The organism is Paenibacillus puerhi (genome assembly GCF_009846885.1).
In the GTDB taxonomy this organism is placed as follows: domain Bacteria; phylum Bacillota; class Bacilli; order Paenibacillales; family NBRC-103111; genus Paenibacillus_G; species Paenibacillus_G puerhi.
On sequence record NZ_WUWM01000021.1, the window covers coordinates 57672 to 115342 of the forward strand.

The window sequence follows — 57671 nt, forward strand, 5'->3', positions numbered from 1 at the left end:
GACGGGATGAATACACACATTCGAAGCTTATATGACAGACTGTTGCCCGCACCGAAGGCCGGGGGTTTTCGGATGGAGGGATATTGGGTATGGTGCGGTTCCGTAGTTCAAGGAGAGGACGGGCGCTTTCATCTGTTCGCATCACGGTGGCCCAAGCATTTGCCTATGCACCCGGGCTGGATTGTGCATTCCGAGATCGTGAGAGCGGTCTCGGATACGCCGGAGGGACCCTATGCATTCCAGGAAATTGTGCTGCCTGCTCGAGGAGCGGAATATTGGGATGGACGAAGCACCCATAATCCGCATATTACAAAACTTGGTGACACGTACGTGCTCTATTATATGGGATCAACCCACCCTTTGCCCGACGTGCTTCCGGGAGAGGAGTTCGGTCTTAACGATGCCCGCTGCATCGTTGGCCGCGCTAACAAGCGCGTAGGTATAGCCACCTCGAGAAGCGTACTCGGCCCGTGGGAACGAAGGGACGCCCCGATCTTGCCTACAAGACCTGGCAAGTTCGACAGCTTCCTGACTTCTAACCCAGCGCCGTGCATTCATGCGGACGGCTCCGTGCTGTTAATTTATAAGGCGCGACAATATGAGGGACATGTGCATGGCAAAATGACGATCGGCGCTGCGAGAGCCGACCGGTTTGACGGAGCTTACCGCGTAATCAGCGAAGAGCCGGTCTTTCCTCCGGGACGCTTTCATCTCGAGGACCCGTTTATCTGGCATACCGGAGATCGCTATGAGCTTATCGCCAAGGATATGGACGGCACTATTTGCGGGGAGCCGCATGCCGGCATCCATGCTTACTCCGGGGATGGCTTGAACTGGCATATTTCTGATCATCCGAAAGCCTATTCAAGGATCATTACCTGGGATGACGGCTCGGTGATCACGATGGGGAGCTTTGAGCGTCCGTTTATTTTGTTCCAGAACGGGAAGCCGACCCATTTGTTTGCAGCGACGGCTGACGGCGAAGGGGGCTTCCGCCGGGCAGCGAATACCTGGAACATGGTCGTGCCGATTGCACAGGAATAAGCCAAAAAGGAGGGTTTGAAAGGTGAGCAAAATGGGTAATGAAGAGCGTCTTTGGTATAAGAAGCCGGCAGTCGAGTGGGTGGAGGCGCTGCCTGTGGGCAACGGGCGGCTCGGTGCGATGATATTTGGCGCCACAGGGGATGAACGAATTTGCCTGAATGAGGACTCCATTTGGTACGGTGGCCCCAAGCATGCGGAAAACCCGGATGCGTTGAGCTTTTTGCCGGAAATCCGCAGGCTGCTGCTTCAGGGAGAAGCGGAAGAGGCCGCTTGGCTGGCTCGAATGGCAATGTATTCGGGGCCGAAGTATTATAATCCTTACTTGCCCTTGGGTGAATTAAAGCTGTTTTTCCGCGGAGCGGAGGCGGGTGCAGTCACGGAATACCATCGCGAGCTTGATCTGACTACGGGGATTGTCAGGGTTTCATATAGGACAAACGGAGTGCGCTATTCACGTGAAATATTCAGCAGCTATCCGGATCAGGTACTTGTCATTCGTCTGACCTGCAGTGAACCCGATGCTCTGCGTTTTAGCGCAAGTTTGAATCGCAGGCCTTATGAAGGCTTGAGCCGAGCTCTGGATAGGCAAACGGTGGCGATGGAAGGCGAGTGCGGCAAGGATGGCGTGCGGTTCGCCTGCGTGCTTCGTGCTGTGCAGGAGGGTCAGACTCCTCTGCGGGTACGAACGATAGGGGATTTTATTTCTGTCGAGCAAGGGGACGGTGTTACTTTGCTGCTTGCCGCAAACAGCACCTTTCGGGAGGCCGATCCAGTGGAGGCCAGTCTCAGACAGCTGGACAAGGCGCAGGGGCTGTCTTATGAGGAGCTAAGGAACAGGCATATAGCCGATTATCAATTGCTATACGGTACGGTTTCCATTCGTTTGGGCTCGGATGCCAACGCCGAGCTTCGCAAGCTTGCAACGGACGAAAGAGTGGAGCGAGTGAAGGGCGGTACGGATGATTCGGGGCTATGCGGGCTGCTTTTTCAATTCGGACGATACCTGATGATCGCAAGCTCCAGGCCGGGCACGCTTCCTTCTACGCTGCAGGGCATATGGAACGACAGCTTTACCCCGCCTTGGGAATCCAAATATACCATCAACGTGAATACGCAAATGAATTATTGGCCAGCGGAGGTTTGCGGATTGTCGGAATGTCACGAGCCGTTGTTCGATCACCTGGAGCGGATGCGGGTTCATGGAAGGCGAACGGCAAAGGAGCTGTACGGGTGCGGAGGCTTCGTCGCCCATCATAATACGAATATATGGGGAGAAACTCGTCCGGAGGGTATTTATAATACCTGTGTGCTTTGGCCCATGGGAGCCGCTTGGCTGAGCCTGCATGTATGGGAGCGTTTTTTGTTCACGCAGGACTCTCGTTTTTTAGCGGAACGGGCTTACCCCATTCTGAAGGAAGCGGCAAGCTTTTTCATCGATTATTTGCAGGAGCTGCCGGATGGCCGGCTCGTGACCGGTCCTTCCGTTTCGCCGGAAAACTTGTATGTGCTGCCAAACGGCGGTTACGCTGCGCTTTGTATGGGGCCGACCATGGATACACAGATCGTCTCGGAGTTGTTTAAGGCGTGCATCCAGGCCTCGCAGCGGTTAGGAGAAGCGCCCGAATTTGCCGATCTATTATCCCGTCTGCTGAGGAAGCTGCCTCAGCCCCACATCGGCAAACACGGGCAGCTGATGGAATGGTTGGAGGACTATGAGGAGAAGGATCCCGGCCACAGGCATATTTCACATTTATTTGCGCTGCATCCGGGGACGGCCATCTCCCCGATAAGTACGCCTAAGCTGGCCGAAGCCGCGCGGACAACGCTGCAGCGCAGGCTTGACAACGGGGGAGGGCACACCGGCTGGAGCAATGCGTGGATCGTTAACATGTTTGCCCGCTTGGAAGAAGGTGAGCAGGCGCATGCCTATGTCTTGAATTTGCTGCGAAAATCCGTATATCCGAACTTATTTGACGCACATCCGCCTTTCCAAATTGACGGTAACTTTGGGGTGACGGCAGGCATTGCAGAGATGCTATTGCAAAGCCATCTTGGAGAGCTGCATTTGCTGCCTGCCCTTCCTTCGGCTTGGGGCGAAGGAGAGGTTAGCGGGCTGCGGGCCCGCGGAGGGTATGAAGTTTCGATCTCTTGGCGTCAAGGATTGCTTCGTGAAGCGAGGCTGCGGGCAAGTCAAAGTGGTTTATGCAGGATACGTTTGCAAGGCCGGATATGCGTTTTTCTGGAAGAAAATGGTGGTCGTGTTTTTCCGTTGTCCGAGGAATGCACCGGTGTGTATGCCTTTAAAGTCGAAGGGGGTAAATCTTACATAGTGTTGCCGGAGATTTAAATTATTCCAAGAAGCGGTATGTGGCTGCTGTCTCGGAAGAAGCGCGTGAACCGGGTAAAGTAGTGGGAGAACCCCATATTCATCTCCGGTAGACGCGCTTTTTCTTTATTACATCGTATCGTGTGCATATCGTCAAAAAATTTGACAATACGGGGGAAGATCTGGAAGATTTGATCTCGATCGGGACGATCGGCTTGATCAAAGCCATCGAGTCGTTCTCGCCGGATAAGGGGACGAAGCTGGCCACATTCGCGGCGCGCTGCATCGAGAATGAAATCCTGATGCACTTGCGGTCGCTTAAAAAGACAAAAAAGGACGTCTCGCTTCATGACCCACGTAGCAAATGATACATTGCTAGGCTCGATGAATCATTTGCTACAGCGGTACGGACAAGGAGGGAAATGAGATATCATTGATCGACATTCTCGGCTCGGACGCCGATGAAGTCGCGGATAAGGTGCAGCTCAAGATTGAGAAGTCCAAGATCTATAAGAATCTCGACATTCTTGACGAACGTGAGCGCGAGGTAGTGGTCGGCCGCTTTGGGCTTGAGACTGGCGGAGAGGAGCGGACTCAGCGGGAGATTGCGAAGGAGCTGGGGATATCAAGGAGCTATGTGAGCCGGATCGAAAAAAGGGCGCTGATGAAGCTGTATCATGAGTTTTATAAGGCGAAGAGGTAAAAGAATAGCATTCATTTGATTGGCATCGTATTCTTCATTTATTTGGCAACAAAAAATGGGGGGCGAAGACAATGACAGCCTTTGTCCAAATTGAGCATGTTAGCAAGTTTTATCGCATGGGCGGGGAAATGATTCGGGCGTTGGATGATATTACGCTGGATATCGCGCAAGGAGAGTTCATTGCAATAATGGGGCCTTCGGGCTCTGGAAAGTCTACACTGATGAACATCATCGGCTGTTTGGACGTTTCGGATGAAGGTCTGTATGTGCTAGATGGGAAGCAGATACATTCACTGAAGGACACTCAACTGGCTGAGATTCGGAACACGAAGATTGGATTTATTTTTCAGAATTTTAACCTGCTGCCGAGATTAAATGCTTATGAAAATGTGGAGTTACCATTGATTTACCGCGGGTTATCAAGAAAACAGCGGGAGCCGCTGGTGTTAAAAGCGTTGGAAGCTGTCGATCTTTTGGATCGCAGAAGGCACATTCCATCGGAGCTGTCTGGTGGGCAGCAGCAACGCGTTACGATTGCGCGTACGTTGGCAGGCGATCCGCCGATTATTTTGGCGGATGAGCCTACGGGGGCGCTGGATTCAAAGACTGGCGCGGAGATCATGGATATTTTCACACAGTTGAATGATCAGGGGCGGACGATTATTGTGATTACGCATGACCGGCAGGTTGCGGAGCAGGCGAAGCGGGTAGTATGGTTTCGCGATGGGAAGTTAATATATTGAAATGAATAAGAATATTAGAAAATTCGCCTTATGAAAAAATCGTAGGGCTTTTAATTTTTATTAATGAAGAATGACTTTCTGGATTTTGCGCAACTTTATGCTTGGTAATTAATCTACTAAAGTAAATATTATTTGTTGCGAAAATTAAAATACGCGTGCTCGATATTATAAAAAACGAAGTCCCTATGTGTATTGCAAATTGATTCGCACGAGTTGACCGGGCGGAGAGTGGAAGCGTGTGGCCAATGCGCCAGCCACTGCTTTTGGCCCTTCTTTTGTATTGGCTGACTAGCCGAGGGCAGAATTGTAAAGCCGGAGGGGATTAAGCTTTTTATACCCTCGCTTATTATACAAAGGGACGATATCCTGGGAAATTCAAGGCTTCTCAACTTTTGGCAATCCTTAAAAAAGGGTATCCATCTTTCAAGATTAGTATAGAAAGGCAGATATGTAACGGAATAATATGAAGTAGCCAGAATGAAAGCGATTAAATGAAGAATAGATGGAGGGGAGGTATTGTATTTTGGTAATATAAATAATTCTGGCAATAAAAAATGGAGGTATTTTCGATGAAAAAGAATACTTGGTTGACTTTGGCTATGACTTCACTATCCTCTTTATTGCTTGTTTCTACGGCATCTGGCGCATACGAATTATGGGAACCAATGAATTATTTCGATACTGGGATTTGGCAAAAAGCGGACGGATATTCCAATGGAGGTATGTTTAATTGCACTTGGCGGGCAGGAAATGCAAATTTTACAAGTGATGGTAGCCTAAAGTTAGGATTGACGAGTAACTATTACAATGTTTTTGATTGCGGGGAGTATCGTTCCACGAACAAATATGGATACGGATTATATCAGGTTAGTATGAAACCAGCAAAAAATACGGGAATTGTTTCATCCTTTTTTACCTATACAGGTCCTGCTTATGGCACAATCTGGGATGAAATTGATATTGAATTTCTTGGCAAAGATACAACGAAAGTGCAATTTAACTATTATACAAATGGGGTAGGTGGTCACGAACAACTTGTCGATCTTGGTTTCGATGCGGCCAATTGGTTTCATACCTATGCGTTTGATTGGCAACCAGGTTCCATTAAGTGGTACGTTGACGGTGTCCTCAAACATACAGCAACGAGCAACATTCCAAGCAATTCTGGGAAAATCATGATGAACATCTGGAACGGGACAGGTGTCGATGGATGGTTAGGCGCATATAATGGTGCCAATCCACTTTATGCGGAATATGATTGGGTGAAGTATACAAGCAACTAATCTATGCATCACCTCGTTCTGGCATATACAGCTTGGCAGGTGTATGATGAGAATACGAAAATGTTAATATGAATATTCAATTTCGAACAAGCTTTAGAATTGATATCGATGTTGCAATCTTTGTATAGGAATGCAGATGCCAGTTCATTAAGATATGGTTGTAAGTTAAATTATTGAACTGGGGGAAACGCAGTTGAATCAACAAGATCAGGTAAAGAGAAAATGGATGCCACCTCTTCTGATGGCGGGTATCGTGTCTTTCACAGCTGTAGTGAGCGGTTGTAGCAATAACACATCGGGAAGCGGAGACAAACCGACAAGTTCGGCTTCAGCAACGGCAAAAGCGGTTGTAGACAAAAATGGGAAATTTGATCCTCCAATTACTGTAACGTATTTACGTCCTTGGGCGCCAGATGTTAAATTCAAATCTGGTGAGGATCAGAATAATAATGTCCATACGAAATGGGCCCATGACAAATTGGGGATCGATCTCAAAAACTTATGGATATCTCCTTCCACAAACAATGCTTTCGAGACGAAGTTGCGGTTATCACTAGCAACTAACGAGAAAATGCCAGATATCATTTCGTATCGTGGGGAATTTAACCTTGCGCGTGAATTAATTGACTCTGGCAAATTTGTTGATGCTGGTGAGCTATTTGACAAGTATGCTAGTAAAACCTGGAAAGATGCAATGAACGAAGACCCGTCTGTTTGGTATCCCTATATGCAAGATGGTAAACGGATCGGAATTCCAATTCTCGATTACGCTTACAATGGGGATCCAGTCATGTGGATTCGTGAAGATTGGATGCAAAAATTGAATTTGAGCGCGCCGAAAACGTTGGATGATTTGGAGAAACTTATGGATGCCTTCACAAATCAAGATCCAGATGGAAACGGCAAGAAAGATACCTACGGTTTGGCGATCGGATTTAAAAACTGGGTCAATACATGGATGTCGGATGCTGGATGGATTTTTGGAGCATTTGGAACGATGCCGAATCAATGGAACAAAACGAAAGACGGGACATTGGAGTACGGTACGGTTACGGAAGGCTCGAAAAAAGCATTGGCGAAAATGCAAAGCTGGATGAAAAGCGGGTACTTGCCTGCTGAAGCAGGTTTATACGACGAAACGAAAGCGTCAGAAGATTTCACTGCTGGTAAGGCAGGAATCGTTGTTGGACCCCATTGGATGCCAGCTTGGCCACTTGAGGATGTAAAGAAAAATAACAAGAATGCGCAATATAAAGCATATCCTATACCAGCTGGTCCGAATCAGGTCTCAGGCAGACATGGCACACCGAATTCCAATGGTGTCGTGTTAATCAATAAAGATATGAAGCACCCGGAAGCTTTCTTCACGTATCAGAACTATTTGTTTGACCAGTATGCGAACCCGCAGGTTGGCGGCGAATTTGAAAATGGCATGGCGGAAGGCTATGATTGGGTTATGGTCGACGGCAAGCCTATGAATGATACTGAACATACAGGCGGCTATTCACCAGAGAAATATACACTTACTTTTGATGGAGCGCGAATCCCGAGTCAGTTGATGAAGGCATTAGCAAAGCTTTCAACAGGCGAAGTGCCTTCGACGCCTTTTGAGAAGAAGTTGAAATCGAGCACACCTCAAGCGATGATTGATGCAGCTTCGATTGTTATGGCGCAGAAAGATATCGTGATCCCACAAATGTTCACAGGTGCACCGACGGCAACGATGCAGACAACGAATGATATTTTGGCGAAATTGGAAAAGGACACCTTGGCCCAAATTATTTATGGCAAGCTTCCTATTGATGCTTTTGATAAATTCGTGGAAAATTGGAAGTCTTCGGGTGGAGACAAAACTACAGCAGAAGTTAACGAATGGTACAAATCCGTAAGTAATGGAGGAAAGTAGGCTCCTAATAAAAAAGAGAACCTCGCACACGCGAGGTTCTCTTTTTTATTAGGGAAATCAAAGTTGAGCTTGATCTCGGTACTCCTGAGGCGTAGCATCATAGTATTTCTTGAATACTCGAATGAAGTAAGCTGTATTATTATACCCAACAATTTCGGCTATCTCAAATACCTTGGTTGTTGTAGTGCGAAGTAGGAAAGCTGCTTTTTCCATTCGTAATCGATACACATACTCCGTAAGTGCTTCACCTGTTTTCGTTTTATACACTTTGGATAGATAGACTGGATGAAGGTGTACATGATCAGCAATCGCAGGCAACGACAAGTCCTTGGCTAAATGACTGTCGATATAGAGTTGAACGGCGTGGACAATCGCACTGTGATTATCCATCAGTTCTTGGTCATTATCATCTCGAATGCTATTCAGTGTACGAATTGCCCATTCCATCAATTGTGAAGCTGTAGAGTAGGAGGGGACTAAAAAATATTTTAGTGAATCTTGGTGGAGTAACATGGATAATTGCTTGCCGCTCTTATGAATAATATAGGCAAATGCGCCAGCCAATACATGGTAAACTTCAATAAGTTGTTCAGAGACATCCTTACCGTCTGAACTATGGATGTCACTGAAAATGTTACGAATCTTGCTCTCTACATCGTTATAGCGCCCAGCTTCAAGTAGACTGAGCAGCGTAGGTGGCTCATAGAGCGACCAAAGCGTATGGACGGTACCTGACTTCACTTCATCCGATGCAGTAAGGAATAAGCCTTGTCCGTGGCCCATCTTTCTGCGCATGGACATCACGGCTTGTTCATAAATGCTCTGTGTTTGGAAAGGGAACTTTCCCCAGCTCCCAACAAGGATAGAAATTGTTCCTTTAAGATAATTCAGGACATTTGTTTGAATGTGGTCAGCGTAACGTTCAAGATGCGTCTTATACATTTCGCTCATTACCTGCATACCCGTGTGATTGGCGTTACGAGGAGCAACAAGTAGGACCAAATAATCATGCGTGTCCCTCGCAGACCAAATGTGGAAGTCATTCTGCATAATCTCATTCACAATGTTGCAGATAGCATACTCCATCAGGGCGATGTCTTGATCTGGCATATCGGCAAAACGTTCTTCCATGCGGATGAGCATCAAACACATATCATCTCCAGCGCATAATGGAAGTTCAAGGAGCTTGAGCTTATCAGCTAAAGCTTCTGTCGTAAATGTTTTGCCTCGAAGCAATTCATTTAACGTATTTGATCTGAGCAAGGGAAGATTCTCATTCAGGGTGTAGAGCGCTTTCTGATAAGAAGCGATTTCTTCCCATTTGATCTTGATTTGGTCAACGACACGCTGAACACAATCAATAAGATCCTCGTCACTAACCGGTTTGAGCAAATAATCAAAAGTTTGCTGCGAGATCGCTTGTTTCGCATACTCAAAGTCCGCATAGCCTGAAAGTAAAATCGACTTCACATGTGGCCATTTGCTCTGTATCATCGTGATCAGCTCAATTCCTGACATACCAGGCATTCGGATATCGGTAATGACGATATCAATCGCGTTATTTTCCAAAATTTCAAGAGCTACCCTACCGGATAATGCTTCATGAACGGTTCCGATCCCACATGCTTTCCAAGGAATCGTTTCGGCTAGTGTCTCAACAACTGAACGTTCATCATCCACCAATAGTATCTGTAAAATAATTAGTCACCTACTTTCGTTGTATTGATTTTCCAAGTAATCATTGTTTTAACCCCGCCTAATTCAGAATGCGCAAAGGTCAAGCCTGCCTCATCACCAAAAAGATAATGCAGCCTTTGATGTACATTCCACGTCCCGCACCCCATATGTTCTTCCAGGGGCATGGTAAGTTTATTCTGCAGCTGATTGACTTGCATATCTGTCATTCCTGCACCGCTATCCTCGATGGAAATGGTATACATGCCATTTTCATGTTTACCTGTAATGGTAATTTCGCCATTCTCGGCTGAAGGTTCTATGCCATGTATAATAGCGTTCTCCACAATCGGTTGCAAGGTTAATCTAGGTATCATCTTGTCCTTAATGTCATCAGGCATGTCAATCGTAAATCGCATGCGTTCGAGGCGAAGCGCTTGAATGTTCAAATAATTAGTGACCATGCGAAGTTCTTCCTGGATTGTAGCTAAATCATTCTCAGACCTCGTAATGTATCTGAAATACTCACCAAGGTTTAAAGACATTGCGACAACCGCTTCTTCATTTTTCATTCGTGCCATATTTTTGATATAAAACAAACAATTATATAGAAAATGCGGATTGATTTGGGACTGAAGTTGCTTCAGTGTCGCTTCCCGTCTCCGCAGTTTCTCTTCGTACACGTTTTCAATGAGTTCATGAATACGCTGCGCCATAATATTAAATCGCCCAAAGAGAAGGCTGAATTCGTTCGGACCTGAATTTTTCAAGCGGACTGTAAAATCCCCTGATGAAAAGCGATTAGTTGCTTGGACTAGCTGAATGAGCGGAAGCTGGACACTGCGATAGATGGCGAAAACAACGGCTAGGCTCATGACCAGTAAAACAGCAATAGAAATGAAAAATAAATTACGACTGTTCGTAATTGGTCTCAGAATCTGCTGCATGGGGACATAATCGACATAGTACCAGCCCAAACTTTGCGATCTGATATAAGAAACATAATATTCCGTTTGATTCAGATCGGTTCGAAAACCGCCCCTGTCTGTGAGTGATTTTTCATTTAACCGGTGAGATAAAAGTTCTATTAGGTCTTCATGAGCAGATCCATTGCGAATGCTACCTTGCTCAGGATGGTAGAGAAAAGGATCTCCGTTATCGTTTACTTTGTTCTGATCGAGAAGTTCGGTCAAGTGATGGATCGGAAAACTAATTTTGGTTATGAGTTTGGCTGTGCTCGGATGTGACATGGCTGAAATGGGGGCGGTTGTAAACCATGTGAACATGTCATTGGAATAACTCCAAGTTCTGGAAAATGGTTCCGTGAAATCTGACTCTTTGTAAGTGAATGAAGCATAGTAGTCTGTTGATAATACGTCTTGTATTCGTGGGAAAAACAGGGTGATGTTAGAATGCCATTTGCTTGCTGCATTATATAAACTCAATTTCTCCAGTATCGAAATGTTTAACTTCACCCGTTCATAAGGATCACTGTTGTTTCCAGGTTGTTGATATTCCTGAATGCTTGAATCTTGTCCAATTGAAACGCCATATAACGATAATTGGTACATATTTGACTCAACTTGGGATGCAAAAGAGGAGAGACGGTTCGTTGTATTTTGCTGTATTTCTTGCTCGATGACACCAACACTTTCATAATTCGAGAACGTATAGAGGGATAACACTGGAATTAACAACAATAGTATGAGCAGTGTAATTTTCGTGAAAACATTACTACGTAAAAACAAATCGCACCCTCCTCATTTAGTTACAAAATGAATATTGTTATTGCAATATTAGGATATAGATATGAAAAAGGGATTGCTATAATCGATATATTACAAGATCTGGGTCACCTAGAGAAGTAAAATATTTTTTAGAACATGGAGGAAGTTCAAGTGAGGGAGATTAGTTTACACATGGCCGATCAACGTGCAGAACAGATTATCGTTAAGAAAAGATGGAATATGGCTCGTAACTGGCCACTGCACTTCATGCTTATTCCTGCTGTATTGTTTACAGTTGTCTTCCAATACCTTCCAATGGCGGGACTGGTCATCGCTTTCCAAGATTTTAAGCCTTGGTTAGGCATAACGGGTTCAAAATGGGTGGGGCTGGCTAACTTTCGTTTTCTATTTTTGTATCCAGATATTCAGCAGGTAATCTGGAATACGCTGGTTATTGCTTTCTTCAAAATTGTTGCAGGTCTGTTTGCGCCACTTCTTTTCGCTGTTTTGTTAAATGAAGTGCGGTCGATGGGGTTTAAAAGAGTCAGTCAAACGCTAGTATATTTACCGCATTTTTTATCTTGGGTGATTCTCGGCGGTATTTTACTGGATATCCTCTCTCCGCAAGGCGGCATGGTGAATAAACTTGTGATTGCATTCGGCGGGCAGCCGATATTCTTTCTTGGTGACGGGGACTGGTTTCGATTCACTTTAGTTTTTAGCGATGTTTGGAAAGAGTTCGGGTTTGGTACAATTGTTTTTCTTGCATCACTTGCTGGTATTAATCCAGCCCTATATGAAGCAGCTGAAGTAGATGGAGCAACGAGGTTTAAACAAACCGTTCACATTACAATTCCTGCGTTAATGCCAATGGCTGTTGTTTTAGCAACACTATCGATTGGGAATATTCTCAATGCAGGATTTGATCAAGTATTTAACTTATATAACCCTCTTGTCTATGAAAAGGGAGACATTATCGACACCTTTGTATATCGTATGGGGATACTGAACGGCAAGATGAGTTTTGCGACAACAGTTGGTTTGTTTAAATCGGTCGTAGCCACGGTGTTAATTGTCATCTCATACCGTTTAGCTTATAAGATTGCTAATTACCGTGTTTTCTAAGATTTTTTAAGGAGGTTCTACTTATGTACTACAAAACAATGGGTTACAAACTGTTTAGTATAGCGAATTATATTTTCCTGGGATTCCTTTCGCTATTGTGTATCCTCCCGCTGATTCATATCCTTGCAGTCTCATTCAGCAGTATGGCTCCAGCATCCTCCAACCTCGTTACTTTCTGGCCAATTGGTTTTACAATGGATGCCTATGAGAAGACGTTTGGTAATGCCAATTTTCTAAATTCGTTACTGATTTCAGGCGAGAGAACTGTGCTCGCTACGGTAATAGGAATGTTCCTTGTCTTACTCACGGCCTATCCGTTATCTAAGGATGATCAGATGTTCCGAGGTCGGTCCGCATATATTTGGTTCTTCGTTTTTACACTCTTGTTCAGTGGCGGCTTAATCCCAAGTTATTTGCTGATTCAAAAGTTAGGACTAATGAATACGATCTGGGCTTTAATTTTGCCTGGTGCGGTTTCAGTGTGGAATATTATCTTGATGTTGAATTTTTTTCGTGGATTACCTAAGGAGCTGGAAGAGGCTTCATTTCTTGATGGAGCGGGTCAATTCAAGACACTTAGCCTTGTTTATATTCCACTTTCGATGCCTGCGATTGCCACACTTTCTTTATTTACAATGGTTTACCAATGGAATTCATGGTTTGATGGCATGATTTATATGTCTGATATCAAAAAATTTCCACTGGCATCGCTTCTTCAAACAATCATTGTACAGCAAGATTTTTCAAAGATTAATGTGGATCCTAAACACTTGGAGAATATCTCGCAGAGAACGGTGAGAGCAGCGCAAATCTTCATCGGTGCGCTCCCAATCCTACTTGTATATCCGTTCCTTCAGCGCTTTTTTGTCAAAGGCATGGTAATTGGTGCAGTGAAAGAGTAATCGAATGTGGAGCAAGGGGGTCGCTTCGTCGGCCCAATACTAATATTAGAATCAGGGGGACACCAAGATGAAGATCAAAAAATGGTTGCCAAAAGTAATTAGCTGCTGCTTAGTTCTCGCATTAGCTAGTCCTGTTACTTATCCGGTTAAAGCCGAGCAATTGGAGAGAGCGAACCTCCGAGACTTGACAGGCCATTGGGCACAAGCAGCAGTCGAAGAAATGAATAAGTCGGGACTCATGAACGGTTACGAAGATGGCTCATTTAAGCCGAATCAACCAATTAGTCGTGCAGAATTTATCACGGTATTAGATCGGATATTTGGTTTCAATGGTAACACAAGTACAAAGTTCAAGGATGTTTCACCCGATGATTGGTATTACTCAACAATAACGAGTGCTGTAGGTTCTGGCATCATGAACGGGATTGCCGAAGATGAGATGAAGCCGAATGCGTTCATTACGAGGGAAGACGCTGCCGTTGTTCTAGATCGTGCGTTTCAGCTATCATCCGATCTAGAAGCGGATTCAGCGCTCACGTCGTTCCTGGATCAGGGTGAGATTGCCGTCTACGCGAAGAAAGCGCTTACTAATTTGGTGGGTGGACATGTATTTACAGGTTATAATGGCATGTTGGACCCTAAAAAGCTGTTGACTCGTGCAGAATCGGCGACTCTTTTATCCAAAATGGTTGCGGATTTGATTTCACAACCTGAGGAATTTGATAAGCGTGAGGTAAATGGGAATGTCATTATCCGATCAACTGGTGTGATACTGAAACACACTGTCATTCATGGCAATTTGATTTTGGCAGAAGGTATTCAGGAAGGCGATGTTACACTTGATGGGATCACCGTTACAGGTAGTACCATCATCCAAGGTGGTGGAAGCCACTCGGTGAAAGTGAAAAACTCGAAACTCAACCATGTGAACTTGAAAAAGAGAAGCTCTCCTGTGCGAGTTGTCATTGAGGATGGCAGTGAAGTTAAAGACCTTTCGATTGATAAACCTGCCATCTTGGAGGTGTCACAAGGAAATGTGATTGAGCAAGTTACAGTTGGCGAAGAGGCATCGAATTCTCTACTTACAAATAAAGGATCGATTAAGAAACTGACAATTAAGGCGAATGTGATTAAGCTGAATGGGGAAGAGCGAGGAAAGGGAGAGATTAACCTAGTACCCAAAGATCCTAGCTTAGTTATAGGGCCTTCAGTGGTGGATATGCCTGTCTCCAATGAACAAGAGCAAGACCTACAGGACGAACAAGCAGTTCCATCGACGACCATCCCAGACCAGAAATGGCAGCTTGTTTGGCAGGATGAGTTTAATGAACCCGAACTGGATACGTCCAAATGGACACCGCAAGATACCGGAGTTGTCTACAATCATGAACTCGAATATTATCATCCCAACAATGCCTCTATCGTGAAAGATGGCAAACGAAGTGTTTTACGTATAGAAGCTAGAAAGGAGCGGCACGAAAATAGTGAATACACATCCGGTAAGCTTATTTCACGTAACAAGGGTGATTGGACCTATGGCAAAATGGTTGTGCGCGCGAAGCTGCCTGTCCAACAGGGGATGTGGCCTGCAATATGGATGATGCCAACGGACGAAGCTCATTATGGTGGATGGCCGGCTTCTGGGGAAATCGATATTATGGAGCTTATCGGCGGGGTAAATAAAAATCGCGTCTATGGGACACTGCACTTTGACAGTATTCAACCAGATGGTTCGCATGGCTCAGATCAGGGCACCTTTGAGCTGCCTTCGTACCAATCGTTTTCAGATGCCTACCATGATTTTCAAATGGAGTGGTTACCCGGCTCGATTCGATTCTACGTCGATGGTCAGCTCTATCACGAAGTTAATGATTGGAAAACGAGAGGGCCTGGCCAACCTGCGGATTATACCTATCCAGCGCCTTTTGATCGCCCTTTCTACATGATTCTTAATCTAGCTGTTGGTGGAGATTGGCCAGGAGCACCGAAGAGTGACTTCGTGTCCGATCAGATGGATGTTGATTTTGTTCGTGTCTATCAGTATAAAGATCTGAATGATCTTCCAGACATTACAGGCAATCCGCCTGAACCAGTTCAGAAGCGTGCCCCGCATATAGATGGGAATTACATTTATAACGAGAAATTTACAGAAGGATCGGACGAACAAGGAATGCCCAATAATTGGAAATATATTGAAAATGCGAATGGGAACGGTTATGTATCTATTGAAGATGATGTCTTGAAAGGGAAAGTTGCCAAGCTTACCATCACTCAGCCTGGTGATGAAATTTACTCCATACAGTTAACACAGCTGCCAATGTATATTGTAAAGGGGAAAAAATACAAGGTTCGTTTTGATGCCAAAGCAGATGCAAACCGGACGATGATGTCGAAGGTCAATCAGTTTGGAAAAAGTTGGAAAAATTATTCAGGTGAACAAATCTTGTCGTTAACGACGGAATGGCAAAGCTTTGAATATACGTTCGATATGTTGAATAGCACGGACAATAACGCAAGGTTCGAGTTTAATTTAGGAAAAAATTCTACTACAACGTATTTTGCAAACGTAAGTCTTCAGGAAATCGGAGACGCGACTCCCCTGCCAGATGAGGAAATTCATAACGGAGCCTTGGCGGATGGGAATCTCATCTATAATGGCACTTTTGATCAAGGGAAGAATCGTTTAGCGTTTTGGAGTTCTGATATTACGCCAGATGCACATGCACAGATTAGCACGAATAATTTCCTTATGTTCCCTATCATGGAACGGCAACTCGTTGTACAAGTGGATGGGGCTGGTGTGCAAAATGAATCTGTTAGCGTCCGTCAATCGGGTTTACACCTAGAGAAAAATTCAGAATATGGTCTTTCATTTCAAGCCAAATCTGATGTCCCACGTCGTATATCCATTGATCTTGCAAGCACAAGTGAGAATCCAATCCAGATTTTCGGCGGTGGTTCCTTTGATTTAGGTACGGAATTGCAAATGTTTTCAACGGATATTTCGATTGGAGAAGGCTCATCTGTGGTAGAATCCGAGCTTAAGCTGCTCTTTGGCAATACCACGGGTACAGTGTATGTGGACAATGTTCGCTTAGTGAAACGTGGTCAGCCCCACAATATTAACGGATATGCACACATATCGGCAGCAGATGCGTGGGAAATGAAAGGTCTGCAGCTGGAAAACTCCAGCGAGGGTGGTAAGAATATCAGTTATATGGATGAAGGTGATCTGCTGCAATATAAGCTGATTCCCGCAAACGCGGCTGATTATGTTGTGACAGCAAGAGTAGCTAGTGGCGTAGATGATGCTCTTATACGTTTTCATGTCAAGGACGGATCAGGCACGACGATTGTTCAGTCTGAGTACGCATTAGGTAATACTGGTGGTTGGCAGCAGTATAAAACCATTACATTTGATTCTTTCTCCCTTGCAGCAGGCCAACCTTACTACGTAGAATTTGAAGGCAGGAATTACAATATGCTGTGGCTGGATCTCTCTGCCAACAAAATCATGAATGGCGGCATGGCAGTTGATACCAGTCATTGGAATCTTATCTCCGGCATCGATTCTACGATCCAACATTCTAATGAAGGAGAATTGGTCGTGTTTCTCCCTGGTACAGGAACTGAATGGTGGGATCATCAGTTGCAGCAGACGAATCTACTCATCGAGATGGGGAAAACTTATCGTCTTGAAGTGGACGCAAGAGCTTCGGTGCCTAGACCATTGCAGCTAGTCGTTTCTAAAAGCAGTGGAGAGTACACGAAATATTTGAACGAAGAGGTTCAACTTGGTACAACATCATCGCACTACATATATACATTTACAATGAATGAACCAACAGATTCGCTGGCCTTACTTACATTTGGTCTAGGTAAACCCGGAGCTTTAGCTGTTAATCATACGATTGTATTTGATAACATTCGGTTATATGAGGTCAACCAAGCCGCGGAAATAGGGGGACAGCCCACCCAAGTTAATTTGATACAGAACGGTAGTTTTACACATGGGACTTCGGGTTGGTTTACGTATGCAGCGGGTGATGCCAGTCAAATGTCTGCTGCTGTTCAAAACGGGAAGCTGCAAACCTCAATTGGCAGCGTGGGGGATAACCCATGGGACCGTCAATTGATTCAAGAAGGGTTTGCAATTCAGCAAGGATATCGCTATACCTTGAGTTTTAAAGCCAAAGCGGATACAACTCGAAAGATGGGACTTGGCATCGGATGGGTAGATGTTGCAGCAAATTATGCATGGCATGGCTACTTTGGACAGCAGGTGGACTTATCTACAGAAGAAGCAACCTATTCTTTCACCTTCGACGCAACATCCGAAAGCTATTTGCAATCGCGTATTACGTTTGATATGGGGAATATATCTGGAGGTAATGCAGGGAATACCAGAATTACGATTTCAGATGTTAGTTTGATGAATGTGGGACCGCTATAGTGGGGGAATGTATCTAGATAAAGATTTTACCTTGCTTCGTGTACACAACCTCAAAAAATTTGATAATACGGGGGAAGATCTGGAGGATCTGATATCTATAGGCACGATCGGCCTGATCAAAGCCATCGAATCGTTCTCGCCGGATAAGGGGACGAAGTTGGCCACATTCGCGGCGCGTTGCATCGAGAATGAAATTCTGATGCACTTGCGGTCGCTTAAAAAGACAAAAAAGGATGTCTCGCTTCATGACCCACGTAGCAAATGATACATTGCTAGGCTCGATGAATCATTTGCTACAGCGGTACGGACAAGGAGGGAAATGAGATTTCATTGATCGATATTCTCGGCTCGGACGCCGATGAAGTCGCGGATAAGGTGCAGCTCAAGATTGAGAAGTCGAAGATCTATAAGAATCTGGATATCTTGGATGAGCGTGAGCGGGAGGTTGTTGTCGGCCGCTTTGGGCTTGAGACTGGCGGAGAGGAGCGGACTCAGCGGGAGATTGCGAAGGAGCTGGGGATTAGCCGCTCCTATGTGTCGCGGATTGAGAAAAGGGCGCTCATGAAGCTGTATCATGAGTTTTATAAGGCGAAGCGGTGATTAATATAAGTACAAATCCATAAAAACAATCATGACTTTCTGTCGCATCCACGGGCATCTACTGGAAACCCGTATACAACATCCTGGAAGGGTACTTCAACATTGCTCTGGCAAATGCCCAGAGAATCAAGCCGGGAAGCAAGACCGATGTCAATGACGCCGGGTGGATTGCCAGACTCTTACGTGTCGGTCTCATTGAAAAAAGCTTCGTGCCAGCGGAAGACCTCCGAGAACTCCGCGACTTGACCCGACTTCGCAAGAAACGGGTCGGCAACTCGGCACGGTCATTCGGATGTATTCGGCGTGCGGGCCGCAATCTATTAGCGCGTCTGATGGAGCAGGGTTATGTAGATGCCGATGACATCGAGCATCGGGTACACGGCAACATCAAACGGAATGTAAAGCGCGTGGCGGGCTCCTTGTTCGGTACGCTGAATACCCATCAAATGCTCATGATCCGCAACTGCTGGGAACATATTGCTTTTCTGGAGCAATCCATGGCTGCTCTTGATGCCGAAATAGGAGCTCATCTGAAACCGTACGAAGAAGCTCTTACGCTGATTCAAACCATTCCGGGCGTAAGTGATGTGACGGCTTCAGCGCTTATTGCCGAGGTTGGCGTCGATATGGATCAATTTCCGACAGCCGATCATCTGGCTTCTTGGGCAGGTATCGCTGCGGCCTGGGCCGCAACCAAATGTCGAGCGTACACGGTGCAGACGAACGGGGGCAATGGCTACCAGGTAGACGCGGCGGCGGCCAAGTTCGCCAAAATAGTTCCCGTTTATTGGAACGACTCTGTCGAGGATGTCCGGCGGATCATCAGCTCCGGTTCTACCATAATAGAACTTGACTGAAGCTGATGTTTCATTAAATCGAATAGCATGAGTGCGGCCAACAGTCCTATTTTCTCTTTATCCTGCCGAATGGTGGACAGGGGGGGATCCATATATTTGCATGCTTCGATATCATCGCATCCAATAATCGCGATATCACCCGGAATAGCAAGCCTCTTTTCCTTCAGTGCCCGCATAGCCCCGATTGCCAATTGGTCAGAAGCCGCAAATAAAGCGCGCGGAAGATGTCCCTGGGTCATCATTTCCCTCATTGCAACGAAACCGCTCGTTTCAAAAAAGTCGCTTCCATACTTGAACCAATCTTTGTTAACCGATAAACCAAAGTTTTGCATAGCCTGTATGAGACAATTCTCACGCAGTTTGGAAATCAAGCTGTGGGTCCCTAAAAAGCCAACTTCTTTGTAACCTTGCAAGTAGAAATGCTCAACAACTTTGTAGGCCATCTTCGCATTATCTGTCATAATATACCCTGAATTAGGGCCTGTCAGTTCAAGGTCGATGCCGATACACGGAATATCACTGTGATCTAGATCCGTGATGCATGGTTCAAGTTCGTCGCCGGAAATCAGAATACAGCCATCCACTGAGAAATGCTTGCACCTTGTAAGATAATCTTCGCCTGAATGGTGAAATTTTTCATTCGAGAAGAAAATCAAATCATAGCCGAGAAGGCCGATACGTTTTTTGAACGCATTAATCACATCGATAAAGAAAAGATGGTTAAATTCGGCATTAATTTTTCCGGCATAAATAACACCGATTAGATTGGAATTTTTGGACACAGCAGACTTGTTAGAAATGGAAGATTGGTAGCCGTTTTCTTGAATAATTTTGAGAACCTTTTGTTTGGTTTCTTCACTGACTTCATTATAATTGTTTAAAATTTTAGAAACGGTAGAAACCGATACCCCGGCAAGTTTAGCAATTGTATTCATGGTAACTTTCAATGGTTTCACCTCGTCTTACCAGCGGTTTAAAGATATAATTTTGTAACCTCATAATAACATAATGGAAATTATCGTCAATAAAAGATTGAAGGACGAAAAATGAAATAGTTCAGTTTTTCATAAAAGAAGAAACCGATGCATGTAGTTTTGAAAGTTTTGAATACAATCAGGTTGTTCCTAAAGGTAGACATCTCCGTTTTCTAAAATTTTCGTTAATATCTTTGAAAATCCTGATTTATACACCATATTTCGGAAAATTTATGGTTTTAATTGGAATATTATATTTACAAAATGGAAAACTTGGGAGATAATATTTGTAATTAAACGAAAATTTTCGTGTTAAACGCTTGTGGCCTTCGACTAAGGAGTTGCATAAAGAGAATTCAGGCAAATGCGTTGCCCATCCACCAGATATCGCACATAGGATGCAGAAATACCGGCAGTAATAGCGCGATCCAGCATGGCGGTGATGTTAACAGGTGCTCCATGCGATGAACGCTCTCGCGACTCAGTGTTAAAAATCGTCGCCAAGCGTAATTTTTTCTGTGAAACGGAGGACAGGAGGTACTGCCATATTTACTAATTTGGAGAATGTTACCGTATACCTGAATAAGGGTCCTGTTCGTTTAAACGCGGCATATATTTTAGGGCCGATACAAAATCCAGGAGAGAACGATCGTTTCAATTTAGATTTGCGTCATATTTTTATGAAAGACCGTGTATTACTAGGGGATAAAATCCCGGTGGAATTCGTAAATAGCCAAGCTTGCGAATGCCGTTTTCATCACAAAATCGATCAACGTTCAGCAGAATTGGATTTGTCTGAATATCAAATTGAGGAAAATGAGAGATTATTCCTGATATCAAATATTAGGAGCGAAGAAGCAAAGGAAGTTTGTTTTCGACCAATTGATATCATTGGGAAAATATGGGTCAACGGTGAAGTCGTGTATAATCATACGGGTCCATTCCGGTTACAGCTAAATCGTGGAGACAACGTGGTTGTTATTGAATACGCTGAGCTTCGCAAAACGTATTCTATTCGAATCAGCGAAACGGACTACGATCTTTCCTTGTCCAAAGAATTGATTGAAGAGTACATGGATCGTTGGATTCGTAATCGCGTTTATGTTGTTTGTGAGAGCGTTTATGCAGTAAATCTCGATATTCATATGTTTTATCTCATGACTTGCGATTGGATTAAGGTTTCCAAAGGCACTCCCGTTTCAGTGGTTGTGAAAAATGACGATGGCAAGATTTTGGACTGTTTTGAAGTAAGCATTGGCCAAAAGAATGCTTATCAATTTGCAAATGTAAAAAAAGATACGAATAACATGCTTCATTTCGAAATGAAGTATAGGGATATGGAAGGGCAACTCCATGAATTGCGGCATGTCATATTGGTTCATCCGCTTACCGGGCTGATCGAATCCTTAGAGAAACAGATCGCTTTACTTAGGGATGAAAGTAAGTTAAAGGAAGAGGATCAGCTTCAACTTGACGGACTTAAGCAAGGTATAGAAGCTATACATGAATTGAAACCAGGTTTCCTGACCGAGAAAGAATTGCGAATTGTGAAGGAATACAAGACGCTCTTTAGTCAAGCCTGTGAAAAGATAAAACAAGGTCAAAGCTATCGGGACGCCATCATTGAACAAAAAGTGGGAGACGGATTTTTTTGTTCAAAATTAGATGATAGTCTGGAACGGTATACGGTTTTGTTGCCAGAAAATTATTCCGATCAAAAGAAGTATCCCCTTGTGGTCTTATTGCCAGTAGGTCGCTATGAGCTTGAGCTTTCCGCTTTTCGCGATCTGTTCTTTGACCAGTTGAATGAGGAAGTCATTCTCGCAACCTATTCATGCCGAGGGGTAGTCATGGGCAGCTATATCGGCGAAGCCGCCTTTTTAGAAGGACTCGAAATCATGAAACAGCGATTTCAGATTGATGAGGACCGAATATATCTCTCTGGTTACTCGAACGGTGCTTACGCGGCATGGGCTTTAGCCCAAGCATATCCTGATCAATTTGCCGGTATTGCTGCCTATGCCGGGGCCGCTGATCCTGACAAACTTAAGAATCTAATGAACATCTCTATTCTAAACGTATGTGGTGATGAAGATTATCTGATCGATACGGCTTACATCCGGCAGACGAATATTTTAAGTGGTTTCAAATATAAAGGCATGCTGGAACCGAGGTCTAACCATTGGGACACAAAATACTTTCATCATCATCTTTCAAGCATTAGGTGGCTGCTGCAGCATAAAAGAGAAGCCGCCCCCAAACAAATATATTTCCGGACGGAAAAAGCCCGTCATCGAGTGTGCCATTGGATTGAAATAACAGAATTTGCTGATGGAAAGCTCTTTAGCGAAATCGCTGCAGAAATCATCGGTGATACAATTGTGCGCATACACACCCAACATATTAGAGAATTTGAAGTGACACTTCCGGACTATGTAAACCATACATACGTGAAATTGATCATAGATGACCAAATCACAGTTTTGGAACATCGAAAGCAAAGTCGATTGCGATTTAGGAAAAAGTCGGATGCCTTTGAGTTACAGCAAGAACGGATATCTTGGAGGCGCGAACAAAATTCAAGCATGGGTATGGGAATTTTGGATATATATATGGATCGATTAAAAATTGTCGTTCCGGATCACTATTCCTCCGCAGAAGAGGAATTGAGCATCGTGAAAGTGGCGAATGCTTATGCCAAGCCGAAGACAGCCGGTTGGGATCCGAACATCTATGTTCAATATCCGATTCTGCCATCCAAACAGTTAACGAAACAAGATCTGGACCATTGTAATTTGATTTGCATCGGTTCCAGGGTCAGGGATCATGTCTTTCTATCAAAAATCCAAAGCCAGTTACGAATCAAGCTCTTCGAAGATGGCTATTCAAGCAATGATCGATTTACGGAAGGCCATTATTGTGTGCAATTTATCCAGGCTAATCCCATGAATCCAAAAAAGAAGATTTTGGTCATCTTCTCGAACCATCCGCCGTATTTTAACAAAAATATTTATACAAGAAAGATGATAGTTCCCATATATGCAAGTGGAATTCATCCATATTTGAATAAGGAGGTGATCATGTTTAGCGGTAGCTTAAAGGGATCGCAACTAGAAGTTCTCGAGAGTGAAATCCATACAATGTTCCAGGATTCATGAAGTGAACGATGATCAACATTTTATGAGGAGTGAAATTATGAAGGAAAGAATCGTTCAAATGATCAGTGAGATTAAAAACGATCCGACATTATTAAGTACCTTAAACGGCGAGTCCAGCATTTTGCACAATTCAGGAATGGAATCCCTGCAAATCGTTCATTTTATTTTGCAGGTGGAGGACGAATTCGGATGCGAAATTAATTTCGATGAGTTTGATATGGAAAATTTGGGATCGATTGATGCTTTTTGTGAGTATATCCGGCGTAACACTTTCGAATTAAATCAGAAAGCTCAACAATGACACTGGCAAGCAGAATTGAGAAAATTCATTGCGGTACGTTCGATGCCGAACAGTACTGGAGGGATCCGCATCTTGCGAAGCTGCCGGGGCTTACGGATTCGGAAAATTTGCGTATCGTATCGGTTATGGACGAGTTGTTGTTTACCTTTTGCAGTCCATCTGAAACGCTGATTACCCGTAAAGCGATGAATAGAGCGCACAAGCAGTATTTGGCTGAGATCGGATTCCGGTTTCAGAGCAACTCTTTTGACCTGGATGGCGAGTTAAAAGAACAGGGGAAAAGCATGCTCCAGCTTTTGTTTGAAACAGATACCGATATGTTTGCACTTGGTAATTTGGCTATGGAGAATGTGGAGCTGGAGCCGTTTGCAGCGATTCCTTTTACGAGAGAAGCGAGCGAGAGGCACGGCTTCGTCTGCCGGATTCCTGATATGGAGACTATCCGTAAGGTGAACACCAAAACTTATTCTACTGAAATGAAAGAGCGGTTGGATCTGCCGAATATCAGCCTCATCGTCAACCATTCTTTTGAGCTTCAGGAAGTAGGTGCGAAGCTGCTGCGGGAAGGCTCATTTTTAATAAAAGATAACTATGGGGTTTCAGGAAAAGGCAATCTTCTCATCGATTCTCCGAGTATTTTGGAGCGTATCATTGCTTATACGGCATCCCAGGAAAAGAAGGGAAAGTTCTCGCAATTTGTGGTGGAGCCATATCTGGATAAGCAAACTGATTTCTCCTGCCAATTTGTTATTGACGAATACGGAGAATCCCGGATTCTTTCGCTTCAGAAGCTTGCCAATGACGAATTCGCGTATCAGGAATCGTATACGCCGGAACCGGAGTTCGTTGATTTTCTTGAACGCGCAGGATATTTTGAACTGATGAGGAGTACGGCCGAACAACTGTACCGCGATGGCTATTACGGGCACGTGTGCGTAGATTCTATGCAGCTCAAAAACGGTGAACTCGTCCCGTTGGTTGAAATCAACGCCAGAAAATCTATGAGTCTCATTAAAAATCAAATGGATCAATATTTGGCCCCTCAGGAGCTGAAGGGTAATTTACGGTACTATTCGATAACAAGCACGAATGCGGGTCTACAGTTTATAGACCTTCTGACGGGAATGGAAGAAGCGGGAATATTGTATAAACAGGGACAGCTTGCCGGAATCATCCCCCTTACGGCCAATACATTGACAATCAACCGCAAGCCAGGGAAGCCTTATAAAGGAAGAATCTATGTATCGATGGTCGGTCAGCATGAGAGTGCCCGCAAAGAGATGCATCAACGTCTTAACAGCTTGTTCGCGGAGCTGTCTCTCCAGGTATTGAACTGATCCCAATTTGGAAAGAAGCAGGGTGATTGATTATGGGGAAGAAGACGACTATTTTGAGTTCCGGATTTGGCCTTGGTTTTTACATTCCGGCGCTTCTGCTTGAATATCAACTCTGCGAGCGCCAAGCGCCGGTAGAAGTCGTTGTTTTTGAGAATTACATCGTTCCCCAAAAAAAGGAGAAAATCTCCGATAGCCGTCAAGACTACCACGCCCATTTTGCTATAGCTCGCGTTGCTCAGAAGATTCCTAAGGATATCCGGGACAGCATTGATTTTGCAGCGGTTGAAGGGCTGCTTTCCGAGTGGGAGCAAGAGCAAAGACGCGATTTTATCGTGTTCTCGGGTCATTGGATTTATATTCTGGATATGTATGGCCAGCGGGTCGGAAGCCAATCCTTGAACGTTGATTTGCTCTATGTCGATGCCGATTTGTCGCCTTCCTGGAAAGGCGTGAAGAAGTTCGTACCCGATTACAGTAGTCGCTATCGCGAGGTATGGCTCTTTGATGCGGCAGCTCAGGAGGTCCGTTACAGGATTCCGGTTACTGACGAACCGCTTGTCCCTTATGCAATCCGTCCGAATCGCTTTGTTCTTCACGGCGGAGGCTGGGGAATGGGCACCTATTTAGAGAAGGTTGCAGAACTGGAACGCGAATATCGGCTTGATATTGTCATGTCCAATGAAACCGATTGTGACCTTAACAATTCCAGGCATCGCTATTGGATGAATGACCCTTTATGGGAAGCATGGGAGAAAGATAAAGCGACTGGCAAGCATATATTTCCGAATATGGGCGAGATCAAAGCTGGGGAAAATCCCGTTTTTACAAGTCAGGTCAGCCATCACCGTCTGTTTGACATCATCAAAGGAGCCAAGGCTATCATTAGCAAGCCGGGCGGCGCGACTTTAATCGATTCTCTTTCGTCGGCAACCCCGATTGTTTTCCTTGATCCGTTTGGCCCGCATGAACAAAAAAATGCCGACTTATGGACGCATCTCGGTTTCGGAATTTATTACGAACGATGGAAACAATCAGACTTTTCGCTAAAGCTCCTTGAGCCGCTTAGCGAAGCATTAGCTGCGCACAGAGCTGCTTATCCAAGCTATGTGGATTCACTATTTGAAAAAAATTGAAAATATCTAGTGAGGTGGAGAGGTATGCAGCCGAAAAGCAGTGTAGTTATTGATGAAAAGGCTTTTGATATTATGAAACGCACGATGAGAAATATGGCGGTTCCGTACCGGGAACGAGTCAAAAATCCGAAATATAGAACGCCGGTTCCCGAGTCAATTGGAATTAAGCTGACCAACCGCTGTAATTTACGCTGTATTCACTGCTTCCAATGGAATGAGGACGGTTACCATCATGCGATGGATAAAGAGGAGCAGAACAAGGATATCGATCTGGATGTGTTCCGCAGAATCATGGAGGAAACCTCCGAAGCTAAATCCCGCTTGTATTTGTGGGGTGGGGAACCGATGTTTCATAAGCAATTCGATCAAATTCTGGAGATGCTTGCCGCCGATCGGCGGGAAATGACGATCTGCAGCAACGGTTTACTGCTCGACAAATATTTGGACGACATCGTTAAAATTTCTCCGGGGCTTGAGCTCTTGATCGCCGTGGAAGGTCTTGAAGCGGAGCATGATTTCATCCGGGGCAAAGGCACCTTTGCGAAAACGATGCAGCAAATCGAGCGTTTGGTTGAGCTGCGGGAGCAGGGGATTTATAAAGGGCGCATTTCTGTTCATTCTGTCATCAACGACAGCATGATTCCCAAGCTCTATGAATTGCTTGAATACTTCGAATCATTAAATCTGGATCTCGTCATTCTCTGTTTTCCATGGTACATCTCCAAGGAAACTTCTGTGCAGATGGATAGCTATTTCACGGAAAAGTTCAGTTGGCTGCGCAAGCTGGATGAGAGTCAAATCAATTCCTGGCATGCTTTTAAATACCAGATGAATCCTGAGCACGTGGATTCTCTAATCGGAGCCTTGCAGCGCATTAACGATCGCGTATGGAATATCCGCGTTCGCTACCAACCGGGCCTTGATTATGATGAAATTCAGCAATTCGTGCGCGGTGAAGCGATGACAAGCCGTTGTGCGACTACTTGCATGGCTTTGTCCACAAGGTTGGATGTTTTGCCTACAGGCGAAGTAACGGCTTGTAAGTTTTTTTCGGAATTTACGGTCGGTAATTTGAAGGAACAGGGATTGCAGGAGATTTGGGATTCGGAGAAATATGATCGTATTCGTGAAATCATTAATGTGGAAGGATTGACGCCGGCATGCTCCAAGTGCAGTGTGTTGTATTTACACGGTATTTGATCGCTGTATGATAACTAATAAAAACATTGGCGTCATCGGTTGTGCGGCAATCATGCCCCGAGTTCTTATCGATCCTGTGAAGCATATTGAACACCTGCGTGTATATGGGGTTTCCAGTCGGACGAGGAGCAAAGCGGGAGCTTATGCGAAAGAATACGGCATACCCGTTGTCTTTGACAGTTATGAAGCTCTTTTGGCCAGTCCTGATATCGATTTTGTATATATTTTGTTGTGCAATGATTTGCACGCGGAATGGATCGTAAAAGCGATTGAGGCCGATAAGCATGTACTTGTGGAGAAACCGTTATGTTTAAACAGCAAAGAAGCAGCCCGAATCAAACAAGCGTATGATCAAGGACGTGTTCATGTACTGGAAGGTTTAATGGTGCAGCATCATCCGTGGCAGCAAGCGGTAAAGGAGCTCATAGAGACCAGAACGTACGGTACGCTGCGAAGAATTGAGTCTTTGATCAGCTTTTTGCCTAAGGAATCTTTCCAGACCAATTACCGCAGCTTTCCGGAACGGGGGGGCGGTTCCTTCTTCGATTTGGGCTGTTATTGGCTGCAATTTCTACAGTCTGTTGTCGGGCTCGGACCCGAGGCATACAAGGGCCGCTCGTCGTTTGACGGTCCGAACGGTTCCGACTGGACATTTCACGCGGAGTTGCAGTACGCTAACGGCGTACATGCCGGGTTGACCACTTCGTTCGAAATGCCTTACAAAGCGGCACATACGCTCTACTTTGATGATGCGATCGTCAAGATGGAAGATTTCTTTCGCGCCAATCTCGGAGCTTACAAAGTTTTCTTGAAGGTGACCGACTTGCGCACGAATGAAACTAGTAAAATATCGTTCGAGCCGGAAAACTATTATGTGAATCAGCTTAACTTCTTTAGCGATGTGATTGACGGGTTGAAGCCTAACGTTTCGCTTGAATCATCCTTTGAACGAATTATATGGCAGGAGAACGTGTACCAATCAGCTCGGCAGCCGGTGTAATCGTCCGGTCCGGAAAGGATGACGGAGCATAGATGTCCATTGTTGTTCGGAATTTATCCAAAACATTCAGCTTCCGGAAATTTATTTGGGGTTTGATTGCCCCTGCTTTGTTTTTACTGATCATACGAGTGATTTGGAAATTTTAGGTAAGGAACTATACCAGTGCGAGCAGTTGAGGTGAGAGGAATGGGAAGAATGCCTAAGGTAGTTCTTTTGTGCGGTGGCTTTGGCACCAGATTGAGCGAAGAAACAGTCATAACGCCGAAGCCTATGGTGGAAATCGGGAATATCCCGATCATGTGCCACATTATGAATATTTACAGCCATTTCGGGTTTAAGGAATTTTTTGTGGCTCTCGGTTATAAAGGTGAAGTGATCAAACAGTATTTTTTAAATTTTCCTTATTATCAAAGTGATTTTACGATCCGGATGGCGGATTCGAGCGTTCAGGTGACCGAGAGCCGTTGTAAAGACTGGATTGTCCATTTAAGCGATACCGGCTTGCACACGACAACCGGCGGACGGTTGTATCGACTTCGGGAACAACTGAAGGGGGAAACCTTCATGATGACTTATGGCGATGGCGTCAGCGACGTAAACCTGCGGGCACTGCTTGATTTTCATTATTCACACGGCAAACTGGCAACGGTTACGACGGTTAAACCGAGAGGCCGCTTCGGCACATTAAGCTTCGACGGTACTACAGTGACAGGGTTTAAGGAGAAGGAACCCGCTGAGGATAGCTGGATTAACGGCGGCTTCTTTGTTTTTGAACCGGGGGTCTTAGATTACCTGCTGGACGATCAAACCCAACTTGAAGGAGAGGTATTGGGGCGTTTGGCGCAAGACAACCAATTGGTCGCCTATAGACATGAAGGCTTCTGGGACTGCATGGACACACTTCGAGACAAGCGTTATCTGGAGAGCTTGTGGGAACGGGGAGACGCCCCTTGGAAGTTGGCTTAATGAAAAAATAACAGATTCCACAAGGGAGGTGCATGGATGACTCTGGCAATGCCAACGGAGCTTGATGATCATAAAATGAAGCAGATCATTGATAGGTATGGGACGCCGCTTTATCTTTATGACGCATCGATCGTCAAACGGAAACTGGATGCTCTTCGATCCTGTTTTCCGCAAAGAACGGAAATCTTTTATTCATTCAAATGCAACCCACTTCTCGGGATCGCTCAATTATTAAGAAAGAACGGATGCAGGGTCGAGGTTGCTTCAGGGGGTGAATTAACAGCCGCTTTGGCAGCCGGCTTTGAACCTGGGCATATCGTATTTACAAGTCCCGGAAAAACGGAAGAGGAATTGCGATTGGCCATTCTGCATGGCATCTATAGTATTAACGTGGAAAATCTTGAAGAGATCGAAATCGTTCAGAAACTGGCGGAGTTGCAGGGCAAGACAGTCGATATTTCGATTCGAATCAATCCGGAAGTTCAGCAGCATGCGGCCAGTATCAAAATGTCCGGTGTGTCTTCGCAATTCGGGTTGGATGAAAGGCTGCTGCCCGAAGCGATCGACTCGGCTCTTCGTTTATCGCGTGTTCGGTTAATTGGCTTTCAGATTTATCTCGGAACCCAAATTTTGCAGGCGGATGCGATCATCCGCCATTTCGAGGATACGATCAAGCTGGCGCTGGCGTATGTCGAGCGTTATGAGCTGGATTTGGAGTTTCTGGACATAGGCGGAGGCTTTGGGATTCCCTATTTTCCAAATGAGACAGCATTGGATCTAGCAGTCTTAAAGCAAGGAATTGCTGAGGTTTGGAAGCAATATGGAAACAAGCTGGCCAACACGCGAATTGCTGTGGAAAGCGGCCGATTTCTGATGGCGGAATCAGGAGTTTTCATTACGAAAGTTTTATACAAAAAGGAAAGCAAAGGAAGCACGTATCTAATCTGTGATGGAGGTTCCCATCAGCATGCTTCATCCGCCTTTCTGGGCCGTTACATTCGCAGTAATTTTCCTATGCGGGTACTTGGGAAGATTGGTGAAGGGGAAGAAGTAACGGTTACTGGGCAGCTATGCACGTCGACCGATATACTCGGGAACAAAGTGAAGCTGCCAAAAGCTGAACGTGGAGATATGATCGTTATCGAAAAATCGGGCGCTTACGGGTTGACGCATAGCCCAGTCCTATTTTTAAGCCATCCGTTGCCTGCAGAAGTATTGGTAGAAGAGGGACACAGTTATCTTTTGCGAGAGCGCGGGGAATATGGCGATTTTTTAAACGGCCAGCATCCCATTTCTCAGTAAATGCTTACGAAGAGAATTCAATCATACCACGTAAAGGAGATAAGCGGGAAGGTGGTCGGACGCTTGATAGGGATTACCCCCTTCGCATCCTAGCGTTATCCTCTCATGACTGAGGTCATGAGTATCCCGCACTAAATGTATGCGAGAAACATCCTCTTTACTACGGTTGCTCACTACCGATCGGCATGAAGGAACTATAGTATGGCTTTGCAACATCGGTGCAGAGAAATATTGGCATCTGCAAACGAAGGGCATTGCCGACAGGGAAGAAGACCGAATTGTGAACCGGATTGAGGAAATGAACCTTCTGCTTTGCCGTAAGCAGGATGTGCTCATTTTACGCGAACAGCCCGATGCTGCGTATTTGTCAGAGCTGAGACGATTGGGATTCGAGGTTCCCCGTATCTTAACGGTACAGGCAGCGGACTTCTACACACCTATTTCCGAGCTTGTTTTGAAGGATGAAGCTATTCTGCAAGCTTTGTGCGAACTGGCGCTTGAACGGAGATCCGTGTTTTTCATGCCTTATGCTGTAACGAATCTCGAGGAAGAAATTGCCAATGCTTGCGGGCTGACATTAATTGGCCCACCGTCGAACTTGGCTGCAAAAATTAACGATAAAATTTTTAACAAGAAAATGGCCGAGGAACTTGGATTTCCCACCTGCAAGGGAGTTGTTTGCGAGACGTTTGAAGAGCTGCGGGAACAGTATCCCGTTCTGAAAAGCTTCGGGAAAAAAATCATCATAAAGGAGCCGTATTCAGCCTCGGGAAAAGGGTTGTATGTCCTAGAAACCGATGAACAATGGGGGGCGCTGCTGACACGGCTGTCACGTTTTGCACATCGACGTCCGGAGCATCCATGGATTATGGAACAATGGCTGGAAAAAACTGCGGATGTCAATGTTCAGATTTTTGTTGATCTAGACGGCACAGTCGATGTCTTTTCCATCAAACGGCAAATACTGAACGGAACCGTTTATATGGGTTCCCAAATGCCGCCGGATTTGGAACACGATGTGATCGAATCATTCCTGGGGTACGGCCGAGCCATCGGAAGTTATTTACACAATCTCGGTTATCGCGGGATCGCTGGGATAGACTCTATTATTACAGAGGATGGCGTCATTATTCCATTAATTGAAATCAACGGCCGCTTTACTCTGTCAACCTATCTTTCATTTATTTCGTATGTTCTTGGCGATAATAAGAAGGTGTATTCGCGGTATTTTCGTGTATGTACTAGTTTACAAATAGATTATTCCATATTGAAAAAGAGGCTAGAGGATGACAAACTGCTATACCATCCTGAAACTGGTGAAGGTGTAATTATTTATACCGCAGGTTCACTGCCTTATGTTGCAATCGGTGGAGAAAATCGTTTCATGGGAAGGGTATTTGCTCTTGTTGTAGCTAAAGATTGGGCGGAGGTGGAAACGCTAGCCGTATTACTGGACCGGACCGTAAATGGACTAACGGAAATGATAGAGGTCACGAATCATTCTAACTGAAAGGGTTTGATGAAATCATGGTAACGGTGGAAAATCATGAACTTGTGGAGATCGTATCGACTGTTCTGAAGAATGCGGAGTTAGAGTTGGATCATATTGAAGAACATACAGATTTGAGAAACTTCAATCTCAGTTCTATCACTGCGATCGAGCTGATCGTGGCAGTGGAAGAACGGTTTGGCATCATTATACCAGAGGATGACTTATCTATTGAGAATGTCAATACGATTAACAAGCTGAGGCATCTCGTCTTGAAAAATACCACTAATTGACCAGAGGAGTGGGCGCATGAGCATCATTATACCACGAATAAAAGTGCAGCCTGGCACACATTGTTTGTTTGCCAGCTTGAGAAATATGATGCAGTCCGGGTTTGGCGTGAACCTATCGGAAGCGGAAATATATTTCCGGTGTGACGGAATGAATGTAGAGTATATGCCTGAGACGAGACCGTTTTGGATCGGCTGTTCGGGAGATGAGATGTTGCGTCATTTTGCTGAGGATGGACCCGTTCGTCTTCGATACAGCTTCGAGATGAACGATTGGCACTCCAAACAAAACTTGGTTGATGAACTTGTAGCAGAACTGGCTTCAGGGAAGTTGGTCATGCTGTTTGCACAGAGCCATTCCCTAACCTATCATTTCATTTATCGGGAAAACCCTAGCCGTCCGCATGTTATCTTCCTCTATGGTGTGGACACTCAGAACGATAGCTTATTTATTGGAGATTCATTTTTGCTGGATTATTCGGGAGCCGTGCACATGTATCAAGGTCCTGCGTCATTGAACAATTTGATGGAGGGAATATACGGGGTAGCCTTTATGGAGGAGACGCGAGTTGAATGGTCTAATCATTTTTCGCAAGAGGGCTCCTTGTCTCACGATGAACGGGCTTTCATATCACTTCTGCAAGAACGAATCCGTACATTTCTGGATAACCGATCACTTGCTAATGGCGAGTCTGTTCAAGGTTTGCAGGCTTATTATGCTTTTTTTGATGGTTTGGAGGCCGCTGCTGCCATGAATAAGGAATCATTCACGGAAAGCTGCAAGGAGGTGTATTACTGTTTGCGTATTGGAAGCATTATGCATCAGTGGACGTATCTCATGCAGATCGTACAGGAATACCCAAAACAGTTTAGTTCCGGTGCAGATTTTTGGATTGAAAAACTGGAGACGGAACACACGCAATGGAAAAAACATCTGCTGAATATGTATAAAATAGGCTTGCGCGGAAATCAAGAAAGCTGGCCGTCGATTTTAAAACACAGTAAACAACTATTGGATCAGCAGCGAGATCTATTGCATCTCTTTGTTGATGAGATGACTGTACCGGCGCCGACATAATAATTTCAAGCCAGTTCACTGTAAGGAAGTGGTCAGATGGTTAAACCAGAGTTTTGGAATCGACGAAGCGTCTTTGTTACGGGCAATACAGGATTTAAAGGTACTTGGTTATCCATTTGGCTGCATAAGATGGGGGCTAACGTAACCGGCTATGCACTTGAACCCGTTAAGAATGAATTGAATCTTTTCCAGGAATGCAAGCTTGATAAGTACATTCATTCGATTTACGGCGATATCCGTGACTATGCGAAGCTTAAGCGAGCGATAGAGGAGACGTCGCCTGAAATCATCATCCATATGGCGGCACAGCCTCTTGTTCGAGAGTCTTATCAGAATCCGGTAGAAACGTATTGTATCAATGTGATGGGGACCGTGCATGTTCTGGAAGCAGTTAGGGAAATAAATAAGAATGAGAGAAAGATACTTGGAGTCCTTAATATTACGACTGATAAATGCTATGAAAATCGGGAATGGGTGTGGGGTTATCGCGAAAATGAAGCACTGGGCGGTTACGATCCATACTCTAGCAGCAAAGCGTGTTCCGAACTAGTTACCTCTTCATACCGCAGTTCCTTCTTCCAACAGGATAGTTATTCAGAGCACGGTGCGGCTATTGCCTCTGCACGGGCGGGGAATGTGATTGGCGGCGGTGACTGGGCAAAGGATAGGCTCATCCCCGATTGTGTTCGAGCGATCATGAACGGACAAAATCTCGAACTCCGCTACCCTGAAGCGATTCGGCCATGGCAGCATGTATTGGAGCCGCTGCACGGATATATGCAGCTTGTAGAACGGCTGGTTGATGGCGGACAAGAATACGCAGAAGCTTGGAACTTCGGTCCCGGAGAAGACGATATGAGAACTGTCGAATGGATGGCCCGGCATTTTTGCGAAGCTTGGGGGGACGATGCTTCCTATCGAATTTTAAAAAAACGCCCAACCTTGCACGAGAACACTTTATTGCGCTTGGATTGTTCCAAAGCGATGAGTAGACTTGGATGGCGCCCGCGTTGGAATGCCGACCAAGCGATCATTAAAGTGGTTGAATGGACGAAGCTTTATTTGCAGAGGGAAGAACCTCTTGAAATTTGTCTTAGACAGATTGATCAATATCTTTCACAATAAGGAACGGGAGGATTTAAAGCCCATCATCGCATTCGTTATTTTTTTGATGAATCGATGATCCCGTTCTACAATGCTATTAAGGTACTTATCTACCGTAATCACTCGCGACAGTTGATTTTGAGGCGATAATGTTAACTCGACGAAGCTGGCCACATTCGCGGCGCGCTGCATCGAGAATGAAATCCTGATGCACTTGCGGTCGCTTAAAAAGACAAAAAAGGACGTCTCGCTTCACGACCCACGTAGCAAATGATACATTGCTAGGCTCGATGAATCATTTGCTACAGCGGTACGGACAAGGAGGGAAATGAAAGGTAGTGGTCGGCCGCTTTGGGCTTGAGACTGGCGGTGAGGAGCGGACGCAGCGAGAGATTGCGAAGGAGCTTGGGATATCAAGGAGCTATGTGAGCCGGATTGAGAAGAGGGCGCTGATGAAGCTGTATCATGAGTTTTATAAGGCGAAGCGGTCATAATGATTTCTATGGTCTACCCTTGGGTAGGCTATTTTTGTTTAGACCGCCGTCGCTAAGCTGAATCAATAGTCACACATCGAATTTTCCAGTGATTGCTTATTAGTGACGCATGTCACACATTTGCAACAATTTTGATCAAATAAAGAGCAATATATGTTAACTGTACGCGTTTTCAGTATGATATATTATTAAAGGTTAGCGCTATATCGCTTAACTTCGAAGGGAGGTGGCCCGCTTGGTCATTCATACCCCCACCAATATTGCTCTCCAAAAAATTGGCATTTATGTAAGAGCTGATGCGGATGATTGGCAGTTTAACTGGCCGGTTCATACCCATGAGGGGCTTGAGGTTTTTTACTTTCAACGCGGGAGCGCTAATTATATCATCGGAGATAATATTTACGATTTATATCCCGGCGATATGCTTCTGTTTCGTGGGAGCACGATCCACAGAGTAAACCCGTCTAAAGAAGTGCCTTATATTCGCAGTTATGTCAATTTTACGGAAAGTTTCTTGCGAGAGCAGATGTCGGAGGATATGTTCGAAAAGTTGATGTCGATGTTTGAAGCGCCAAATGGCACATTGGTTCGATGGTCCCCGGAAGAACGCGACGAGGTGGCGCTGCTTTTTCGCGAGATACAGAAGGAGAACGAGCAGGAATTGTTTGGCTACCAGCTCGTCTTGAAAACGCTGTTAACGCAGTTGTTGGTTGCGGTTTACCGGAAAGCCAAGCGATTGCACGAAATTGCTCCTGCTGTACAGCCATCGCACAGTCAGGAGAACGTACGCCGCATCCTGCAATATATTAACCATAATTTCACAAAAAATTTCACATTGCAGGAACTGTCGAAGGAACTTCACTTGAACAAATATTACATGTGCCACTGCTTTAAGGAGGTTACTGGATCTACGATTAACAATTATGTGATCGGCAAAAGAATCGAGGAAGCGAAAAAGCTGCTTCGAACGACCGATGAGCCCATCGCAATCATCTCGGAGAAGCTGGGGTTTAATACCGCCGTTCATTTCAGCCGCTCCTTCAAGAAGTCTGCCGGAATTTCGCCTCAGTATTACCGCAGGCAAGGTGTCGGACTGTGATGCTTCGAACTACGGGCTTACAGTAAACATACATTTATTACTAACGATCGAAAAGAGGGGTAATAGCAATGAAGAGATCTATGAAAACGATTTCTACCGCTGTGGTTTTGAGTTCGGCAATGCTGATGTCGGCCGCATGCGGAGCAAGCCAGTCAGGAGCGGGAACGGCAGCCGGAGGGCAGCAAAAGAATGTAACTCTGGACTTTGTCTGGTTTTCGGATGGCAACGAAGGCGATGTCATGAAAAGCATCATTCAAGATTACGAAGCGAAAAACACGAGCGTTAAGGTAAATATGATCGAGGTTCCCTATAAAGACCTTTCCACGAAATTGAAAACGATGATCTCCGGCGGAAAGCCTCCGGCATTGGCTCGAATCAGCACGACGGAGCTTGGCGGATTTGCGAATCAGGCAATCGATCTAAGCGAAAGCAATGGCGGCCTGGAGAAGTACACTTCCCAATTCGTCGATTCGGTGAAACCGTTTTATGTGGTGAATAACAAAGCGGTGGCTGCTCCGATGGACGTAACGGCTAACGGCTTGGTTTACAACAAAACGTTGTTTGACAAAGCGGGAGTTAAGGTTCCGACATCTCCAGATCAGATATGGACGTGGGACGAGTTCTCCACTGCCCTGAAGCAAGTTATGGATAAAGGCGGGGCGAAATACGGCCTTGTTTGGGACTTTACGCCGCAGCGCTGGTCGACCTTGCTGTATCAATTCGGCGGAAGCATGATGTCCCCGGATGGAACGAAAGCAACGATCAATAATGAAGCCGGTGTACAGGCGGCCGAGTATTTCAAGAAGCTGCACACGGACGGCATTGCTCCGACATCCGTATGGTTCGGCGGGGAAAACCCGAATAACCTTTTCCGTACAGGCGCGGTTGCTGCACATCTCGCAGGAAACTGGATGATCAGCAACTACAAGGATATCACGAACTTCGAGTGGGGCGTAACGTATATGCCGCAAGCTAAGGTTCGTTCCTCGGTACCGGGCGGTAAATTCGCCATGGCGTTCCAAAAGTCCGGCGTTGAAAAGGAAGCAACTGATTTTATCAACTACATCACAACCCAAGAAGTGAATGCGAAATACACGAAAGAGGCATTATTCCTTAGCCCGCGCAAAGATAATGCAAAGCTCGACTACGCCTTCGGTAAAGAGATGATGGAATTGTTCTCGAACGAATTGAATAATACGGTTCCGGCTGCAGCTGAGGATTGGTCCAAGCAAACAATCGTACCGAAATTCAGCAATGACTTGAAAACGACGATTTCGGAGATTGTGGCCGGAAAGACGACGGCAAAAGCAGGCTTGGATAAGGTTGCAGGCTTAATTGACAAGGCAATCGCGGATGAGAAGAAATAATGTCAAGCAGACTGCTGCCGGTGATCCCGGCAGCGGTCGATGGTTACAGACCTTTTTGACTAATGGAAAGGAGCATGATTCATGCCTGCACTAGCCTCGGCGGCAAAAACGGCTAAAAAACGGCGTTCCTATCATTCCATGGGATCGATCCCCTATTGGTTCATTCTGCCGAACCTGTTGATCTTCACTACCTTTATAGTCATTCCGACGATTATCGGTTTTGTCTACTCGTTCCACGATTACGACGGCTTGAATCCGATGGAGTTTGTAGGCTTTTCCAACTACAAGGAAATATTTACGAATATGGACTTCTGGACGGCCTTGGGGAAAACCGGCTTGTACGCGATCATTGTGGTGCCTCTCATCTACGCTTTGGCGCTGGCCGTAGCGATGATGCTGATTCAGCCGCTTCAGATGAAAGGGCTGTTCCGCTCGATATTTTACTGGCCTACGATGATTTCCTATATCATTGTCGGTCTGACATGGAAATGGATTTTCGGTGATTTCGGGGTATTGAATTACTTTCTCTCCTTGTTCGGAGCCGACCCGGTAAACTTCTTGTCGGATTCGTTCTATGCTAACGTATCTGTTGTTATCGCGACGGTTTGGTCGCGTCTTGGATTTTACATGGTTATTTTCATAGCGGGCCTGCAGGCGATTCCGACCGACTTCTACGAAGCGGCAAGACTGGATGGCGCCTCCAAGCCTAGGGTGTTCTGGAGCATTACCTTGCCGCTGCTTAAGCCTACAACCGTGCTTGTCATTATGCTATCGATGATCGAGGCGTTTAAGGCGTATCCGTTAATGTTCGCGCTAACGGGCGGCGGACCGGGCAGGGAAACGACCTTTATCGTTCAGTATATTTACGAAACGGGATTTGCCAAGCAGGAACTGGGTATGGCGAGCGCCATGTCTGCGGTGCTTTTCCTTCTCATTGTGACGTTTACAGCCGTGCAAAACCGACTGTCTAAAGGAGGCTCGAACTAACGTGGAACTGAAATCCTCCGCTAAAGCCGGCATCTACATTGCGCTTATTGGTTTGGCTGCATTATGGCTGTTTCCCGTCCTATGGATTGTGATCTCATCCTTCAAGACGAACAATGATTTGTACAGCTTTCCACCGAAATTTTTGCCAGCGCCGTTTACTTTTGAGCACTTTACGGCCGCCTTTCAGAAAGGGAACTTTGGCCGTTATTTCATAAACAGTACGATTGTGACGATTAGCTCGACGATTCTGCTGCTTCTCATCAACTCGATGGCGGGATTTGCACTAGCGAAATACAAATTTAAGGGCGATACGATCCTGCTTGTCGGCTTCATCTCTACCTTGATGATCCCGCTTGAGGTCATTATGATCCCCATTTTTAAAGTGCTCAGCTATCTCGGAATGTTCAACACGCTGTTTGCGCTCATTATTCCGCCGGCTGCTACGCCGACAGGGGTATTCCTGATCCGCCAGTATTTGCTCTCCGTACCGGATGAGCTGCTGGAGGCGGCACGGATGGACGGAGCGACCGAGTGGCGCATTTATTCCCGGATTATCCTGCCGTTATGTAAGCCTATTTTAGCAGTGCTTGCGATTTTTTCCTTCATGTGGCGGTGGGACGATTTCTTATGGCCGCTCATCGGTATCAGCGATCCGGCCTTATATACGATTCAGTTAGCGCTATCCAATTTTATAGGGGAGTTCAACGTAGATTGGGGCAGCTTGCTGGCCATGTCCGTCATTACCATGATTCCGGTGCTCGTCGTTTTCGTCATCTTCCAGCGCCAATTTGTTAGCGGTATGGTGACATCGGGCATGAAATAACGTAAACGAACATTCCCTTCCATTCAGTGACTGTTGTCTCTGCCTGAAGGGATTTTTTAGAGGAGCTTGGACCAATGGAACGCTTCATATTGTCATTAGATCAAGGAACGACCAGCAGCAGAGCGATCTTGTTCAATCCTAACAGCGAGGTCGTATTTTCAGCTCAGAATGAGTTTACGCAAATTTATCCGCAGCCCGGATGGGTCGAGCAGGATGCTGAGGAAATATGGGAGTCGATACTCTCAGTAATAAGGGCCTGCTTATCGGGCGCCGGCGTCAGGCCGGAGCAAATTGCAGCCATTGGCATTGCCAATCAACGGGAAACGACGGTCGTTTGGGACAAAATGACCGGAAGGCCCGTATATAACGCGATCGTATGGCAATCCAGACAAACCGTTCCGGTTTGTGAAAAGCTCCTAGCACAGGGGTGGCAGGACCTTTTCCGGGAAAAAACCGGACTGTTGATCGACGCTTATTTTTCCGGGACCAAAGCGGCCTGGATTCTCGATGAGGTGCCTGATGCCCGGGCGCGCGCGGAGCGGGGAGAATTGCTCTTCGGCACCATCGATACCTGGCTGATCTGGAAGCTGACCGGAGGAAAAGCACATGTGACGGATTACTCCAACGCCTCCCGCACCCTGATGTTTGACATTCGGAATCTGCAATGGGATCGGCAGCTTCTGGAGCTGCTGAATATTCCGGAATCCATGCTCCCGGAGGTTCGCCCCTCCTCTTGTCTTTACGGGGAGACGAGCAAGGAGCTGCTTGGCGTGGAGATTCCGATAGCAGGAGTGGCCGGTGACCAGCAGGCCGCATTGTTTGGGCAGGCGTGCTTTGAGGAAGGCGCAGCGAAAAACACCTACGGCACCGGCTGCTTTATGCTGATGAACACCGGCAGCCGAGCCGTAAGCTCGAAGCACGGCCTGCTGACGACCATTGCCTGGGGGATCGGCGACCGGGTGGATTATGCGCTGGAGGGCAGTATCTTTGTGGCGGGGTCGGCGATTCAATGGCTGCGTGACGGACTCGAAATGATCGAAAGCGCGGAGGAAAGCGAGCGGTTCGCCGAAGGCGTGGATTCAACCGAAGGCGTCTACGTCGTGCCTGCGCTTGTCGGGCTAGGTACGCCCTACTGGGACAGCGATGTTCGAGGGGCCGTATTCGGGCTTACGCGCGGAACGACCAAGGCGCATGTTATTCGGGCAACGCTGGAGTCGCTCGCTTACCAGACGAAGGATGTCCTGGCCGTCATGGAAGAGGACTCGGGTATTGCTATGCACGCCTTGCGAGTGGATGGCGGAGCGGTAAAAAACAACTTTTTGATGCAATTCCAAAGCGATCTTCTGAACGTGCCTGTCGACCGTCCTGTGGTTAACGAAACCACGGCGCTCGGAGCCGCCTACTTGGCCGGACTTGCCGTAGGCTATTGGAAGGACCAAGCGGAAATATCGGAGCAATGGAACATCAATAGAACCTTCGTACCTGAAATGGACGATGCTAAGCGAAGCAGCCTGTATGAAGGATGGAGAAAAGCCGTAAACGCAGCAAGAGCGTTTAAATAACGGATTGGAAAGCAGGAGAGACATCATGAAAGTAAGCAAGAAGCTTTTGCAGATTGAGAGGGCAAATCAGTACGTAGAGCTGGCAACCGATGCAGCCAAGTACCGGATTTATTTAATGAATGATCATATCGTCCGGGTTCGCTGCACCTTCGATGACGAGTTTGCCGAAGAAGCCTCTTATACGCTGACGATGACCGCATGGGAAGACAAGCTGGATACGTTGGTGGAGGACCGCAAGCGGGTAGAGGCGCTTCCAGCACATTATGAGGATTTTGGAACGCATCTGCTGCTTACGACGAAGGAGCTTCGGGTCATCATTCATCGGGATCCCTTTGCCATTGAAATTACCGACGCGCAAGGGCGTGTACTCCATGAGGATCTGAAGGAGCGCTCCTATGTGAAGGATAAGCAGGGACGCTTGTATCATTATTCGTGCATGCAGGATGGAGATCATTATTACGGCTTTGGCGAGAAGAGCGGGTATTTGAACAAAAAGAATAGAAGACTGCGGATGCATAACGTGGATACGATCGGCTACGATTCCGAGCACACGGATCCGCTGTACAAGCATATTCCCTTTTATATTAAATTCAATGGGGCCGCACAAGCGGCGACGGGGCTTTTCTATCATAACAGCTATGAGTCCACGTTTGATATGGGCAATGAACGAAGCGGCTATTGGAACAAGTACAGCTATTTTTGCGCGGACGGCGGAGAGCTGGATATCTTCTTCATGCACGGCCCGGAGATCAAGGATGTTGTCCGGCACTATACGGATCTGACAGGCAAGACGATCATGCCGACCCAATATTCCTTGGGCTACATGGGCTCGACGATGTACTATACCGAGCTGGACCAGAATTCGGACCAGGCTATATTGGGCTTCCTGGACAAGTGCAGGTCGGAAGGCATTCCCTGCGACGGCTTCTTTATGTCCTCGGGTTACACGACAGGCCAAGACGGAAAAAGGTATGTCTTTAACTGGAATTACGATCGTTTCCCGAATCCGCAAAGCTTCATCGAGCAGATGCACAGCAAGGGTGCGGCGCTCGCGCCTAACATTAAGCCGGGTATGCTGCTGACCCATCCGCGCTATAAGGAATTCGACGAGGCCGGTGCTTATATTAAAGACGATCAAGGGGAAAAGTCGGAAACGGACCGCTACTGGGGCGGGCAGGCATCCTTCGTCGACTTCACGAACCCGAAGGGCAGAGAGCTGTGGAAGAAGCATCTGAAGGAGTCGTTCATTAACCTTGGCGTAACCTCTATTTGGAATGACAATAATGAATATGAAATTAATAATCCCGATGCGCTCTGCGAGTTTGAAGGCGATAAAAAGGAAATCAGCGCATTACGGCCGATTTTGCCTAATCTGATGGCTCAAATGGCCAAGGAAGCGATCGCCGAGGCCGCGCCGAACACAAGACCGTATATCGTCAACCGGGCAGGATTTGCCGGTATACAGCGTTTTGCCCAAACATGGGCGGGAGATAATAATACGAGCTGGCACAGTCTGAAGTTCAATGTTCCTGTGATCCTGGGCATGGGCTTGTCGGGGGTAGCGAATCAGGGCTGCGATATCGGAGGCTTTTTCGGACCGGCGCCGGAGCCGGAGCTGTTCGTCCGGTGGGTGCAGAACGGGATTTTCCAGCCGAGATTCTCAATCCATTCCTGCAACACCGATAATACCGTAACCGAGCCGTGGATGTATCCTTCGTATACCCCGTTGATTCGGGAAGCGATCCAGCTTCGTTACCGCCTTGTTCCTTACTTCTACTCCTTGTTGAACGAAGCATCCGAGTCAGGCTCTCCCGTGATGCGGCCGATGGTATATGAGTTCCAGCACGATCCGGCAACCTGGGAGGAAAGCTTCGATTTCATGCTTGGCCGGTCCATTCTGGTGGCGAACGTGCTGGACAAAGGTGCGCAAACGCGAAAGGTGTATTTGCCGCAAGGAAGCGACTGGATCGACTGGCACACGAGGGAGCGTTATACCGGTGGGCAAACGATCGAGCTGGGGGTATCGCTAAGCTCGATCCCGATGTTTATCCGAAGCGGAGCGATTATTCCGATGGCGCCCCAGCTGCAGAACATTCATCACGATACGGTAGAAGAGCTGCATGTGCTGATCGAGCCGTCACAGCATTCGAGCTTTGTGCTGTATGAGGACGACGGGGTAACGAATAATTATAAAAACGGAGATTATCGTAAAACGAAGATTGAGGTCGAGAGCGCGGGGCAAACGAGCATCTCCTTCACAACAGAAGGAACCTACTCCAGCAGCGTGAAGCGCGTGGTGATCGATCTGATCGCGAGGGAGATAGCTCCGGTTCGCGTAACGCTGCAAGACCGCAAGCTTCCGATGTTTCTGGGCCCTGGCGAGTGGGAAAGCAGCGATGAAGGCTGGTATTACGATCTCGAGCTCAAAGCGGCAAAAATCAAGTACATTCCGCTTGATACCGATTATGAGCTGACCGTAAACTTCGATGTCAAGGATCTAATATCTATTTAACTTCGTTTCGTTCGGGGGAATACAAGATGGGCATGAGCTTTGCAAGTAAACAAAGAACGGACATATTACAAGCCCTGCACAATCAAAGGTTTGATTTGCTTGTGATCGGCGGCGGTATTACCGGTGCAGGAATTGCGCTGGATGCGACGACCCGGGGTATGAGCACGGTGCTTGTGGAAATGCAGGATTTCGCCGCAGGCACGTCCAGCCGCTCGACCAAGCTGGTCCATGGCGGACTGCGGTACTTGAAGCAGTTTGAAGTGAAGATGGTCGCCGAGGTTGGCAAAGAGCGTGCGGTGGTGTACGAGAATGGACCGCACGTCACTACGCCGGAATGGATGCTTCTGCCGTTCCATAAGGGCGGAACGTTCGGGAAGTTCAGTACCTCTCTGGGGCTTAGGCTGTACGACTTTCTAGCGGGGGTCAAGCGCAGCGAGTGGCGGACGATGCTCGACGTCCAGGAGACGATCCGCCGGGCTCCTCTCGTGAAGCGTGAAGGACTGAAGGGCAGCGGGGTATACGTGGAATACCGGACCGATGACGCGCGACTCACGATCGAGGTCATGAAAGAAGCGGTGTCCCGTGGAGCCAAGGCTGTCAACTATGCCAAGGTGGAGCAGTTTATCTATGAAGACGGCAAGGTCGTCGGCGTGAGGGTGACGGATACCGTTCACGGAGGAGCGTACAACATCTTTGCGCAGAAAATTGTAAATGCTACAGGTCCTTGGGTGGATTCGCTTCGCGAGAAGGATATGTCCAAAACGAACAAGCATTTGCAACTGACCAAAGGGGTTCACTTGGTCTTCGACCAATCCCGTTTCCCGCTGCAGCAAGCCGTATATTTCGACACGCCGGACGGGCGAATGGTTTTCGCGATTCCGCGGGACGGGAAGGCGTACGTCGGCACCACCGATACGGTCTTCAAGGAAGATCCCGCTCATCCGCGCATGACCGCGGAGGATCGGAGCTATATTATCGATGCGATAAACTATATGTTCCCATCGCTGAACATCGCGGCCGAGGACGTCGAATCCAGCTGGGCCGGACTACGCCCGCTGATATTCGAAGAAGGCAAACATGCGTCGGAAATTTCCCGGAAGGATGAAATTTGGGAGTCCCCGACCGGATTGATTACGATAGCCGGGGGTAAGCTGACGGGCTACCGCAAAATGGCGGAAATGGTTCTCGACCATCTGGTTGCATTGTTTCAAAAAGAAGGCGTACATCGTTTTACCCCCTGCACGACCAAACGTATTCCGATCTCGGGAGGCAGCGTCGGCGGGCCGGAGCAATTCCCTTCCTATATCGAGCGCAAGGCCAGCGAGGGGGTAAAGCGGGGCTTCATCAAGGAACAGGCGGAGAAGCTGGTGCGCAAATACGGCTCCAATATCGATCGGATTTACGAGCTGGCGGAACGGCATTCACAGGATGCTGCTGCCCATGGACTTCCTCTAGATGTGCTGGCCATGCTCGTCTATGCCATGGAAGAGGAGATGGCGGTAAGTCCGATCGACTTCTTCAACCGGCGTACGGGCGCGCTGCTCTTCGATATCGCCTGGGTGCATCAATATAAAGCTCCCGTCATTTCGTTTATGGCACAGCAGTTGCAATGGAGCGAAGAGGCCACACGTCAGTACCGAGAAGAACTGGAGAGGCACTTGCACGAGGCGATTACACCCGTTTAATAGGATAAAGGCGCATGACAGCCTCTTGGAATATGCTCCAGGAGGCTTGTCTTCAGATCAAGCAAGATATGATAAATTGTCAGCATTAACCGATAAAACGAGCCAGGGATTCTGTGATAGGATACTTATGTAACCGCTATCAATATATAGTATGGGGGGATTTAAGAATGATGAAGCGTGTAAAATCGACGATGCTGCTTTCTCTTGCAGCTGTACTCACATTGGGCACGGCAGCGTGCTCCAGTGGCAATTCGGGCGGCTCCCAAGCCGGCGCCAAGGATGCGGCGGGCAACACGGGGTCCGAGGCAAAGAAGGAAGTCACACTCGATTATGTTTGGTTTACCGACGGTATTGAAGGCGAAGTAATGAAAGCGATTACTGCGGACTATCAGAAGGAAAATCCGCACGTAAAGATTAATCTTATCGAGGTTCCCTTTAAAGACCTGGGCACGAAGCTGAAAACGATGATCTCCGGGGGCAAACCGCCTGCACTAACGCGCATCACCGATACGGGACTTTTTGCGAATCAGGCCTTGGATCTAACGCCTTATGTAGGCAGCGCGGATAGCTTTACTTCGCAGTATATCGATTCCATAAAACCTTATTATGTGGTAGACAACAAAATTATTGCCGCTCCGATGGACGTTACCGCCAACGGGATCATCTACAACAAAACGCTGTTCGATAAAGCGGGCGTTAAGGTGCCGACCTCCAAGGACAACATCTGGACGTGGGATGAGTTTAACGCCTCCCTCAAGCAGGTCATGGAGAAGGGCGGAGCCAAATCCGGTCTTGTATGGGACTTCACGCCGCATAGATGGTCGACGATGCTGTATCAGTTCGGCGGCAGCATGATCAGTGCAGATGGCAAAAAAGCGGCCATCAACAGCCCGGAGGGCGTTCAAGCCTTGGAATACTTCGTCAAGCTGCATAAGGATGGCATTATTCCTCCGTCTGTCTGGCTCGGCTCCGAGAACCCAAACAACCTGTTCCGCTCCGGAACGGTAGCCGTGCATTGGGCGGGTAACTGGATGCTGAGCAATTACAAGGACATCGACACCTTTGAGTGGGGAGTCACCTACATGCCGAAGCAAAAAATTCGCTCCTCCGTACCGGGCGGCAAGTATGTCATGGCCTTTAAAGGTTCAGGCGTAGAAAAAGAAACCGCCGAGTTTATTAAGTACTTATCCTCGAAGGAAGTCAATGCAAGGTTTAATAAGGAGTCGCTCTTTATCAGCCCGCGTAAGGACAATGCCAAGCTGGAATATGCCTTCGGTAAGGAAATGTTCGAGGTGTTTGCGGACGAATTGGCGAACACGACGCCGCTTGCGGCTAACGATTGGTCCAGGCAAGACATCGTTCCGAAGTTTTCTACAGACTTGAGAAGTCATATTGTGGAGGCTATTTCAGGTAAAGCAACGGCGCAGGACGCGCTGGACAAAACTGCGAAGCTGATCGATAAAGCGATCGGCGAGCAAGGGAAATAATGAACCAGTAACGGGTTGAGAAGGATCATAAGCTGACATCGTTTTCCAAACGAGTGTCAGCTTATTTTTTGTGAAATGGTAAAAATACCCGTACGATAAGTAAAATTAGAAGCATGAATGCGGTTTCACATCTCGGTATAATTTAGATGTTCATATACGGCAGCAAAAGGAGGATATGTGAGTGAGCAGGAAGCAGCATTCCATTAGAACAAGGATATTTTCTATCGTGATGTCCGCTATGCTGATAGTCGGATTGTTTCCGGCGTACGGACTGCAGGCCGTATCTGCGGCAACGGCGGATACGGTTTACGCAGCCGCCTACATGGGGGCGAAAACAACGGCAGGCACTACTTTGCCTGGCAGCGTAGCAATTGGAGGCCAGAGCACACCCGTGACCTGGCATATTGGCGAGGACACCTTTGCCGTGCCTTACGAAACGGTGACGGTCACCGGTACGGCGGGCGGCGTATCGGTCGCAGCGAGTGTGGAGGTGATTCCGCCTGAAAGCAATCCGCTCGTTTACTTTGTAGATAGCGGCCGAGGCGGCGACTCCTTTGGATATGCCTCAAGCGCTTCGCCCGTCTATGAGTCCGTTAAAGCGCTGAGCGGCGGCAGCTTGCTTAACCTTGCCCCGGATCAGAGGTATGTCGGCGGTACGACCGAATGGGGCTTCGACGATTCCGTTCAGAAGGTGAAAAACTCCGCGAATGGGGGCCTGACCAACCCCGCCACCGATCCATCCATCTGGGTTGTCGGGCTTCGCGCTGATCCGGCTACCAACCATATTATTTATAAATTGAAAGCGCTCCCTTCCGGAACCTATACGCTCAGCAGCGGATTCCATGATTGGTACGGCAGTCGTTCCCGGGTGATCCGGCCCGCGCTCGAGTATCAGGATACGAGCGGCGGTGTGAAGACGATTCTGCTTGACCAGTTCAACACCAATGCAACCAAGTCGATCTCCAGCGAATTCACCATTCCTGCAGAGATTAATACAAGCGTGCCTATGACCCTGACCTATGGCTACGTTTCCGGCGAAAAACCAATTCTCAGCTGGTTCGCCATCTCCGAGGGCGGGATCAAGGGAATGATCGACAACGCCCGGCAGGCCGCAGCTGCTACCGTCAAGGTCATGCTGGACGGCAATGATATCAAAGCGGACAATGTTAACGGCCTCACGTTCAAGGGCTTTGGCGTACTGAGCGCCAACAGCACCAGCGCGCTGCTGATGGATTATAAGTCTGAGCATCCCGAGGCTTATGCGGAAATGCTGCGGATCTTGTTCGGCGGGGAGCATCCGATCATGACGCATGTCAAAATCGAGATGGGCAACGACCGCAACAACTCGACAGGACCGGACCCGGCCACGATGCGTACGGCCGATGAAGAGGCCAATGTCAAGCGTCATCCCGGCTTCCAGCTGGCGGCCGACGCCAAGGCGGTGAACCCCAATCTCAAGGTGAGCATCCTGCGCTGGAACGCGCCGGCCTGGGCGAACAGCAACGACAACATTTATTCCTGGTATAAAAATACGATTTTGGCCGCTTATCGCGAATACGGCTATATGGTCGATTACGTCAATCCCCATATCAACGAGCATTCGGCCGATCTGACTTGGACCAAGCAATATGCCGAGCGGGTCAGAGGGGATCAAGCGGGCTTTAACAGCCCACAAGAGCAAGCGCTGTACAATCGGATCGAAATTGTCATCTCCGATGAGGTCGGGATCGGCTCCTTCGGCGGCAGCATGGTCAGCGACGCTGCCCTGCGCAATGCCGTGTCGGTCGCCGGCTACCACTATAACACCGATGATGATAGCGCGGGCAATTTCAAACGGCTCGCGGAGCAATTCGATAAGGAGATCTGGAACAGCGAGGCGCAGGCAACCTTCAGCAACTCGTCCTTCCGGCCGAACAACAACGTGAAGGATCCGTCCGTGGCGGGCACAGGCCTAGGCGGTACCGGCAGCGCGCTTGAGATGGGCAACACCATCATCAAGGGGTTTGTCAATTCCCGCCGGACGCACTTTGTCTACCAGCCGGCCATCGGTTCCTTCTATGAAGGCGGACAGTATTCCTTCAAAGAATTGGTCAGCGCGCGCGATCCATGGTCGGGCTGGATTCACTATGACGCAGGTCTTGTTGTCCTGCAGCATTTCAATTGGTTTGCGAAGGTAGGCTGGGAGAACGACGCGAATACCGCGGGCATCTGGAGAACGGTTCCTCAGGCCAGCTCTACCGGCGCGACGGGCACGAACCCGGTCAGCGGACGCAACGGCACGCCTAGCTACATGACACTTGCGGCTCCCGACAAAAGTGATTTCTCCACCGTGATCGTCAACGACAGCGAGTATGAAAGAATTTACAAGCTTCAGACGGTCAATATGAGCTATACGGGCAACCCTACTCTGGAAGTATGGGAAACCCGAGCGGCTGACCAAGGGAAAGCGTTCAACAGCAATCATATGAACTATCTCGGCAGCGCTGCCGCAGATGGCGGCGGCGTGTATACCGTGCGCGTCAAGCCGTATTCGGTCGTAACCGTTACGACGCTCGACAATCATGAGAAAGAGGCGTACAACACGAAGCTGCCCGTAGAGGGTGAGCGAACCGTACTGGATACCGATGCATCCGGGGCGGTCCGCAAAACGGATGACAAGATCCTTTACGCCGATGATTTTGACTACACGGGTCAAACCGTTCCGGTGATTGGGGCAGGCGGTCAAATTACGGGCAGCGAAAGCTACATAGACTCCCGTGGCGGCTCCAAAAGCGTGATCCCCCGGTACACCCATGACCGCAACGGGGCTTTCGAAGCGTATCTGCCGGACGGGTCCGATAACTATGTGCTGCGGCAGCAGCTGGACAGAGCGATTATGGGGCTCGGCGGCACGTGGAACGGCGGCGATCCCGTCACGGCCATCGGGGACTACCGGTGGACGAACTACAAGGCAAGCGTCGATGTTTCGTTCGAAAACAACAGCACCCAGAGCGGGGCCAATTACGCGGCGATCGGCGCCAGGTATCAGGGAGGCGGCAGCTCCCACACACTCGGCGGCACGCCGTATGTGCTGAAATATTGGTTGGACGGCGGCTGGCAGCTGGTGGTCAACAACAGCGCGGTGGCCAGCGGGAATGTCGTGAACGGCGACGGCGGCGTGAAGATTGACGGGTTTAACGCAGCCTATAATGCCTGGCATAATCTGGCCATTCAGGTGGCGGGCAGCGTAGTGACCGCTTATCTGGACGGCGTGAAGCTGGCGGCGTACACCGATCCGAATCCCAAATTGTCCGGACGGGTGGATCTGGCCAGCGGGTATTATCACGTTCGCTTCGACAATCTGAGGGTTGAAACGGTGGACGGCTACACGCCCTACTATTCCGAGCATCTGGATAATCTGGAAATGTACGATCTGGCATCCGTTCCCGGCCCCAAATTGATATACAGCGGTCCGTGGAATCATCGAAACGGCGAAGGCATGTATATTTATCATCGCTCCACGTCTGTCAGCCAAGGAGCTGGAGCAGCGCTGACCTACACGTTCACGGGTACCGGGCTTGATATTCTCGGTCCGAACGACGGTTCGGCGAAGCTCGAAGTGACGGTGGACGGACAGCTCGTTAACCGATCCGCCAGTACGACGAACTCCAAGGAGCTTTATCAAACCTATGCGCTTCGCGGGCTTAGCTATGGCAAGCATACCGTGCAGATCAAGGTAGTCAGCGGCACGCTGGCGGTGGATTCGGTGGCGGTAGTTTCCGGCGAAGTCCAAGGCACGCCGGATATCGCGGCTCTCCAGGCGGCGGCAGCGGCAGCGCAGGACATCAGCCGTCAGGCCGAATTCAAAGAAAGCGACTGGCAGCTCTTCGAGTCTTCGCGGGCTGCGGCACAGGAGGCATTGAGCGATCCCGCCGCCTACCGATTGGATCAGGAGGGAGCCGAGCAGCTTGCGGCGCGTCTGATCTTTGCCCAGAACCAATTGTTCACGGGCGATATACGGGAGCTTGCTTCGCCTCATTATGCAGCCGCTTATGTCGGAAAGCGTCCGAACCTTCCCGAGAAGGTGCTGGCGACACGGGCAGATGGCACGACGCAGGAAGTGACCGTCAATTGGAAGCTGGACGGCGTCAGCTTCGACACCGCCTATAAAACGGTAGCCGTAACCGGAACTTACGGAACCCTGCAAACGGTTGGCTATGTGGAAGTGGTACCCGAAGACATTCGTTATTTCGTGGATCTTAACGCTACAGCAGCAGGGCTGACATCGGGGCATACGTCTACTACGACGCTGGGCTATGATTCGCCCGCCTACGGCGCAGTCGCGGCACTCGCCGCCACAGCAGGCAAGCCGCTGCTCAACGGCGCACCGGATCAGGTGTATGACGCTGCCAAGGGAACCAGCTGGGGCCATAGCGGCCACAACGCCGCCGGTTCGCCATCCGTTACTTACAAAGGCATTGTGAGCGGCCCTTACAGCAAGCAAAGCACGACGGGGATTTATACAGCGAATCAGAACGGCGCGGCCGTCATGTATACGTTCGACAACCTGTCTCCCGGGGAGTACACGCTGACGCTCGGCACTTACAGCTGGTGGCCTACCAGCGCACGCACCGAAGAAGTCTACCTGGAGTATGACGGAGGAAGCAAGCTTGTCGACACGATTACGCTGAACAGCAGTTCGTTTGACGTAGTCCGGGGCTATACGTTCGCCAAAGCGGGAACGGGATCCTTGAAGCTCAAGCTGGCAGGCGCGCAGAGCAACCAGTCGCCGCTGCTGTCCTTCGTGGGAGTGGCTCCGGTACGAAGCGCTGCCGTTGACAAAGCCGCCCTGCAGGCGCTGTACGATCAGCATAAGAGCAAGGAAAACGATAGTTATACCGAAGTCAGCTGGAGCAGCTTCCAGTCGGCTCTTGCGAATACGCTGAGTGTGCTTGGGAAAGCAGACGCGACGCAGGAAGAGGTCAATAGTTCGCTGCAGGCCTTGAACAATGCGGTTGCGGGCCTTGTGCAGCATACGAATACGAGCCGTACGGCTGACCTGTACGCGACTTATGCGGGTACCGTGCCTCAGCTTCCGCAGCGGGTACGGCTTGCAGATGGCGGACCCGAGTTTGACATCCGTTCATGGACGACGGGCAGCGGAAGCGCTATAACGGCCAGCGATTTCGCCACACCTTATGAAACGGTCACCGTGATCGGCAGCTATACGGATGGCGGCGAGAAGCAGTTCACCGTACAAGTGGAGGTTGTGCCGCAGAACCTCAAATACTTTATCGACGGCGGCGCAACGAACCCTTATGTCTGGGACGCCGTTCGGAAGCTGACGGGTAACGCTTTGCTGAATGATTCGGCCAATCAGGTGTACAGTTCCGAGTCGGGCTGGGGCTATATCGCGCTCAGCAGCGGAGGAGCAGTGAAGCCGATTATCAACAAGTCGGCCCAGCCGGATCTGGACAAAAATGCGACGGGCATAATGATCGACGGCGGCGATCCCTTGTCTACTTTATCGTATCGGCTTGATGGACTCGAAGGCGGGAAAACGTACCGATTTACATCGTATCACCGTCTGTGGTGGGGCAATGAAATGCCGATCAAAATTGCGGTTACGTATGCGCTGAATGGCGAGACGGTTACCCGGATTGTGGACCGCCTCCACCTGGATCACGCCGGACACTCCAAGCAGGTCGCCTACAGCGTGAATCTGCCGGTGGGCGCTTCCGATGTGCGGTATGTCCTAACCAATGCCGGCTCCTATACGTCCGGTCCGGGAGCAGGCAAGACGAACAAAAATGCCGCCATCAGCTGGCTGGCCGTCGAGGAGCTGAACGGTCCGGTCGAACCGGTAACCTATGCTTCCCTAGGCGGTGTAGCCGGGGAGAATACCGATGTGTGGATGGATACGAACGGAGTTCCGATTCAAGCCCATGGCGGCCAGGTCACCTGGGTCGATCATATTGCCTGGAACGGCAACGTACCGTCTTACACCGCGACTCCGGCTGAGGGCGACGGCGCATGGCTGTGGGTCGGCGAAGACAAGACGTACGGCGGGCGGCCGATTGGCGGCATCCACACCTATGTGTCTAAAGACTTGTACAACTGGGTAGACATGGGCGTTGCTCTATACCCTCATCGTGTTTTCCCAATGGAGAAAACGTCGGATGGGCAAGGCGTTCAGCTGAGCGCAGGCCAGCTCGCGGCGCTTAAAGCCCGCGCTATGGGTACGGCAGGTACGGGAGTAAACGAGCTCGGTCAACCGCTCACGCAGTTCGATATCGATTATTCCCGAGATTTTCTGCAAGCTTATGTGGACCGAAACGTACATTCCGACTATAGCCGGGTGAGCGATGCAAGCTTCAACTACGCGGCCGCAAGCTACGATAACGAAAGCCTGGAGCTGGCGTTCCATCGCACCTACGCTTATTACACGATTATGGAACGTCCGAAAATGCTCTACAATGAGCAGACTAAGAAATACGTCATCGCGTATCACGTCGACGGACCGACCGATGCGCGTATACTGGAGCAGTTCGATACGCTGAAAAATAGCCCGAACACGGACACCGGCGTCAGCCGATACAGCCGCGCGCAAATGGGCTTTGCCGTTTCGGATACGCCATTCGGTCCGTTCAAGCTCGTCAATGCCCAGAAAATGAACTACATCGAGGGCTATTACGACAGCAACAAGGGCATGGCGCGCGATATGACCGTGTTCAAGGATGACGACGGCAAGGCGTATGCGATCTACTCCAGCGAAGAGAATAAATATACATACATCTCGCTGTTGAATGATACGTATACGGCGCCTGTCCAAGACGGGACGGAGGGTCTCGGCAAGACCTTCACAGCCCGCGTATTCACCGATACGAGCAGAGAGGCACCGGCGGTATTCAAGTATAACGGCTACTATTACTTTATTACTTCCGGCACCACCGGCTGGGATCCGAATCCGTCCATTGCTTATCGGGCCAATCATATTTTCGGCAATACGACGGATGGAGGCCAGACTTTCACGCCATATGCGAAGCTAGGCAATCCGTTCCCGAACGACAGCTCGAATACGTCCTACCGCACGCAGTCGACAGCAGTCATCCCTTATGACGCCGAGAACGGTTTGTTCATCTATATGGGCGATCGCTGGATTCAAAAGGCGCTGGACACTTCCGGTTACGTATGGCTCCCGCTTCAGCTTTCGGCGGGCGGCACCAAACTAGAAGGTCAGACTTTGAGCGACTGGACCTTGGATGTGATGGATAAGTTCGCTCCTCTGGAGGTGCTGACGACCAGCAGCCAAGCGTTCAAGCTGGGCGTGGCTCTGGAGCTGCCAGAGACGTTGGACTTGAAACGCGGCAAGGCTACGTACACGAGCGTACCTGTCGCTTGGAACGCAGCAAGCCTGGAGGCGGCAAGATTAACGCTAGGAGCGGCGACGGTGCAGGGAACGCTTGGGGGAGACACGGCTCTGGCGGGCACCTCGATTTCATTCGACGTGAGCGTGCTGCCGAACCATGTGTATTACTTTGCGGATAGCGGCAATACGGACAGCTCCAGCATGTTCACGGCTCTGCGTGCGGACAGCGCGTCGAATCCGAAGCTGGCGGAGCTGCAGTCGGTACCCGACCAGATCTACGCTGACGGTCTAACTTGGGGTTACACGAATTCCGTGGCAGTCCCCGGTACGCGAACGAATGCAAGCGACCCTTATAACTCTCATCGCCGTGCGGAAGGCTCCGCCAAGGATTCGGTCGACTATGCCTTCGAGCTTCCGGCCGGAACGTATGACATCTATGTCGGGTTCTACGATCCATGGGGCTATACCCGCAAAGCGAATATGGCCGTTTCCATGAATGGCAAGTCTCTTGCCAGCCTGAATGGCCATGAATACAAGCAAGCGAAAAGTATCGCGATGCTGGAAGGCGTCCAAGTGGATGAGACCGGAAAAGTACTCATACAGACTGGACCGGGAACAGCAGGCTCGGATACGGCCATTATGGTCAGCTTCATCATCATCGCAGGCAGGGAGCATGCCGATACGACGAAGCCGGTCATTACACTGAACGGCGGCGAGACGGTCGATCTGCCGATAGGCGCTGCGTATACGGAAGCTGGAGCAACGGCCACGGATGACCGGGATGGGGACATCACGAACCGGATTGTGACGACGTACAGCTGGAACGGCGTATCCGTACCGGGTGTCAGCACCGTAACCGAGGCGACTTACACCGTCCATTACAATGTCAGCGATACGGCAGGCAATGCCGCGGCGGAAGCTACAAGAACAGTAACCGTATCGGCGGGGCCCGATGTCACGAGGCCGGTCCTTACCTTGCTCGGCGAACCGGTTGTCAATCTGACCGTCGGCGCAAGCTATATCGATGCGGGAGTAACGGCGTTCGATGATCGCGACGGAGACCTTACAAGCCGTACCGTAACGAGCATTACTTACAATGGAATTCCGGCGCAGGTTATCAGTACGGTTACGGCAGCCACTTACGTCATCCATTACAATGTTAGCGATACGGCAGGCAATGCGGCACTGGAAATCACGAGAATCGTTCATGTATCCGAAGCTGCAGACGTAGACAACGTCAAGCCGGTCATCACGCTGCTGGGGAACGCTACAGTCCGAGTGGAAGCAGGCGCACGCTACACGGATGCGGGAGCGGTGGCTATGGACGACCGGGACGGCGATCTTACTGGCCGGATCGTGACGACCATCACACGGGGCGGAAGCCTTGTAACGGCCGTGAATACCGCGTCAGCGGGAACCTACACCTACCATTACAATGTCAGCGATGCGGCAGGCAACGCTGCAGCGGAAGTCACGAGAGAGGTGATCGTCTACGAGGTGGAAAGCGACGATCAGGCAACTCCGTCGCCGGCTGTAACGCCATCGCCTGCAACACCGGCCGTACCGACGGCACCGGAAGTTCCTGCGACGACCCAGGTGCTTGGCGCGGAAGATTTTAAAGCTGCCGTTGCCGGTATAGTTACCGTCCATCTGGCAGCGAATAAAGATACCGTGCTGCTTCCAGGCAGGATTTCGGACATCATCGGAGACAACAGCCTTCGATTGATGCAAGCCAATATGTCGATTGAATTCCCTAAGCAAGCGCTGAAGCAGATCCAGAAAGCTGCCGGGGCGCAGGCCGAAGGGGCGCAGATTCAGTTGTCGGCAGCTATCGTATCGAAGGAGGAAGCTGCCAAGCTTATCCGCGGCGCTACAGTCAGCGATTCGGTTCAGTTGGCGGCGGCAAGCGATGTGTATGTCTTTAACTTGCAAGTCAAAGCGGCGGACGGCACACTAGTTCGGGTAACCGCTTTTGACGAACCATTGACGGTTACGTTTAAAGTCGGTCCGAATGCCAATCCTGATCTGGTAGGCGTCTACGAAATCGGGGCGGATGGAGCTCTTACATTCAGGGGCGGAACGCTGGCAGGCGGGACGATGAGCGTTACAATCAGTCATCTTTCTCGCTATGCCGTGCTGGAGTATGACCAAACGTTTGCGGATGTAGACGCAAGCTCGTGGGCGTATGACGTCATTAAGAAAATGGCGGCTAAGCACATTGCCGAAGGCGTCGACGCGGCTAGCTTTAACCCGCAGGGCAACGTGACGCGGGCGCAATTCGCGGCCATGCTCGCGCGCGCCTTGGGATTAACCGCAGTCGATGGCCAAAGCTTTAACGATGTTGACGCTGATGCCTGGTATGCGGAAGCGATTGCGAAAGTCAGCAAGGCGGGGATCGTGCTTGGGCGCACCGCGGATACCTTCGCGCCTGATGATGCGATTACCCGTGAAGAAATGGCCGTCATGACCGTGCGGGCCTATGAGTATGTCAAGGGCAAGCAAGCGGCGGAAGTGCAGCCAAGCCCGTTCGTCGATCATGGCGACATTCAGGAGTGGGCGCAACCTGCAGTGAGCGCTGCGCAAGGCTTAGGCTTAATCAGCGGACGCAGCGATAATCTGTTTGCCCCGCAAGAGCCGATGACCCGCGCGGAAAGCGCGCAGGTGATCTCCAATCTGCTGGACTAACCGGTAAGCCGGCCCGAAAGGGCCGGCTTCTTTTGGATGATCGGGAGCGGATCCAAGGGAAGATTGCTTGGGATTAGTCGGAGCTGGTTGGCAGCTTCCTTAGCTTTTCGAAATTGAAAATCGGACAAAAATAATAAATTATAAGGGAATATTAGGCATAAAACCGCAACTATTTTTGTAATTATTGCCCTATAATAATGTAATGGATCAGACCATAAGGGGGCAAGTAAGATGAATACGTTCCGAAATCCGGTGATTCCGGGTTGTTATGCGGATCCTTCCGTATGCAGGGTTGGGGAAGACTATTACTTAGTGACGTCGTCGTTTGAATATTTTCCGGGTGTTCCGATTTTTCATAGTAAAGATCTAGTGAATTGGCGGCAGCTTGGACATGTATTGGATCGCCCATCCCAACTAAATTTAGACGGCACACCATGCTCCAAAGGCATCTATGCGGCAACGATCCGTTATCATAACAGTACGTTTTTCATGATTACTACATTTGTTGAAAGCGTAACCGGCGCGCGTAAAAACTTTTATGTGACCGCAACAGATCCGGCAGGCCCATGGTCAGACCCGGTGTGGCTTCCCGATGCGCCAGGTATCGATCCTTCGCTATTTTTCGATGACGATGGAAAATGCTATGTTATGGCAAACCGGCAACCGCCCGGCGGGCAGCAGTATCCGAAGCACATGGAAATCTGGATGCAGGAGCTGGATGTAACAAACGGCTTGCTAGTCGGACCGAAATTTAGTCTATGGGATGGCGCATTGAAGTTTGTCCACGCCCAAGAGGGACCCCATATGTACAAGCTGAACGGATATTATTATTTGATTATTGCCGAGGGAGGAACAGGACACACCCATTCGGTCACTATCGCACGCAGCACCTCCATAACGGGACCCTATGAAAGCTGTAAGCGCAACCCGATTCTTACCCATCGTCA

34 protein-coding genes and 5 pseudogenes (1 of these 39 only partly in view) are annotated in these 57671 nt (G+C 48.4%); 35 read left to right on the forward strand and 4 right to left on the reverse strand.

Annotated elements, in window-relative coordinates; translation table 11 throughout:
- The first annotated feature begins 72 nt into the window (after positions 1 to 72).
- The 6 genes and pseudogenes from GSF01_RS18830 to GSF01_RS18855 all read left to right on the forward strand — a co-directional run bounded on the left by GSF01_RS18830 (position 73) and on the right by GSF01_RS18855 (position 8005).
- Entirely contained in the window at positions 73 to 1044 is a 972-nt protein-coding gene (locus tag GSF01_RS18830) for a glycoside hydrolase family protein (RefSeq protein ID WP_235941600.1), read from the forward strand.
- A 31-nt stretch (positions 1045 to 1075) separates the two neighbouring features.
- Entirely contained in the window at positions 1076 to 3391 is a 2316-nt protein-coding gene (locus GSF01_RS18835; RefSeq protein WP_159886857.1) for a glycoside hydrolase family 95 protein, read from the forward strand.
- A gap of 125 nt (positions 3392 to 3516) precedes the next feature.
- Positions 3517 to 4073: pseudogene (sigK, locus tag GSF01_RS18840) on the forward strand (RNA polymerase sporulation sigma factor SigK); the annotation flags it as partial.
- 71 nt (positions 4074 to 4144) lie between these two features.
- On the forward strand, positions 4145 to 4816 hold the full coding sequence (locus tag GSF01_RS18845; RefSeq protein WP_159886774.1) for an ABC transporter ATP-binding protein: 672 nt from the start codon (positions 4145 to 4147) through the stop codon (positions 4814 to 4816).
- Positions 4817 to 5385: 569 nt separating this feature from the next.
- Complete coding sequence (bglS, locus tag GSF01_RS18850; protein ID WP_159886775.1) at positions 5386 to 6099, forward strand: beta-glucanase; 714 nt, start codon at positions 5386 to 5388, stop codon at positions 6097 to 6099.
- Positions 6100 to 6325: 226 nt separating this feature from the next.
- Positions 6326 to 8005, forward strand: a complete 1680-nt coding sequence (locus GSF01_RS18855; RefSeq protein WP_159886859.1) for an extracellular solute-binding protein — start codon at positions 6326 to 6328, stop codon at positions 8003 to 8005.
- 57 nt (positions 8006 to 8062) lie between these two features.
- On the opposite strand, the gene GSF01_RS18860 is transcribed toward GSF01_RS18855, so the two are convergent.
- Both GSF01_RS18860 and GSF01_RS18865 read right to left on the reverse strand, forming a co-directional pair.
- The gene (locus GSF01_RS18860; protein ID WP_235941603.1) at positions 8063 to 9685 is read right to left on the reverse strand and encodes a response regulator; all 1623 of its coding nucleotides are present in this window, start codon (positions 9683 to 9685) and stop codon (positions 8063 to 8065) included.
- Positions 9686 to 9705: 20 nt separating this feature from the next.
- Positions 9706 to 11427, reverse strand: a complete 1722-nt coding sequence (locus tag GSF01_RS18865) for a sensor histidine kinase (protein WP_159886776.1) — start codon at positions 11425 to 11427, stop codon at positions 9706 to 9708.
- Between the two features lie 171 nt (positions 11428 to 11598).
- Here GSF01_RS18865 and GSF01_RS18870 point away from each other — a divergent pair, with 171 nt between their 5' ends.
- The 6 genes and pseudogenes from GSF01_RS18870 to GSF01_RS30065 all read left to right on the forward strand — a co-directional run bounded on the left by GSF01_RS18870 (position 11599) and on the right by GSF01_RS30065 (position 19343).
- Positions 11599 to 12531: an ABC transporter permease gene (locus GSF01_RS18870; protein WP_235941604.1), complete on the forward strand. Its 933-nt coding sequence runs from the start codon at positions 11599 to 11601 to the stop codon at positions 12529 to 12531.
- A 23-nt stretch (positions 12532 to 12554) separates the two neighbouring features.
- Complete coding sequence (locus tag GSF01_RS18875; protein ID WP_159886777.1) at positions 12555 to 13433, forward strand: carbohydrate ABC transporter permease; 879 nt, start codon at positions 12555 to 12557, stop codon at positions 13431 to 13433.
- 67 nt (positions 13434 to 13500) lie between these two features.
- Positions 13501 to 17886 (forward strand): carbohydrate binding domain-containing protein, encoded by a 4386-nt coding sequence (locus tag GSF01_RS18880; protein ID WP_235941606.1) that lies wholly within the window; start codon positions 13501 to 13503, stop codon positions 17884 to 17886.
- A 34-nt stretch (positions 17887 to 17920) separates the two neighbouring features.
- Positions 17921 to 18486, forward strand: a pseudogene (gene sigK / locus GSF01_RS18885) (RNA polymerase sporulation sigma factor SigK); the annotation flags it as partial.
- Between the two features lie 50 nt (positions 18487 to 18536).
- Positions 18537 to 18755: pseudogene (locus GSF01_RS30060) on the forward strand (IS110 family transposase); the annotation flags it as partial.
- 228 nt (positions 18756 to 18983) lie between these two features.
- Positions 18984 to 19343 carry a transposase gene (locus GSF01_RS30065; protein ID WP_268893724.1) on the forward strand — a complete coding sequence of 120 codons (360 nt, stop codon included), beginning with the start codon at positions 18984 to 18986 and terminating at the stop codon, positions 19341 to 19343.
- Here GSF01_RS30065 and GSF01_RS18895 read toward each other — a convergent pair.
- Positions 19271 to 20290 (reverse strand): LacI family DNA-binding transcriptional regulator, encoded by a 1020-nt coding sequence (locus tag GSF01_RS18895; protein WP_268893722.1) that lies wholly within the window; start codon positions 20288 to 20290, stop codon positions 19271 to 19273. The genes GSF01_RS30065 and GSF01_RS18895 overlap by 73 nt on opposite strands.
- A gap of 743 nt (positions 20291 to 21033) precedes the next feature.
- Between GSF01_RS18895 and GSF01_RS18900 the strand changes: the two genes are divergently transcribed.
- From GSF01_RS18900 to rfbG, 12 genes are all read left to right on the forward strand, one after another.
- Complete coding sequence (locus GSF01_RS18900; protein ID WP_159886780.1) at positions 21034 to 23475, forward strand: prolyl oligopeptidase family serine peptidase; 2442 nt, start codon at positions 21034 to 21036, stop codon at positions 23473 to 23475.
- A gap of 37 nt (positions 23476 to 23512) precedes the next feature.
- Positions 23513 to 23776 (forward strand): acyl carrier protein, encoded by a 264-nt coding sequence (locus tag GSF01_RS18905; protein WP_159886782.1) that lies wholly within the window; start codon positions 23513 to 23515, stop codon positions 23774 to 23776.
- Positions 23773 to 25113 (forward strand): hypothetical protein, encoded by a 1341-nt coding sequence (locus GSF01_RS18910; protein WP_159886784.1) that lies wholly within the window; start codon positions 23773 to 23775, stop codon positions 25111 to 25113. Before GSF01_RS18905 ends, GSF01_RS18910 begins: the two co-directional genes overlap by 4 nt.
- Before the next feature lie 32 nt (positions 25114 to 25145).
- Positions 25146 to 26246 carry a glycosyltransferase family protein gene (locus tag GSF01_RS18915; protein WP_159886786.1) on the forward strand — a complete coding sequence of 367 codons (1101 nt, stop codon included), beginning with the start codon at positions 25146 to 25148 and terminating at the stop codon, positions 26244 to 26246.
- 24 nt (positions 26247 to 26270) lie between these two features.
- Positions 26271 to 27446, forward strand: a complete 1176-nt coding sequence (locus GSF01_RS18920) for a radical SAM/SPASM domain-containing protein (protein WP_159886788.1) — start codon at positions 26271 to 26273, stop codon at positions 27444 to 27446.
- 7 nt (positions 27447 to 27453) lie between these two features.
- On the forward strand, positions 27454 to 28446 hold the full coding sequence (locus tag GSF01_RS18925) for a Gfo/Idh/MocA family protein (protein WP_159886790.1): 993 nt from the start codon (positions 27454 to 27456) through the stop codon (positions 28444 to 28446).
- 195 nt (positions 28447 to 28641) lie between these two features.
- The gene (gene rfbF / locus GSF01_RS18930; protein ID WP_159886792.1) at positions 28642 to 29412 is read left to right on the forward strand and encodes a glucose-1-phosphate cytidylyltransferase; all 771 of its coding nucleotides are present in this window, start codon (positions 28642 to 28644) and stop codon (positions 29410 to 29412) included.
- A 36-nt stretch (positions 29413 to 29448) separates the two neighbouring features.
- Entirely contained in the window at positions 29449 to 30714 is a 1266-nt protein-coding gene (lysA, locus tag GSF01_RS18935; protein ID WP_159886794.1) for a diaminopimelate decarboxylase, read from the forward strand.
- Positions 30715 to 30994: 280 nt separating this feature from the next.
- A complete protein-coding gene (locus GSF01_RS18940) occupies positions 30995 to 32224 on the forward strand; it encodes a preATP grasp domain-containing protein (protein ID WP_235941607.1) in 1230 nt (409 codons plus the stop codon).
- A gap of 17 nt (positions 32225 to 32241) precedes the next feature.
- A complete protein-coding gene (locus tag GSF01_RS18945) occupies positions 32242 to 32496 on the forward strand; it encodes an acyl carrier protein (protein WP_159886798.1) in 255 nt (84 codons plus the stop codon).
- 16 nt (positions 32497 to 32512) lie between these two features.
- Positions 32513 to 33571 carry a BtrH N-terminal domain-containing protein gene (locus tag GSF01_RS18950; protein WP_159886800.1) on the forward strand — a complete coding sequence of 353 codons (1059 nt, stop codon included), beginning with the start codon at positions 32513 to 32515 and terminating at the stop codon, positions 33569 to 33571.
- Between the two features lie 36 nt (positions 33572 to 33607).
- Positions 33608 to 34696 (forward strand): CDP-glucose 4,6-dehydratase, encoded by a 1089-nt coding sequence (rfbG, locus tag GSF01_RS18955; RefSeq protein ID WP_159886802.1) that lies wholly within the window; start codon positions 33608 to 33610, stop codon positions 34694 to 34696.
- Here rfbG and GSF01_RS30425 read toward each other — a convergent pair.
- A pseudogene (locus GSF01_RS30425) lies at positions 34691 to 34783 on the reverse strand (IS6 family transposase); the annotation flags it as partial. The gene rfbG and the pseudogene GSF01_RS30425 overlap by 6 nt on opposite strands.
- Before the next feature lie 214 nt (positions 34784 to 34997).
- Here GSF01_RS30425 and GSF01_RS30430 point away from each other — a divergent pair.
- The 11 genes and pseudogenes from GSF01_RS30430 to GSF01_RS19010 form a co-directional block, all read left to right on the forward strand.
- Positions 34998 to 35169, forward strand: a pseudogene (locus GSF01_RS30430) (sigma factor-like helix-turn-helix DNA-binding protein); the annotation flags it as partial.
- 235 nt (positions 35170 to 35404) lie between these two features.
- Complete coding sequence (locus tag GSF01_RS18965; RefSeq protein WP_159886804.1) at positions 35405 to 36268, forward strand: AraC family transcriptional regulator; 864 nt, start codon at positions 35405 to 35407, stop codon at positions 36266 to 36268.
- A 68-nt stretch (positions 36269 to 36336) separates the two neighbouring features.
- Positions 36337 to 37635 carry an ABC transporter substrate-binding protein gene (locus GSF01_RS18970; RefSeq protein WP_159886806.1) on the forward strand — a complete coding sequence of 433 codons (1299 nt, stop codon included), beginning with the start codon at positions 36337 to 36339 and terminating at the stop codon, positions 37633 to 37635.
- An 81-nt stretch (positions 37636 to 37716) separates the two neighbouring features.
- A complete protein-coding gene (locus GSF01_RS18975; protein ID WP_159886808.1) occupies positions 37717 to 38622 on the forward strand; it encodes a carbohydrate ABC transporter permease in 906 nt (301 codons plus the stop codon).
- A 1-nt stretch (position 38623) separates the two neighbouring features.
- A complete protein-coding gene (locus tag GSF01_RS18980) occupies positions 38624 to 39445 on the forward strand; it encodes a carbohydrate ABC transporter permease (RefSeq protein ID WP_159886810.1) in 822 nt (273 codons plus the stop codon).
- 74 nt (positions 39446 to 39519) lie between these two features.
- Entirely contained in the window at positions 39520 to 41007 is a 1488-nt protein-coding gene (gene glpK, locus GSF01_RS18985; RefSeq protein WP_159886812.1) for a glycerol kinase GlpK, read from the forward strand.
- Positions 41008 to 41032: 25 nt separating this feature from the next.
- Positions 41033 to 43519: a glycoside hydrolase family 31 protein gene (locus GSF01_RS18990; RefSeq protein ID WP_159886815.1), complete on the forward strand. Its 2487-nt coding sequence runs from the start codon at positions 41033 to 41035 to the stop codon at positions 43517 to 43519.
- Positions 43520 to 43551: 32 nt separating this feature from the next.
- Entirely contained in the window at positions 43552 to 45204 is a 1653-nt protein-coding gene (locus GSF01_RS18995; RefSeq protein ID WP_159886869.1) for a glycerol-3-phosphate dehydrogenase/oxidase, read from the forward strand.
- A 170-nt stretch (positions 45205 to 45374) separates the two neighbouring features.
- The gene (locus tag GSF01_RS19000; RefSeq protein WP_407945780.1) at positions 45375 to 46691 is read left to right on the forward strand and encodes an ABC transporter substrate-binding protein; all 1317 of its coding nucleotides are present in this window, start codon (positions 45375 to 45377) and stop codon (positions 46689 to 46691) included.
- A 181-nt stretch (positions 46692 to 46872) separates the two neighbouring features.
- Entirely contained in the window at positions 46873 to 56724 is a 9852-nt protein-coding gene (locus GSF01_RS19005; RefSeq protein ID WP_159886819.1) for an immunoglobulin-like domain-containing protein, read from the forward strand.
- Between the two features lie 231 nt (positions 56725 to 56955).
- On the forward strand, positions 56956 to 57671 hold the 5' end (the start) of the coding sequence (locus tag GSF01_RS19010; RefSeq protein ID WP_159886821.1) for a glycoside hydrolase family 43 protein. It continues 859 nt past the right edge of the window; 716 of the gene's 1575 nt are visible here — the first part of the coding sequence; it begins with the start codon at positions 56956 to 56958; its stop codon lies off the right edge, out of view.

Coding starts and splice junctions, on each gene's coding strand:
- GSF01_RS18995 (WP_159886869.1), top strand. CDS start 43,552: ATGAGCTTTGCAAGTAAACAAAGAACGGACATATTACAAGCCCTGCAC.
- GSF01_RS18970 (WP_159886806.1), top strand. CDS start 36,337: ATGAAGAGATCTATGAAAACGATTTCTACCGCTGTGGTTTTGAGTTCG.
- rfbF (WP_159886792.1), top strand. CDS start 28,642: ATGCCTAAGGTAGTTCTTTTGTGCGGTGGCTTTGGCACCAGATTGAGC.
- GSF01_RS19000 (WP_407945780.1), top strand. CDS start 45,375: ATGAAGCGTGTAAAATCGACGATGCTGCTTTCTCTTGCAGCTGTACTC.
- GSF01_RS18925 (WP_159886790.1), top strand. CDS start 27,454: ATGATAACTAATAAAAACATTGGCGTCATCGGTTGTGCGGCAATCATG.
- GSF01_RS18920 (WP_159886788.1), top strand. CDS start 26,271: ATGCAGCCGAAAAGCAGTGTAGTTATTGATGAAAAGGCTTTTGATATT.
- GSF01_RS18880 (WP_235941606.1), top strand. CDS start 13,501: ATGAAGATCAAAAAATGGTTGCCAAAAGTAATTAGCTGCTGCTTAGTT.
- GSF01_RS18975 (WP_159886808.1), top strand. CDS start 37,717: ATGCCTGCACTAGCCTCGGCGGCAAAAACGGCTAAAAAACGGCGTTCC.
- GSF01_RS18845 (WP_159886774.1), top strand. CDS start 4,145: ATGACAGCCTTTGTCCAAATTGAGCATGTTAGCAAGTTTTATCGCATG.
- GSF01_RS30065 (WP_268893724.1), top strand. CDS start 18,984: ATGGCTGCTCTTGATGCCGAAATAGGAGCTCATCTGAAACCGTACGAA.
- GSF01_RS18855 (WP_159886859.1), top strand. CDS start 6,326: ATGCCACCTCTTCTGATGGCGGGTATCGTGTCTTTCACAGCTGTAGTG.
- GSF01_RS18915 (WP_159886786.1), top strand. CDS start 25,146: ATGGGGAAGAAGACGACTATTTTGAGTTCCGGATTTGGCCTTGGTTTT.
- GSF01_RS18910 (WP_159886784.1), top strand. CDS start 23,773: ATGACACTGGCAAGCAGAATTGAGAAAATTCATTGCGGTACGTTCGAT.
- GSF01_RS18990 (WP_159886815.1), top strand. CDS start 41,033: ATGAAAGTAAGCAAGAAGCTTTTGCAGATTGAGAGGGCAAATCAGTAC.
- GSF01_RS18835 (WP_159886857.1), top strand. CDS start 1,076: ATGGGTAATGAAGAGCGTCTTTGGTATAAGAAGCCGGCAGTCGAGTGG.
- GSF01_RS18830 (WP_235941600.1), top strand. CDS start 73: ATGGAGGGATATTGGGTATGGTGCGGTTCCGTAGTTCAAGGAGAGGAC.
- lysA (WP_159886794.1), top strand. CDS start 29,449: ATGACTCTGGCAATGCCAACGGAGCTTGATGATCATAAAATGAAGCAG.
- GSF01_RS18945 (WP_159886798.1), top strand. CDS start 32,242: ATGGTAACGGTGGAAAATCATGAACTTGTGGAGATCGTATCGACTGTT.
- GSF01_RS18875 (WP_159886777.1), top strand. CDS start 12,555: ATGTACTACAAAACAATGGGTTACAAACTGTTTAGTATAGCGAATTAT.
- GSF01_RS18905 (WP_159886782.1), top strand. CDS start 23,513: ATGAAGGAAAGAATCGTTCAAATGATCAGTGAGATTAAAAACGATCCG.
- GSF01_RS18950 (WP_159886800.1), top strand. CDS start 32,513: ATGAGCATCATTATACCACGAATAAAAGTGCAGCCTGGCACACATTGT.
- glpK (WP_159886812.1), top strand. CDS start 39,520: ATGGAACGCTTCATATTGTCATTAGATCAAGGAACGACCAGCAGCAGA.
- rfbG (WP_159886802.1), top strand. CDS start 33,608: ATGGTTAAACCAGAGTTTTGGAATCGACGAAGCGTCTTTGTTACGGGC.
- GSF01_RS18870 (WP_235941604.1), top strand. CDS start 11,599: ATGGCCGATCAACGTGCAGAACAGATTATCGTTAAGAAAAGATGGAAT.
- bglS (WP_159886775.1), top strand. CDS start 5,386: ATGAAAAAGAATACTTGGTTGACTTTGGCTATGACTTCACTATCCTCT.